Genomic DNA, 57,671 nt, shown 5'->3' with positions numbered 1-57,671 from the left:
AGATCGCCGCCATTGCGATCTCTTCCGGCGTGGCGATCCGCCCGCCCGGATGCAGCGCCAGCGTCTTGGCCCGCGCAACCTCCGGATCGTCGAAGCTGTTCCAGTAATCGACGACCTTCTGGGTGGCGACATACCCGGGCGCCAGCGCGTTCACGCGGATATTGTTGCCGGCATATTCGATCGCCAGCGATTTAGTCAGGCCAAGCAGAGCATGCTTGGCGACCGGATAGGGAAAGGTGTGCGGGATGATGGTAAAGGCGTGCGTGGAGGCGATGTTAAGGATCACGCCGCCGCCCTGCCCGATCATCCCCGGCAGCGCCGCCTTGGCGCAGTGCCAGGCGCCTTTCACATTGACGTCGAGATTGCGCGTCCAGTCGTCCTCGGTGGCTTCGAGCGGCGTCGAAAAGACGTTGATACCGGCGTTGTTGATGACGGTGTTGACCGGACCGATGGCTTTCGTCGCCGCCGCCATGGCGGCCTCGATTGCCTTGGCGTCGGCGATATCGGCTGCGGCATGCGCGACCTTACCCAAACGGCCGGCACTTTCGGCGAGCAGGCTCGCGTCGAGGTCGACCAGGAACAGCTCGGCCTCCTCGCGCAGACAGGCCTCGGCGATGGCATAGCCGATGCCTTGCGCAGCGCCGGTGAGGAAGATGCGTTTTCCGAAGAGGCGTCCCATCAGCGCCGCCCCAATGCCGAAGAACGCAGATTGTCGAGGAGCACGGCCAGGAGCAGGATCACGCCTCTGACGATGTATTGGTAGAAGGCCGGGATATTGAGCAGGTTCATGGCGTTCTCGGCGATGCCCATGATCAGCACGCCGACGATGACGCCCGGCATCGTCGCCCTGCCGCCGGCAAGCGAGACGCCGCCGAGCACGCAGGCCGAGATCACCGAAAGCTCCAAGCCCACCGCGGCGTTGGGCTGGCCGGAGGTGATGCGCGAGGCAAGCAGGATGCCAGCGATGCCGCAGACCACGCCCTGCAGCGTGAAAATCCAGATGCGTGTCCGGTCGACGTTGACGCCGGCAAGGCGCGAAGCCTCCGGATTGCCGCCGATGGCGAGCGTGTTCTTGCCGAAGACGGTGCTGTTAAGCACAAAGCCGAAAATGGCGAAGAGCACCGCCAGCACCCAGATCGGCGTCGGTATGCCGAGCAGCTTCGAGAGGGCCAGCTGGTAGAAATCCGGGCTGTTGATGCCCACGGCGCGGCCGTCCGACGAGATCAGCGCGAAACCGCGCACGATCTGCATGGTGGCCAGAGTGGTGATCAGGGCATTGATGCGGAATTTGGCGATGACGACGCCATTGACCCAGCCGACGATGGCGCCGCAGGTGATGGCCGCGATGAGGCCAAGCAGGATCGAGCCGGTTGCGTTCGAGGCCATCACAGCGACCATGCCGGCAAAAGCGACAATGGAGCCGACCGACAGGTCGAAGTCGCGCGCCGCGAGGCAGAACATCATCGTGCAGGCGACGATGCCGACGGTGACCACGGACTGAAGCAGGCCGAGCATGTTGCGGTCGGTGAGGAAGTTCGGCACCAGCAGCGACACCAGCGCGAAGGCGACGATGAAGATGACGACGAGGCCTTGTTCGCCAAGCAAGATCTTCTTCAGCCGACTGGTCATTAGAAGTCCTCAGGATGCGATCGCGTCGGGGGTTTTCTTGTCGGGGAGCGCCGCGGCCAGGATCGCCTTTTCGGCGAATTGATCGCGCGCGAGCTCGGCGCTGATGCGCCCGCCGCACATCACCAGGATGCGGTCGCAAATGCCCATCACTTCCGGCAGCTCGGAGGAGACGATGACGATCGCCATGCCCTCCTCGGCCAGTTGGTAGAGCAACTCGTAGATCTCCGATTTGGCGCCGACATCGATGCCGCGCGTCGGCTCGTCGACGATGAGCACGCGGATATTCTGCTCCGACAGCCAGCGACCGAGGATGACTTTCTGCTGGTTGCCGCCGGAGAGATTGACGATGTCCTGCTTGCGCGACGGCGTGCGCACCTTGAGCTTCTTGATGAAGGTTTCGGCCGTCGTGATCTCGCTGGTCCGGCTAAGCACGCCGAAGCGCGTGTGATGGCGCCTGGACGAGATATTGATGTTCTCCTCGATTGAGCGGCCCTGGATGGTGCCGTCATGCTTGCGGTCTTCCGAGCACAGCACGATGCCGGCCCTGATCGCGTCATGCGGGCTGGCGGCGGCAACCGCCTTGCCGTCGACCGTGATCGTGCCGCCCGAACGCGGGTCGGCGCCGAAGACCAGCCGCATCAGCTCCGAGCGCCCGGCGCCGATGAGGCCGAAGAAGCCGACGATCTCGCCGGCGCGGGCTTCGAAGCTTGCCGGCGTGCGCAGCCTGGCGCCGCTCAGATTGTCGACCTTGAGGCGAACCTCTCCCGTCCTGCGCGGCCGAAAACCCCAGATGTCGGAAATCTCGCGGCCGACCATTTCGGCCACGACCTGATCGCGGGTGACATCCTTCAGCGATTGATGATGCGCGGCAAGCTTGCCGTCGCGCAGCACCGTCAGGCTGTCGCAGAGCCGGAACACCTCGTCCAGGCGGTGCGAGACATAGATGATGACCTTGCCTTCGCCGCGCAGCCGGCCGATCAGCTTAAACAGGATCTCGCTTTCGCGCGAGGACAGCGACGAGGTCGGCTCGTCGAGCGCGATCACCCGGGCGTCGAGCATCACCGCCTTGGCGATCTCGACCATCTGGCGCTCGCCGATCGAGAGCGTCTTGACCTTGCGGCGCATGTCGATATCGATGCCGGCCGATTTCAGCTTGGCGCCGACATCGTCGAGCATGCGGCGGCGGGCGATCACGCCGGCGCTTGCCGGAAAGCGTCCGAGGCTGAGATTCTCGGCGACGCTCAGCTCGGGCACCAGCTGCAATTCCTGGTGGATGACGATGACGCCATTGTCGAAGGCATTCCTGGTCGAGGCATAGGCCTGGACCTTGCCGTCGATGCTTATCTCGCCGGCATCGGCATGCTGGTCGCCGGACAGGATCTTGATGAGGGTGGATTTGCCGGCGCCGTTCTCGCCCATCAATCCGTGCACGGCACCCTTTTCGACGCCGAACGACACATCCGACAAGGCTTTGACGCCCGGATACGTCTTGGTGATGTTGGAGAATTCGAGAAAGGACACGGGGCTTCGATCCTTCTTGAGCAAGCCAAACAGGCGGCGGCATCAAGCGCCGCCTGTTTGTACAGGGAGGACTATTCGATGCCGAGGTCCTTGCGCACCTTCTGGTAGTCGTCGCGCTTGGCCAGTGCGCCAGCGGTCAGCGTCAGCTTCGCCGGCTCCTTGTTGTTGGCGATCCAGTCATACATGCCGAGCGCCGTCTCGTAGCCGTGGCGCTTGGGCGAGATGATCACCGTGCCGACGAAGCCGGTGGCGGCGGGCTTCTTGAACTCGTTGATCGCCGATTCCGCGCCGCCGATGCCGACGCCGATCATGCCGTCCGCCGGAATGCCGACGCTTTCGGAAGCGCGCACGGCGCCCAGCACCGCCTCGTCATTGAGGCCGAAGGCAATCCACTTCTTGATGTCGGCATGGGCGTTGAGTACCACGGTCGCGGCATTGAGCGCGGCTTCCGTGTCGGTCTTGGCCTGCGGCGCGTCGAAGATGTTTTCGGCCTTGAAGCCGGCGGCCTTCAGCACCGAGATCGCGCCTTCGACGCGGTCGACGGCGGTCGGCAGTTGGTCGTACGAAACGCGGATCGCGCCGACCTCGTCCATCTTCCAGCCGCGCGCCTTCATCTCCTCGACGATGGCCTGACCCACGGCCTCGCCGATCTTGGTGGCGGAGATGCCCATATGCGGCACATCCTCCAGCGGCTTACCGTCGGCGCCGACGAGGCGGTCGTCGACCGTCATCAGCTTGAGATTGTTGGCGGCGGCCTTGGCGACGATGCCGGGGCCGAGCTTCACGTCCGGCGTGCAGACGACGAAGCCTTGCGCTCCTTGAGCGCCCAGATTGTCGATCGCCGACATCAGCTTCTCGCCGTCCTCGGCGCCGATCTTGACGAGAGTAAAACCCTTTTCCTTGGCGGCTTGGTCGGCGAACTTCCATTCGTCCTGGAACCAGGGCTCCTCCGGCTGTTTGACGATGAAGCCGATCTTGGTGCCCTGAGCGTAGGCCGACGCGATCGTCGTGACCGACAAGACGGCGAGAGCACCCGCGACGAGCGCGGTTTTCAAAAGTCGCATGATTACCTCCCAGCAAACAGCCGGGCGCCCGCCCGGATATGGTCGTGTGTAATCAATTTTATCATACCCGTCAATTGATCTGGTATGATAAATGAGATAGATAGTCTGATAAGTAGTCGCTGGCGCAAATCACTCGCATCCGCTAAGGCCGGACCAATTGCGCGCAAACCGAAGGGTTCGCTGCCTTGGAGGAGGGGCTGAGGTGAACGAAACACCGAAGAAGGCTGACGAGGACACGGAAACGCGCCAGACGGCGCGCCGGCCGCGCGTCATGCCCGACGTGACCAAGGCGATCGCCTCCGACATATTCTCCGGGCGCTACCCGGCCGGATCGTCGCTGCCGACCGAGAACGACCTCGGCATCGAATATGGCGTCAGCCGCACGGTCATCCGCGAAGCGCTGAAAGTGCTGGCGGCCAAGGGGCTGGTGCTGTCCCGGCCACGCGTCGGCACGGTGGTGTGCGACCAGGACAACTGGAACATCATCGACCCGCAGGTGCTGGCCTGGCATGCGCCGCATGCGCTGGACGACAAGCTGTTCGACGCGATCCTGGAAACCCGCCGCGCCATCGAGCCGCTGGTCGCCGAACTCGCGGCAACGCGCGCGACGCTGCAGGAGATCGCCGATCTCGAACTGGCCTGGCAAGGCATGGCGGGTGCCGGCGAGGACCTGACGCAGTTCTCGCGCTCCGACATCGTCTTCCACCAGATCGTCTATGGCGCGAGCCACAACCCGATCTTCCGCCAGATCGGCAAGCTGATCGACACGGCGCTGTTGTTTTCGCTGGAAGCCACCGCAACGATCTCGCCGATCAGGCGCAGGGAAGCGGCGGCGGCGCATGGCGAAGTGGTCGAGGCCTTGCGCATGCGCGACGCCGTCGCCGCGCGCAACGCGGCGAACAAGATACTCGATCTTGCCGCGCGCGACCTCGTCAGCGCCAAGAAACTGAAAAACAACTGAGACCGGCCGGCCGCATGAAGATCACCGCTCTGACCACCTATATCGTTCCGCCGCGCTGGCTGTTCCTCAAGATCGAGACCGATGCCGGCATCAGCGGCTGGGGCGAGCCGGTGGTCGAAGGCAAGGCGCTGACGGTCGAAGCGGCGGTCAAGGAACTGGCCGACTATCTGATCGGCAAGGATCCGCGTTTGGTCGAGGATCATTGGACGGTGATGCATCGCGGCGGCTTTTATCGCGGCGGGCCGATCCTGATGAGCGCCATTGCCGGCATCGACCAAGCGCTGTGGGACATCAAGGGCAAGGCGCTCGGCGTGCCGGTGCATGAATTGCTCGGCGGCAGGCTGCGCGAGACGATCAAGGTCTACTCTTGGATCGGCGGCGACCGGCCGGCGGAAGTGGCGGCCGGCGCTAGGGATATGGTGGCGCGCGGCTTCCAGGCGCTCAAGATGAACGGCACCGAGGAACTGCAGATCGTCGACAGCCACGACAGGATAGACGCGACTATAGAGCGCGTTGCCATGGTGCGCGAAGCAGTCGGGGCGAATATCGGCATCGCCGTCGATTTCCACGGCCGCGTGCACCGGCCGATGGCCCGCATCCTGGTGAAGGAGCTGGAGCCATACCGGCTGATGTTCATCGAAGAGCCGGTGCTTAGCGAAAACCGCGAGGCGCTGAAGGAGATCGCCGCGCTAGGCTCGACGCCGATCGCGCTCGGCGAACGGCTCTACAGCCGGTGGGACTTCAAGTCGGTGTTCGAGGAAGCGGTCGTCGACATCATCCAGCCGGATCTCTCGCATGCCGGCGGCATCACCGAATGCCGCAAGATCGCGGCGATGGCCGAAGCCTATGACGTGGCTGTGGCGCCGCACTGTCCGCTCGGGCCGATCGCGCTGGCCGCATGCCTGCAGCTCGACGCCGTGAGTTACAACTGCTTCATCCAGGAGCAGAGCCTCGGCATCCACTACAATGCCGGCAATGACCTGCTCGACTACGCCGCCAACAAGGACGTGTTCCGCTACCAGGATGGCTATGTCGCCATTCCCGATGGACCCGGACTGGGCGTCGAGATCGACGAGGACTATGTCAAGGAGCGCGCCAGAGAGGGACATCGCTGGCGCAATCCGGTCTGGCGCCACCAGGACGGCTCATTCGCCGAGTGGTAGGCCGGCCAAGATTCCGACGGATTGGTTTGCGAGACGACCGGTGCGGCAGGAAGTGCAACCAACATCTCCCGAGCGGCGCGCGTGGCGCGATCATCTGAGCAACTTGAGCATGCCGATCGATGGGGCGCCCTCCCCACTGAACCGGCTGGCGCGCGGCAGGATGCTTACCTTGAGCTCGTGGGGACGGATCTATCATACGGCGGTATCGGAGGGCTTCGACCGCATTCGTGATGCAGGAGAGCTCATCGAGCGGGCGCGCACCGAGAGCGCGTTGACAATCTCCTGTCTACCATCTCTGGCAAGCAAGTGGCTGGCCCCACAGCTTTTCGACTGGCAGTGACACCATGCGGGCGCCACAGTTCGGCTGATCGGCTCAGAGCCCAAGGCCCGCTTCGGCGAGGAACAGATCGATTTCCGCATTTCCTGTGGCGCGAAGAGTCGCGACTACGATCACTATGTCGAACTCTTCACCGACTGGGTGGTGCCTGCCTGAGCCCGCCTTAGCTGTCGCTGTGACACGCAGCCATCTCTACCCGGACCCGGAGCAATTCAACCGCAGCTTGGCGGCGCTGCCCGAATGGACCCCGGCGCCCAGTAGCTGGGAGGCGCCGAACCAAGCGCACTGAGGGTGGCGGATTCGATTTCGCTTCGTCTGCCTCTGGCGTACGATGACCTCCGGAATTGTCACCCTGCAATGTCCGCTTCCGGCGGAGGCAAAGCTCTGCTTGAATGGCCGACATTGGACGCAAAGCAGCCATGCACCGAAACTTGATCAGACTAATGTCAGAAGTGCCATTTCGCCGAAACGCGACAACGGTCGCTCAAGTTCAGCACTCGCGATGACTGGCTCGATTCGATGTCCTTGAAATGCGTAAAAACGCTTCGAGGTTCTTCAAACTAGAGGGGGTTCGAGTCCACGTTGTGGGCAACTCTCAAAGAAAAAGGCGATAACAACGGGTTATGCGGATATTTTGGGCCCGGAGGATGTGCAAGAAACGTTGATTTAATTAACTTTTTCGTGGGCAGATATCAGAAGCCTTTCCGCGTTGTTCCGCGTGGCCTCGCAACTGTATAAAGTACAGCTTCGGCTACGTCCAAAAGACGACAGAAAGCATTGCCGCTTTTTGTTCGGTGTCATGTTTACCTCGTTCGTAAGTCTATTGGGCGACTTGGGACACGGCCGACATCAGTTCCCGCGGGGTTGGCGCCGCAAACATGTATCGCCCACCCTCTGGAACTTCCGTGAAACTCCAGCGGACGATCCCCTGCCGGTCCAGTAGGAACTGACCGATCAGTTGTCCGTGTCCCGTCGCCATCATCTGCTCGTCGGCTTCGGTCACTTCGTAGTGGTCCTTATTGTCGAGGAATTCGCTGGCCGCAAAAGGATCCATGGGACCGGGCAACTCGCCTGGTATGTCGACCCGCATTTTCTTTGCCGCTGCCATCGAGACCTTGTACGGCCAGTTGGTCTCGTCTTGGGTGAATTCGAGATTGGGCAGTCCAAAGGCACGATGCGAAGCGCGTTCAGGGTCGGAAGCCGCAAGCAGATTCGGCATCGGGTGGTAGCGGAAATAGAGTCGCGCCCGCTCGATCGGCGTGTTGACCACCGTCAGGCTCCCGACACCCTTTTCGCGCAGCTCCGGATCAAGCCGCGCCTGAGCGGCGATATGGCGCCGGCAGAACGCGCAATGCAGACCTCGGAAAAGGCCGACCAGCACCGGTTTTTGTCCGCGAAAATCGTCGAGCGCGATCTTGCCTTCCTGGGTTATGGCGTCGAGTACCACGTTCGGCGCACGGTCGCCCGGTTGAAGTGGTACCAAGTCACTCTGCGCGGCCATTTTCCAACCTCCGTCCCGGCTAGTCGAGAAAAGGCAGCACCACAAGCCCTTCCGGGTCGAGCCCGTGCTGGGCGCAAATTCCCTGCGCCAGGGAAAAGTAGCGTTCAGCCTCGGCCAGATTGTCGAGGTCGAGATTGAGCGTCGCAAGGCCATCATAGCACGGAAACAGCAGTTGCGGCTCGCCCGTTTCACGAGCTACGTCCAGCGCCTCATGGAACAAGCCAATCGCCAGTTCCGGACGGCCGTTGCACTGGTGGATCTGCCCAAGCACGATCAACGGCACCGGCAGGTGCTCGCGCTGGTCGAGTGCCCGGTCGATCTCGATGGCCTTCTCCGCAGCGGGCACGCCCTCCGTCGGACAGCGATCCGTGAAGGTACAGCAGGCGACCGCCAGATTGGCGAGCAGGCGCGCTTGGTATCCCAAATCACCAATACGGCGCGCCACATCAAGACCGCGCCGACAGACCTCCATCGCCTTTGTCGGGTCGATGGTCGTGTAAAGCACGCCGAGATTGGTGTAGCCGCGGCAAGCCGTGGCCAGTAGACCGGCAGCTTCGGCCAGTTCGATGCTACGCTCGACTTGGCCAACGGCTTCGCGGTCTCGTCCAAGGCGCGCCAACGCAACAGCCTTGGTATTGAGCGCCTCGGCAGTCACCAGAGTGGCATCACGCCCTATCTCCGACACATGCTCGGTTGTCAGCGTGCGTACGCAATCGAGCGCCGCGTCCGCCCATTTTGCCGCGAGAGCGTTGTCTCCGCTGCGGAACGCCTGTCGGCCACGTTCTTGCCAGAGATGCGCCTGCTCGACCGGGGCATCCGCTCCATCGAGCAGCGCTGCCGCTTCGGCGTAGCGCGATTCCGCGTTGTCCCGCTTGCCGACGTCCCAGAGCAGCCGACCGATCTTACGCAAAACTCGCGCCGAAGCGACTCGATCGGCCGACGTGCGATATGCCTGCAGCACCGTCTCGTAGTGCTGGTGTGCGAGGTCGCGGCGGCCTAACGGGCCGCTCAAATCGGCAATGCGCTCTGCGATTGCCAGTTTGAGCGGTGTTTGCCCTGTCTCGCCCAACGCAATCAGTGCTCGCTCGTAGAAACGAAGGGCGTCGTCGTTGGCGTATATCATGCGAGCGCGATCGCCCGCCGCCTGCAGGTAGTGCGCGCCCCTCTCCCGCTCGGCGCTCTGTGCGAAATGATGACCGAGGGCGGTCAAATCCTCGAGCCGTTCCGGCTTGTCGCCGCACAGTTTCTCCAGGGCAGCACCGACCCGCCCGTGGATGTCGGTGCGGCGTTGCAGGAGAAGGTTCTGGTAGATCACGTCCTGCAGCAATGTTTGCGTAAAGCGGTAGCTTTGCGACGACACCGAGCCCGATCCGGCAACTTCCTCGATGATTTCCGCATCGCAAAGCAGTTCGCAGCCGGCCTCCAGCCGGCCGGGGTCGACCGCCACGGCTTTCAGGAGCGTGGCATCGAAGCGCGGCCCGATTACCGCTGCTTCCTGGGCTAACCGCCGCACCTCCGGGGGTAACCGGTCGACGCGGGCAAGCAACATTGCCTGGATAGTGGCAGGAATGCCGGTTGCGATTTCGCCTGCCGCAGTCCGCCATCGCTGGCCCTTGCGCACCAAGACACCGCGATCGATGAGGCCGCGCACGATCTCCTCGACAAAAAGCGGGTTGCCGCCCGCACGCTCGAGGATCTGGGCGACAAGGCTGCCTGTGGAGCTTACCCAGCTCTCGCCGAAAAGCGCCGCCAGCAGGCGGCGTCCGTCATCGTTGCTGAGCGGCGAAAGCCTGAGCGCTGTGTGGCTGACCCGAGTTGAGTCGAGCTGGTCGTGGTCCGGCGCCGGACGATGCGTGACCAGCAACATCAACCGCGTGCGTTCCAACCTGTCCATCACGAAACGCAGTGCCTCGAGCGACGCGGCGTCGGCCCAGTGCAGGTCTTCGACGACAATCAACAGCGGCGATAAAGCAAGCCGCCGTTCGATGATTGTGCGGACTGCGTAGAGAATTTGCCGACGCAACTGCTCGGGCTCGACGTGCTGCAACGCGGCATCGGGGTCTCCAAGGCCAAGGACATGGTAGAGCAAAGGCATCAGCCGCTTCGCCTCCTCGCCCTGCAGGCCAAGATCGGCGAGCAAGCCTGCAAGCTTGCCCCGCATTTCCTCCCCATTGTCATTTTGCATCATCCCGGCAGCGCTGCGCACCACGGCGCCCAAGGCGCCAAATGATTGTTCCCCCAGCGGTGAGCACGTGGCCTGCCGCACGGCCACGTTGCGAAAACGATCCTCGTCGCCGACGCGGGCGACGAACTCCTTCACCAACCGCGATTTACCGATACCCGCTTCTCCCACGAGGCGGACAAGCTGAGCCGAGCCGCCGCACGCCTGGTCAAGGCTCGCCAGCATTCTATTGAGCTCCGCACCGCGACCTATTATCGGCGCGCTCAGGCCGAGCGCCTCGAGCCCACGCGCTGCACGCGGATCCGCAAGCGGTGCATCCAGTCGATGGACGAGCACGCTGCCAGCCTTGCCGCGCAGCACGACATCGCCCAGCGACTCATATGAGAACGCATGCCGGGTCAGCCGGTGGGTGAGCTCGCCGACCAGCACCTCACCCGGTGCGGCCAGCGATTGCAGGCGTTGCGCCGTATTCACCGTGTCGCCAGTTACCGAATAGGATTTGGCGGTGCCGATGCCCAATCCTCCAGTAACGACCGGACCGGTATTTATGCCGACGTGGAGCAGCAGAGGCGAGCCGGAGTGGGAGGTGCTTTCGCTGAGCCGCGCCGTCCGGGCGATCATGTCGAGAGCGGCGCGAAGCGCACGCTCCGGATCGTCCTCATGCGCGACCGGCGCCCCGAACAAGGCGAGCAGCGCGTCGCCGATGAATTTGTCGACGAAACCACCAAAGTTTCGCACGGCCGCCGTCAATTCCTTGAACAAGTCGTTCTGCAGCACTTGCATGACCTCTGGGTCGAGCTGCTCGCTGAGCGTCGTGAAGCCGCAAAGGTCCGCGAACAGAACCGTCACCGTTCGGCGATCGGCGTCAGAGGGGGGATGCAGACCATCTTCGCTTTCAATGTTCGCAAGCAGCGACGGAGTTCGAGAAGGCGGCACAATGGTCCGGCTTGCTGTCGTTGCGGGACGCTCGACGGCCTTTGCGGACGCACGAACGCTGGCCCCACATTTTGGACAGAACTCGAAATCAGGTGCGCAAAGGTAGCCACAACTGGCGCATGGCACGGGCTGGCGCTTGCCACACTTCGGACAGAAGGCGAAACCGCGCTCAACCTCGAAACCGCAGCCCAGGCAGTTCATGGAACAAGGCCTCACTTGCGGCCGTGACGGCGTGATCTCGCTACGCGCCTTACGGCCAGGGTGCTCACAAGGATGGACCGATCGCGGCCGGCCAGCAAGCGGCTGCGCAATTTGTCTCGCCGCGGCGCATCGATTGCGGGCACTGGGCGGTCGGCATGAGCGCTTGCCAAAAGCCTGTCCTCAAGTCTCTTTTGCCTGCCTCCAATCCACCTCGAGCTTGACATAGCGGTGCTGCCATCCGATGCCGTTATTCCGTTTTAGACAGTCGCCGACTCTTGCCGAACAAACCAGAAGCTCGATGAACCAGGTAATCGCCGGCTATTTTTCGGGACCCTTGTTCTCCCTTCCAAACAGGCGGGGAAGACGGCGTGGCACATAAACCCCTGGTTTCAATCGTGGTACCTGCGCACAATGCGGAGGCGACGCTGCCGCGCGCGCTCGATAGCCTGCTCGAACAGGAAATGGCCGATTGGGAAGCGACCATCGTCGACGACGCCTCCACGGACCGCACTCCCGCGATCATCGCCGCATATGTAGAGCGCGATGCCCGGTTTCGGACGTTGACCTCTTCCGCCAAGAGCCCCGCCCGCGCACGCAACAGCGGGATTTCGACAGCGCGCGGCCAATGGCTCATGTTTCTGGACGCGGACGATTGGGTGGACGCCAGCTTCCTTGCGAAAATGCTGGCCGCGCTGAAAACCGCTCCCGATGCGGTGGCCGCCTATTGCGGTTCCCGGCGCGTGATGCCCGACGGCGCGCTCACCCCGGCGAGCATCTCGCCGGAGGTTGCTGTCCAGCCCTTCGAAACATTCGCCCGCCGATGTGCCACCCGCACGCACGCGCTGCTGGTAGACCGGGAGACTATCGTTAAGTTGGGCGGTTTCGATGCGTCGCTGCGCACCTGCGAGGTCTGGGATCTATGGCAGCGCCTCGCACGTCTCGGCAAAAATTGGGTGATGGTCGACGAGCCGCTCGCTTATTATCGGATCAGCCTGAACGCGCTCTCTCGCAATTCGACGCAGATGCTGGCAGATGCGGAAATCGTTATCGCCCGCGGCTTTTCTCCTGATCCCAGGGTCAAACACCCCGCATCGGCTCATGCCAGTGGGGCGATCGAGGTCAACGGCGGCACCGCTGCCGAAGCACTCGCGTGGTTTGCGTTGTGGAACGCTGCGTCGGATTGCAGCCGAGGCTCGCTCTCGGTCAACCCGCGGTCCCTTCGCGCGCTCCCGGCAGGACGCAAGCGGGCGCGTGAGATCGCCAAAGTGGTCTTCGATGGCCTTATGGAGGGAAGCCTGTCCGTGCCGGCGCAAATGGCAGCCAGGTGGAATAGGTTCGGCGGGGCCATCACCGAGTTGACCACCGAACTCGGCAAGCTCTGCCGCGATCCCGGAGCGGGTCGCCGCGTCCAGTATCACCTTGAGCAAACGCTTCTCGACTTCGATGACCTTGCCGCGCCGCGCAAACTGGGGCGGACACTCGGACTTCGCGTCAACGCTCGAAATCCGTCCTCGACCGAACTTCCGGAAGGAATCGATCAGATCTATGCCTATCTGATGATGGACGGCCAGATCGCGGCGCGCGTCCAGTTCGGCGCACTCGGGACCGTGACAAGACGTCATTGGTTCGAATTGGCGCTCAATTTCGTGCCCGCTGAGCGGCCTGTACGCCGGCCTGTTCGGGACAGCCACTTCGGCAAACTCGCGCAATTGGCCGCCCAGGCGCGGGAGCTGATTCGGTCGAGCGCCGAAGTTAGGGAGCCTCCTCCAGCGTCGCGGCGCGCACGGGCCAAGGATGGGCAAGACGATGATCGCACGTCGTTCTGGAATCGCTATTTCGCGACCGAGGATCCCTGGAACTACGGTTCGCCCTATGAGCAGGAAAAATATGAGCGGCAGCTCGAAATTCTGCCTGCCGGTCCCATCGGACGGGCGCTTGAGCTGGCTTGCGCGGAGGGCCACTTCACGCGGCAGTTGGCGCCGCGAGTGAACCATCTGACCGCAACTGACATCTCCGCCATAGCTATCGAGCGCGCGCGCGCGCGGTGCGGCGATCAGCCTAATATCGAGTTCGGCGTATTGGATTTCATGGCGGATACGCTGCCGGATGAAATGAATCTGATCTTCTGTTCGGAAGTGCTCTACTACCTGGATGATCTCGCCGAGTTGCAACGCTTCGCCAAAAAAGTCGTTGAGGCGTTGGCGCCTGGCGGCAGCTTGATCACCGCACACGCCTTCGTGCTGCGTGACAATCCTCAGAGGACCGGCTTCGACTGGAACACCTTCGGTGCGCAAGCGATCTCGGAGACGCTCGCAGGGACGGAAGGCCTCGTCCTCGAGCAATCGATTGAGACCGAGCTCTATCGCATAGACCGTTTCCGCCGTCTGTCGCCAAGCGACGTGGCGACGGAACCAATGATCGAACATGCGCCAATCCGCGCGCCCGTCGGAATAGGAGTCGCGCGAAATATCGTCTGGGGCGGGGCGCGGGCCTTGCGCCGCGACGTCGCACGCAGCGAGCGGCGGCAGCGCATCCCTGTCCTCATGTATCACAGCGTCGCCGACGACGGTCCGGCCACGCTCGCCCGTTTTCGGTGCACGCCCGCCGCATTCGCCAGCCAGATGGCATGGCTGCGCGCCAATGGCTTTCACGCGATCAATTCCGAGCAACTGGAACGGTTCATCGCCAACCGTCAGCCTTTCGTTGGCCGCCCGGTGCTCATCACATTTGATGATGGTTTCCAGAACTTTGCCGACCAGGCATGGCCGATCTTGCGCGCGAACGACCTGACCGCGGAAGTGTTCCTGGTGACGGACCTGGTGGGTGAAAGCGCACTGTGGGACGCCGTCAGTGGTCCGCCGACGCCGCTTATGGACGCCGGGACGGTGCGACGCCTCGCCGGCGAAGGTGCATTCTTCGGAAGCCATCTGGCGACGCATCGCGCGATCGATGGTCTGTCGACTTCCGACCTGGCCGCCGAGCTCCTTCGCTCTCGCATGTTCGTCGAACGATGGACCGGTCGGCCAATCGCGACGTTCGCGGCACCCTACTCTGTCACCGACCGACGGCTTGGCCGGCTGGCCAGGGAGTGCGGCTATCAAGCCGGCTTCGGCGGTAGACACGGGCCGGCCGACCTCGATTGCGATCCCATCGACCTGCCGCGCATCGAGATTCGTGGGGATCGCTCGCTCGATAACTTTGTCGCCATTATCGAGGCCGTGCTCGGATGAAGCGGCCGGCCCACCGACAGGCCCCCGTCGACTGCCTCAGGTCGCCTTGATCGCTACCTTGCCGATCTTGCGCCATCGGGCGTTTTCGCGAACCAGTTTCAGGTCGTCGGTCGTCTCGGCAAATGTCCGCAATCGGTATTGCCGAAGCAGGTCCGAAAAGAGCGCCCCTTCCGGCAGGCCGGCCAGTTGCTCGCGGACCGAAATCTTTTCATCGATGACCCGCGTGCCCCAGGCATTTTCCCGAATCTGCAGCTCCGCGGCCAGATCGCGCTCTTCCGGTGCGTTTTCGTCCAGCGCGGCCAGCAGGATCAAGTGGAAAAGCGCCACATAGCCAATCTGTCTCAGGCCGCCCACGACCCTCACCCGTGGCAATATGGCAAGGACAAGGAACATCAGGAATAGGTTCGGCAGCAGCACGCCCTCCAGCAGCGCCTGCCTGAGGTGCGGTCGCTCGAACGGGACGGAAAGACCACGCGGCCTGTCGGGCTCGATCAGGTGCCCGTTTTCGAGGACGAGCCTGCGCACGCGCTCTTCGCGGATGCCCCAGAAATAGTCCGTGGCATTGGGCAGGAATCTGCCAAATGGACTCGACACGGCCTCCTGCAAGGCATGGTCGAGACGCTGGCGTCTTGCGGGCTGAGTGAGCAGCCTGGAAAGAAGACTGCCGTCATGTTCCAGATGCCGCGCTATGGCTGCCGCGGCGAGCCGATCATCGATGAAGACGGGAACGGCCACGCCGGAACGATCCCAGTTGGCGACCAGATCCTCATTGAGGGCCGTCAGCGCATCGGCCGCGGTTCCAAACACCTTGTCCTGGCTCGCAAGCAGTGTGCCCCGCCAGCGGCTTCCATCCGTTTCATCGCCAACCGCTTCAAGCGCGCGCTTGTTGAGGGAGACAGGACCGGCCACGCAGACGCTCTTGCGGCACAGTTTGTGGCGCCCCAAGCCAAACAGGTTGACCTTGTCGTCGCCGACATCGAGCCATCCCGGCCCCTCCCGGCCAATGGTCTCCATGGTCATCGTTGTTCCCATGAAGCCGAAAAAGGCCGACAACCCGTTTTCTACCGCGCCGAGCCAGGCAAGCAGCAGGGCATCGAAGGTAATCCGATCCATTAGGAGGAGGCAGTGCAGGCCGGATTGAAGGACCGGTCTGTGCTCGAACTCTTCGAGGACCTTGGCGACCTCCTCAGGCTGCATGATTGCATCGAGGCGCTGTCGCAGGACGTTGCGCAGGATCGAGCGGGCGGCGATCGCCGGGCCCGATACAGGCCTCGCCACCGGCCGCCACAGATGGCGAGCGTAATCGGAAACCGGTGCATTCCAGTTCTGCTCGACGTCGCGCACGACTTCTGGGCAGACCAGCGACAACACAGCCAGAATTTCCATCGGAGGCGTAGGGGTTGGATCAGCGACAGCGGTCATTGGTCCCGTCTAGCCGCATGTGGTGCAAACGCCAAGGGAAACAGGGCATCTTAGAACCGCAGTCGGGCCATGCTCAGCAGGTCGTGGTACTGCCCGTCGGTAAAGCCGGCCTTCACATGCCGACCTTCGACCTCGAAGCCGTGGCTCGTGTAGAGACGGACGGCCGGTTCGTTGTCGGCATAGACGGTCAATTCGACCCGCTTCAAGGCCCGCCAGTTATCGGCCACGTCAAGCAGCGCGCCGAGGATGGCAGAGCCGATGCCCTTGCCGACAAAGGCATCATCAAGGCCGACATTGATCTCGCCGATATGCGAGCGGCGCGGCGAATCCTGCACGACCAGGTTGCCATGGCCGACGACCTTGCCGTCGAGCTCCGCGACGATCCAGGTGGTTTCCTGGCCGGACTTGGCGATGCGCCGCTCCACCTGCTCCACCCTCTCGAAGGGCATCCTGAGAGTGCCCTGGCGGAAGCCTGGCATGTTAAAGATAGCGCAAAGCGCCTCCGCATCGCTTGGCCGGACGGATCGAAGCAGCGGCTGGATCTTCTCGGACGATGGCGGGGTCGTGCTGGTCATAGCGTTTCCGACGAAGGCAATCGGTCCGGCACGATGCACCGGACGCCACCCGAAAATCCAGTCATGTCCGTAATCTATAATGCCGATTGCGGGCTAAAATACCGGAAAGCGGCGTAGAGTTTGAAGGCGCCGCTGAAACCGATCCAGCCGAAAAGGGCGAGCCAGCACAATGTCTCAATTGCCGTCCAGTCGATCCGGTGCACCGTAGCGTCGGTGACGATGAGGCCGAGGATGGCAAGCAGGCCAACCAGAAATTGCGCCAGCCCGAGAACCAGCAGTTCCTCACGCGGAGCGTTTTTCCAGAGGAGATACACGCCGCCGGCGCCGGCGAGGAAGATGGCGCTGTAGACCTGAGCGTGGAAGGGATCGACCGGCCACGGCCAGCTGCTGCTGACCACCCGGGGAAACAGCAACATGCCGACGCCGTATAGCCCAAGGATCGTCGTTTCCGTTGACATGTAGCCGCGCCATGCGGGGGTTAAGGCCACTCCTTTTGCCGCAGGACGGGCCCTGGCCCGCCACAGGAACAGCCCGGATACCGCGGCCGAGACAAGATAGACCAGGAACCAGAGCCAGGCCGCTTTTCGTTCGAAGTTGAAATAGCCCAGATTGATGAACGAAGCCGCTGACACGATGACTGTGAAGATGAAGGCCATGACCAGCACCAGCCTGCCGGGCGACCAGCGATTCCAGAACAAGAGCGCCGCCATCACCGCCATTTCGGCGGTATAGAAGCCGCCGAGGAAGCGGGCGCTGAACGGCGTGACGGGCCAGGGCCAGCGCGGCTTGACCAGGGCGGGCGCGAAAAACAGCCCGGCGCCCACGATCAGGACGATGATGACAGCCGCGGAGAAAAGGCGCAGGGCCCCTGGAAATGGCGGATTGTCGGATTTTGGCATGGGAGAGAGCCCCAAAACATCGATGCCCATGCGCCATCATAGTGCCGGTTGGAGTCGGAGAAAATCCGTCGAACGGAAATCGACCGTCGCCGTGCTTGTCTATTCGAATTGGCCGTACGGTCCGTTTCGAAGTAAAATGCGTCATTCGGACCAAGCGCGGTCCGGTCAACACGCCCCCGGGCGCATTTTTCCGGAGCCTTTACCATGAACGAAGCTCAGGATCTGTTCTCGCTTCTGCGGCAATCTAGCGATGTCGATCCGATGGCGATCGACGCGATCAAGCGGACCATCGCGGAGGGCGAGGACCGCGAGCTTTGCCGTATCAATGTGCCGGCCTTCGCCAGCAAGCATGGCCTCGACGAGGAGCGCGCCATCGGCGCCTTTCTCCACGCGGCGCGGGTGGGCGTCTTCGACATCTCCTGGAATGTCCTGTGCCCGGGCTGCGGCGGCGTGCTCGACACCAACGCCACGCTGAAAACCGTGCAGAAGGACGAGTACACATGCGCGCTTTGCGCCACGGGCTATTCGCCGACCCTCGACGAGATGGTCGAGGTGACATTCACCGTCAGTCCCCGCATACGCAGAATCGCCGCCCACAATCCGCATGAGCTGCCGTCGCTGGAATATTTCCGGCAGATCTATTGGGCGTCCGGCGTCGATCTACCCGATGAAGACTTCGCGAAAATCATGGAAGATATCTCGCTGGAGGACATCGAGCTTGCGCCCGGTGAAAAGGCGGTTCTGACAGTACAGCTTCCGTCCGATTTCATCATCGTCTTCGAGCCGGTTACCCATTCGGTGCAGTTCATCGACGTGAAGGGTGAGCCGACAAAGGAGCGCCGAAGCCTTTCGTTGGTGTTCGACCGCGACCACGTCCAGAGCCAGACGCTGGAGATGCAACCTGGGCCGTTGCGCATTTCGCTTGAGAACAGGACCGACACACGCGTGCTGCCGACGGTCTTCATCGCCGGCCAGGGCTTGCACGATCTGCTGGGCAAACGCCGGCCCTTCCTCACAGCCAAGCGCCTGCTCACCAATCAGACGTTCCGCGATCTCTATCGCACGGATACGCTCGACATCAACCAGCGCCTGAAGATCACCAGCCTGACCTTCCTGTTCACCGACCTACGCGGATCGACCGCGCTTTACGAGCGGGTGGGCGACCTTTCGGCCTTCGATCTCGTGCGCGCGCATTTCCAGGTTCTGCACGAGATCGTCGCGGCTGAAGCTGGCGCGGTGGTGAAGACGATCGGTGATGCGGTGATGGCGACGTTCGCGACGCCTGACCGTGCGATTGCCGCAGCCCTCAGGATGCGCGACGCCATGCGTGCGCTCAACGACAAGAGCGGGCGCGAGGATCTGCTGCTCAAGATCGGAATCCATGCCGGTCCCTGCATCGCCGTGTCCATGAACGAGCGACAGGACTATTTCGGCCAGACGGTCAACATTGCTTCGCGGGTCCAGAACCTTGCTAACGCACAGGCGATCTTCGCCACTCATGCGGTGGTCGACGACAATCTTACCGCCGATCTACTGCACAGGAAGGCGCTGACGCCAGTGCCGCACGAGGTCTCGCTGCGCGGCATTGAGCGGGAGATAGCAGTATATACGATCCCCTGAACTTGGGTCGTCTCTGCCTCTCACACCCGCACATAAATAAAATAACGATCGGCGGGCACCGAGGGCGGCGCCGGGAGGCGTTGCAAGTGCGGGTGATCGAGCGGCGTGCCACTGACGGCGATGCCGCCGACGCGAAGCAGGCGCGCGATCAGGTCGGGAAGCCAGGTAGCGGTCACTGCGTCGCGATCTTCATAGCCGGTGCCGATGTCGGCGTGAACGAGGGCGGCGTCGATGCCGATGAACCTGATCGCCGTCTCGCGTATTTCGCCGAGCACGAGGTTTTCAGCTTCGGGAATTGAGCTGGAGTGGGCGGCCAGTGCGCGGTCGAACGCAACGATCCGGCGTCCGGGCAGGCGCTCGCTCAGATGATGAAAGGTCCGGCCATTGCCGAGACCGAGCTCGAGGACGGGGCCCTCGATGGTCGCCACCCGCGCGCAGACTTGATCGAGAATGTCGCGCTGTGCGGTAAGCCTGCGGATGAAACTCTCGAGCCGACTCATTTGGTGTGTGTCCCGAACCAGCTAAGAGATCGGCACGCACGGCACCGGAACGATCCGCGGCTGAAACCCGAGGGCGATGTAGTAAACCCCGATCGGACCTCGCGGCATATAGAGCCGAATGATGAACACTGCAACAACCGAAAAGGCTGCCGAGAAGGATCATGCCCGGTGGAGTCGGTAGCCGGCGCAAGGCGCAACGCGATGTCACTTGTAGGGGTCTGCGGCGTCCCGCAAGCCGTCGCCGAGGAAGTTGAACGCCAGGATGACGAGAATGACGGGGAGGATCGGCAAAAGCAGCCATGGATAGAACGCGATCACGCTAACGCTGCGCGCCTCGGTGAGCAGGATGCCCCAACTGGTTATCGGCGCCCTCAGACCGAGCCCGAGGAAGCTCAGCGCCGTCTCGCCCAGGATCATGCCGGGGATGGAGATCGTCGCCGTGGCGATCAGATGCGACATGAAGCCGGGAATGAGGTGCCGCCGGATGATGCGGCTGCTGCTGGCGCCCATCAATTGCGCCGCCAGAACGTAATCCTCCTCGCGCAAGGCCAGAAGCTTTGAACGCACGGCCCGCGCCAGCCCGGTCCAGTGGAGCAGCCCGAGGATGACGGTGATGCCGAAATAGATCAGGATCGGACTCCAGGTTATCGGCATGATCGCCGCCAGAGCCAGCCATAATGGAATGCTGGGAATCGATTGTAGGACCTCGATTATCCGTTGAACTATCAGGTCGAACATACCGCCATGATAGCCGGCCAGTCCGCCGATGACGATGCCAAGGACGAAGCTGAAACCGATGCCGACGAGGCCGATTGTCAGTGAAATGCGTGCGCCGTAAATGATGCGCGAGAGCACATCGCGCCCCAGCCTGTCGGTGCCGGCCAGAAAGAGCTGGCCGTTTTCGGCAGGGCAGACAAGATGCCTGTCACCTTCGATCAAGCCCCAGAATAGGTACCTGTCGCCCTTGCAGAAGAAACGAATCCGCTGAATATCATCCTGCCTGTCCATATAGTTCCGCTTGAGGGTTTCCATATCCAGCCTCATTTGGCGGCCATATACGAACGGCCCGATAAACTGGCCGTCGTGGAACAGGTGCACCCGCTGCGGTGGCGAATAGATGTAGTCCATGTTGCGCGTGTGCAGATTGTAAGGCGCCAGGAACTCGCAGATCAGTATCCCAAGATAAAGCGCTGCGAGGAATATGCCGGATATGAGGGCAAGCCGGTGCCGTCGGAATTTCCACCACATCAGCCGTAACTGCGACGCCTGGAAGACTTTCGACTGCTCAGGCGTCATCGCCTCGACTGACTGCAGGTCAAAGGGCGCAATGGAAACGTAGTGTTGCAGTGGAGCTCCCGGCGCGGGCAGCGGCGATTGCGTGTTCATTTGGTGCTGCCGCCCTGCAAACGAATTCGCGGATCAAGCAGCGCCAGCGCCAGGTCGGAAATCAGGACACCGATGACCGTCAGGAAGGCCAGGAACATCAGGAACGATCCTGCCAGATACATATCCTGGCTTTGCAGCGCCCTGATCAGCATCGGCCCGGTCGTTTCCAAGGACAGCACGATCGCGGTGATTTCGGCGCCGGAGATGATGGCCGGCAGGATGGAGCCTATGTCTGAAATGAAGAAATTGAGCGCCATGCGCAGCGGATATTTGACCAGCGCCTTGAAGGGATGAAGGCCCTTGGCGCGCGCGGTCACGACATATTGCTTGTGAAGCTCATCGAGCAGATTGGCGCGCAGCCGCCGGATCATGCTTGCCGTGCCACCGGTGCCGATGATCAAGACCGGGATCCAGAGATGGGCGAGGATCGACTTCGCCTTGGCCCAGCTCATCGGCTCGCCGAGATATTGCTGGTCCATGAGATGTCCGATGGACGTGCCGAACCAGATGTTGGCGAAATACATCAGGATCAGCGCCAGCATGAAATTCGGAATGGCAAGGCCGAGAAGGCCGAGGAAAGTCAGACCGTAGTCGCCCCAGCTGTATTGATGGGTGGCTGAGTACATGCCGATCGGAAAGGCGATGAGCCAGGTGACGATGATCGTGACGAAGGAAACCAGCACTGTCAGCCACATTCGGTCCCCGATGACGTCGCGAACCGGCAGCTCGTACTCGAACGAATAGCCGAAATCGCCATGCAGCATCCCGCCGACCCAGTAGAAGTAGCGAATGACCGGCGGCTTGTCGAAACCATACTCCTTGCGCATCATCTGGATGCGATCGGAATCCACCGCTTCGCCCTGAGCCCGAAGCTCTGCAACATAGCTGTCGAAATAGTCGCCTGGGGGAAGTTCGATGATCGTGAACACCAGCGCCGATATGATCAGCAGCGTTGGAACCATCACAGCAATGCGCCAGACAATATATCGAAGCACGCTTAGGACTCTCCAAGCCAGAATGTGTCAGGCATATAGACACCGAAATAGGCGGTCGGGTCATAGCCGTAGAGCGCCTTGTCAGGCAGATTGCGCAGCCGCGAGGACGCCAGAATAGGCTGATGCGTTCCGTTCACCGTGCCGATCGAAAACACCTGATCGGTGTAGATCGACAACATTGAATGCCAGATTTCGGTGCGCTCAGCGGCTCCGGTCGAAGCGTTCCAGCGCTTGAGCAAAGCCATCAACTCGACGACAGGCGGAAGATCTGGCGCCTCGCCGAGCGTCCCATGGGACAGGTAGTGAGAACCCCACAGCGGCCATTGCAGTTGGTCGTCCATGGTGGGAGCCAACTGGGACGGGTTCATGTCGGCTGTCGGCACGCCATTGTCGATGCCCGACCATATCGAGATCATGATCTCGCCGCCAAGCGCGCGGCTGCGGAAGATGTCGCGCTGCGAAGTCCGGACGAACAGGGCGATACCGATCTGGCGCCAGTGATCGGTGATGAGTTCGAGCGCGTCGGTTTCCAGCGTGCTTTCGCCAGCCGTTTCCACAATGATTTGCGCCGGGCGTCCATCGGGAAGTATCCGGAGGCCGTCATCGTCACGCCTCTGAAGCCCGACCTCATCGAGCAGCGCATTGGCCTGCTCGGGGTCATGGGCGACCCAGGCTTTCGCGAGTTCCGGCCGGTAAAGCGGGCTCTCCGGCAGGACCGTATCGGCACTTTCCTGCGCCAATCCGTAGAACACCGCCAAATTGATCTCGCGCCTATCCACAGCAAGCGAAAGTGCGCGACGCACGCGCACGTCGCGAAAAAGGCCGCGCCACACCTGGTCGGCACAATTCAGATTGGGCAGTAGCGCCAGCCGCGAACCCTGCGTGCGTTTCCACAGATGCATCTTGACCGGATAACGCTTCTCCGCATCCTTCAGGAATGAATAATCGGAAAAGTCAATTCCCATGCATTGCAGGTCGCTCTCGCCTGCACCGGTCTTGGCGGAAATGATCGCCGACGAGCTGACATTCATGACCACCCGGTCAACATAGGGCAGTTGCCGGCCATTCTCGTCTATTCGATGAAAGAACGGGTTCCGCTCGAAGATGAACTGCTCGGCCGGCGGCTTGGTCCGGTTCTGCCAGGGATCGAGCGTCGGCAGTTCAGGATTCTCCGGGCGATACTGGCGCGACATGCGGATATGCAGGAGCGTCCATTTCTTGGCCCTGTTCTCCTCCATCAGGCCGGCAAGCCGGAATGCGTCCTGGTATTTCTTGTGGAACTGCTTGAGATAGGCGGCCGGCAGAACAAGCGAGAGCGGCGAAGCGCCAGCCAGCTTGGGGAGGAAGTCGGGATTAGGCGCATCCCAGCTATAGCGGACCGTCAGCGGATCGACGATCTCGAAGCGTGGCGGCTTGCCGTCCGCCAACAGGGTCGGGGGAAGCCCGCCTTGCGTAAGCTCATCGTTCAGCCAGACATCTTCCCAGCAATAGCGAAAGTCCTCCGGCGTCAGCAAGCTGCCGTTAGACCATTTATGTCCTTCCCGTATCTTGAAAGTGAAGACGCGATCGTCCGCCACGTCGAAGCTTTCGAGAATGTCGGGTTGCAGGTTGAGCTTTTCGTCATAGCCGACCAGGCGAGTATATCCGTAGATGGTCATCATCCGGATATCTTTCTGGCTGCCGATGATCGTGCGCAGCGTGCCGCCATACTGGCCGGGCTGCCGGCCGATCGCAGCGAGGTTCACCACGCGCGGCCTCTTGGGCAGGCGTTCGGCGAGTGCCGGCAGCGCCAGGGCCTTCAGCAGCGGCTGAAGAAATTCCGGCTCCAGATCGCCGGCGTGCAACGTGCTCGGCACAAACGCCGAAGCCATGAGCCCAAGGATGGCGCGCCGGCTGATCAATGGCGTAGCTCGCTCGCATCGGCCGAGCGTCGGGCCAGAACGAGATGGCCGCCGCCAAGGTCGAGCGGCGACAGCACGTCCGCTTCGCCCTCATCGCGAAATTGCGGTCCCCAGGCGCTGGTGTCGGAAGCGCCGCTGAGCTTCAGCGTCTTGAAATCCATCGGCCTGTCGAGATCGGGGAAGGGTACCGCGGCGAGCAGTGAGCGCGTGTAGGGGTGGACGGGTTTCCTTAGCAGAATTTTGCGCGGCGCAAGCTCGACGATACGCCCGCCGCACATCACTGCGATGCGGTCTGCCATGTAATCCACCACCGCCAGGTTATGGGATATGAACAGGTAGGTAAGGCCCAACTCCCTCTGCAGGTCTTTCAGAAGGTTCAGGATCTGGGCCTGGACAGAGACATCGAGCGCCGAAACCGGCTCGTCGCAGATCAGCAGTTCGGGCCCCAGCGCCAACGCGCGCGCGATGCCGATACGTTGACGCTGCCCGCCGGAGAAACTATGTGGATAACGCTTGATGAAGCGCGGATCGAGCCCGATCGCCTGCATTAGGCTCTTGACCGTGGCGAGTCGGGACGCGGCATTGCCACGTTGATGGATTTCCAGCGGCTCGCTCAAGATGTTCTCCACCGTCATGCGAGGTGAAAGCGACGAAACCGGATCCTGAAAGACCATCTGGATTTTCGCGCGCAGCGTGTGGAGGGCGCCTCCCTCGCCTTTGAGGACGTCGATCGGTCCATCGCGGCCGTTGAAGATCACAGAGCCGCCGCTAGGGGTGACAGCCCGCATGAGGATCTTGCTGACGGTGGTTTTGCCGGAGCCGCTTTCGCCGACCAGACCCAGGCACTCACCCCGCCTGATATCGAAGCTCACGCCGTCCACGGCGCGAACAGAGGGTTGATGATCCCCGCCGAACCATCCGGACTTGCGGACGGTGAAGGTCTTTTTCAGATCCTTGACGGACAGCAGGATGTCGTCCGGCCCCTTCGATGCCGGCGCGGTCTGCTTGCCGAGTAGGTTTCCGACATTCACCGGCACCTCGCGCAGCGCCTTTAGCCTTTCGCCAGGCTTCAGGTCGAAATGCGGAACGGCTGCCATGAGCCCCTTAAGGTAAGGGTGGCCTGGCCGGCGGAATATCGCCTCGACGGGCCCCGCTTCCATGATCTCGCCATGGTAGATGACCACCACCTCGTCGGCGACATTCGCGACCACGCCGAGGTCGTGCGTGATCAGCAGCATCGCCATGTTCAGCTTGGTCTGAAGCCCGCGCAGCAATTGCAGGATTTGCGCCTGGATGGTGACGTCCAACGCCGTCGTCGGCTCATCGGCGATCAACAGGGCGGGCCGGCAGATAAGCGCCATGGCGATCATGGCGCGCTGACGCAATCCGCCCGAAAGTTCGAAGGGATACATGTCATAGGCGCGCTTGGGATTGGGGAAGCCGACAAGGCTGAGCATTTCCTCGGTCCGCGCCCTGCGCTCTGCCCGGGCCATGGGCGTATGAATCTGCAGGGATTCGCTGACCTGGTTGCCGATCGTGTGCAGCGGCGACAGCGATGTCATCGGCTCCTGAAAGATCTTGCCGATGCGGCTGCCTCTCAACGCGCGGATTTCGGGCCCGTCACGCAACATCTTGAGAATATCCTGCGTCGTGCCGGGCTTTTCAGGATCGGAAAACAGGATCCGGCCACGAACATGGGCTGTGTTCGGCAAAATGCCCATCACGGCCTGGCTGAGAACCGATTTTCCGGAACCTGACTCCCCCACAAGCGCGGTAACCTTACCGGGCAGGACGCGAAGATTTGCGCGCCTGACGGCATGCAACGGCCCCCCCATGATGGGAAAAGCGATGCCAACGTCTTCGATCCGCAGCAGATCGACAGCCGAATTCATTCTTACACCAGCCCCACTCTGGCAGCTCCGAAAGCGAGACTAGCGCATTGCCAGCGCAGAGCAACTTGGATTCGAAGCGGTCGTCAGGGGCGGGACGACCGAACTGGCTACAACAGCCGATCGGCCCAGATAGGTGGCGGTTACTGGAGCTTACTCCGGTCGCCCGCCGCCATGCGCGCGGCGTCGCGATGAAGCAGCATGACCTGCTCGGCGTCCGATCTTCGGACCTGAATCGGCTCCGGGGCACTGTCTTCATCGAGTGCGAGAGCTCCCGACAGATCGGGTGAAAGCACCGTCAGCTTCTGCTTGATGCCAGCCAGTTCCTCGTGGCCGAGCGTCAGCCAGCTGTGGGCGCCGCAATAGGCGGCGAAGTCTTTGCTGGCCAGAACGCTGTGCGGATATTTCTTGGTCAGGGTCTGGAGGCGCTGGACCTCGTTCACAGCCGAGCCGAAGACAGAGAATGTGAGCCGGTCGGTAAGCCCGACATTGCCGAACATCACATTGCCGACATGCAGCCCGATACCAAATTTGATGTCGGACAACCCCTGCTCCTTTCTGCGCAGGTTGAGATCCATCATACGCGCGCTGGCCTTATGCGCGGCCGAAAGCGCAGCCTGGCAGGCGATCTCGGACTGCGAACGGTGCCTTTCGCAAGGGTAGACGGCAATGAAGCCATCACCAATGAAACTCATGATCTGCCCGCCATTGCGATTGAAAGGTGCGGCAACGGCGTCAAAAAACTGGTTCAGCGTATCGATATAGATTTCCCGGCCGGAGGTCTCGGCAAGCCTCGACGATCCGCGCATATCTCCCATTACCAATGCGGCCCGGATTGTATCGCCCTCGCCGCGCTTGATCTGGCCGTCAAGCACGCGCCTGCCAGCGTCGCCGCCGAGATAGGTGGTGATCATGTTGTCGGCGAGCTTAGTGAGTACCGCCATCTTGGTGGCGATAGCGAGATGGCTCTGGATGCGCAGCAGCGCCGAAATCATGCTGTCGCTGAAGCCCGCGGCGCTGTCGGTGGACCAGGACCCCATCATGCCCTGACTGGTGTTGCCGCTGAAGGGATGGACGAAAGCCATGTAGTCGGTTATGCCCATAAGCTGGAGGTCGTCGAAAACAGGAAACTCCGACACCACAGGCGGGTCGAGCCGGCGTCGCAGATGATCGAGCTTATTGCTGAGCAGATGGTAGTATGGGCTGGTCAGGAATCTTTCAGACGGCACGCCGGCCTCCTTGCGGAAGCCTTCCACTTCCATGCCTTGGCCGCGAACCCAGGTGAAGCCAAGCGCGTCATAAAGCGGATGAAGCATCGAGAAGCTCAAATGCACCCGCTTCAGCGGCAGGCCGGCAGCAGCCAGCCGTTCGCAAAAGCCATTTACCAATGTTTCCAGGTCGTTGCCCGCCAGCGCCGATTGGTTCAGCCAATCGGCAACCTTATCCATGAGAGTGGTGGAAATTTCTGCGTACGATGTGCTCATTCTATCTCGAAATCCGTCGAAGACTCTGATCTGCAGTTCCAACGACCAACGATAAGACACCCGAAGTCAACAAGGCCGTCGTCGGGGCAAAAGCGGCGAAGAATTTCCCCGATGACCATCCTTGCGGCAAAGGGAAGGCGTAAAGGCATCTGTGTTTCGTGCCGTTATGTGGCGAGGCAGCCGGCGGAACGCAACTACGATCCTGATACCGCGCAAGAAATTCGCCGGCTCAGATGCCATCAGGCCTTCACCACCGTCTCCCGGTCCAGCCCGAGGCGGCCAAAAACATTGCGCGTGTCGACGATCAGAGGGGCGTGATCAGCGATCGTCTGATAGTCGATTGCGTCGTGGTCGGTTGCAACGACGACAGCATCGAAAGCCTTCAGGGTCGCCTCGGTCAATTCGATCGAGCGGCGCCCCTTGATCGCCATATGCTCCCGTGTGGTCGGTATCTCGGTAACATGCGGATCGTGGAATTCCGCCTTGCCGCCCCAATCCTCGATGAGTTCAATGAGCCGCAATGAAGGGCTTTCGCGGATATCGGGCACATTCTTCTTATAGGCGAGCCCGACGATGAGAATGCGCGAGCGGCTGAGCGCCTTGCCGCAGCGCCGGTCCAGTGCCTTCGCCAGTTCATCGACCACATGACGCGGCATGGCCGTGTTGATCTCTGCCGCCAGCTCGATGAAGCGGGTCGGCAGTTCGTATTCGCGCGCCTTCCACGTCAGGTAGAAGGGATCTATCGGAACGCAGTGCCCGCCAAGTCCGGGGCCAGGATAGAACGGCATGTAGCCGAAGGGCTTGCTCTTTGCCGCCTCAATGACTTCCCAGATGTCGATGCCCATCGCCCCGAGCACGACTTTCAACTCGTTGACGAGAGCTATGTTGACCGAGCGGAAGATGTTCTCCGTCAGTTTGACCGCCTCGGCGGTCGCGGTGGTGGAAACCGGAACGACGGTCTTGACCACCCTATGGTAGAAAGACTGCACGAGCGTCGCCGCTTCAATCCCGTCACCTGCCACGACCTTAGGGATCGTCGCGACTTCAAAGCTGCGGTTGCCGGGATCCTCGCGTTCGGGCGAGAAGCCGAGGAAGAAGTCTATCTTCGACCGCAAGCCGGTTTCTTCCAGTATGGGCTTGATCACGTCGTCGGTGGTGCCGGGATAGGTGGTCGATTCCAGCACGACGAGCTGGCCGGGACGCATATGCTTGGCGATGGTGCCTGCCGTGGTCCTGACAAAGGAGAGATCCGGCTCACGGTTTTTCGTCAGCGGTGTCGGAACGCAGATGATGATGACCTCGCAGACGGCCAGTTCCGCAAAATCCGCAGTGGCGCGGAACCGTCCGCTCGCCACCTGGCCGGCAAGGGTTGTCGACGTCACCGCCTCGATGTAGGACTGGCCGTTGTTCAGGCTCTCGACCTTGTGGGCTTCGATGTCGAAGCCCGAAACCGGGAAGCCGGCGCGTGCAACCGCAACCGCCAGCGGCAATCCGACATAGCCCAGTCCGATCACGCCGACTTGCGCGGCGCGTGTCGAAATCCGGTTTAGAAGTTGGTCATATATCGATCGTGAGGCGTCCAAAAATCTGCTTCCCGTCAATTCGGACAGGCTGTCCGTTCCATGGCGAGGCTCATTAGGCTCCACAGACCATGGCCGAGGCATATTGCGGAAGATCGGTTTCCGCAAGCCGTCATCAAACCGGCGCCTTCGCCTTCAGGCTTGCGGCAGCCATCGCATAGCCGCCGGCCGCGCCATCGATGAAATGAAGGTGATCGCGCTGGAGCGGCGAAGCGACGAGGCATGTCATCAAGGCCGATTTCTGGCGGTGCAGGCCAAAGGTGCAGGCGCCCGCCTCTTCCGCCTGTTTCAGCCGGTTCTCGATCCGTTGCAAGACGTCCGCGTCCACGTCGATGGTCATCTTCAAGCCGTCGTCGAACTTCCGAAAATCCGAATTGCTCGCCACGTCGCGTTTGTAGACCTTCGGGTCGAAACTGCCGATCGTCCAGCCAAATCTATCGGTGACAGCCGTAAGCGTCATGAGGAACACTACCCACAGCTTCGTCAGCCATCGCCTTCCAGCCGGCGCCGTGGCCCGCGCCTCGATATCGAGCCCGGCGGGCAGCAAACTGTAGGCCGGCCCGTCCGCCGGTACGGGGTGACCATCGCGTTCCTGCCTGCCGGCAAGGGCGATGATGTCGGAAACCAGCAACTGAAACCCGCGTAAGTCGCGCGACGCCCGCGGTATGGCTATGATCGAGACGATTTCGCCATGCCGGGCTTCGATCGGGTTCCAGCGGCAGGAGAGGCCGGTCAGATCCGGCCGCGCGCCGGGCGGCGCGGGATCGATCCGGTAGCGCCCCGCTTTCATCTCGGCTTCCGCCCAGCTGCCGCCACCGCCGGCGAACATGGCATAGAAGACCGCTTCGGAGGCCTGGAACCTCGCCACGCGAACGTCGAGTCCTTGCGCTCTTATATCCCTTATCGGCACGATTGCGGCACGCAGGGCCAGGCCCAGTTCGTCCGCCACCCATCTCTGGACAGCGGCAAGCGCGTTGCGGGTGATCTCCAGCGCCGAGCCGGGAAACGCCACGAGCGCGCCGTCGCCGCCGAAGACAAAGGGAAAATCTTGCCGACCCAGCGCATTGAGCAGCGCCGAAATGACGCTGGCGCCGGCCATATTGACGGTTTTATAGTGCCCAGCCTCGATCGCCTTGGTCGAGCCGACGATGTCGGCGGTGGCCAGCGCCCAGTCATCGGGGAGAGGCCGATAATTGTCGATATCGGCGACGCTTCCGAACTTTGCGAAGACCGGCAGGGAAGCGACAAACGGGTGGGGCGCGGCAGCTGTTTCCATCGGCATCAGATAGTACATTCCACTGCTTGAAGGGTGAAGTCGATCATGCTTGGAAATTGACTTGCGCCGGCTTTCCGATGATAGGGTCCGGCGATGCGAATTGCCTTCTACGCACCGCTGAAGTCACCCAATGATCCCGTTGCCTCCGGTGACCGCCAGATGGCACGGACGCTGATCAAGGCGCTGGAACGCATGGGGCATAGCGTCGAACTGGCATCTGAATTGCGCTTCTATCTACGCGAACCGGAGCCGAAAAGTTTCGATGCGCTCAAGATCGAGGCCCGGGAGGAAGCAGCGCGGATGACAAGGCTTTGGAATCGCGACGGCAAGCCCGATCTCTGGTTCACTTATCATCCCTATTACAAGGCGCCCGACCTGATCGGGCCCGACCTGGCGGCGGCCTTTGCTGTCCCCTATGTTACAGCGGAAGCCTCCTATTCGAGGCGGCGCAACGCCGGTTTGTGGACTGATACGCAAGCGTTGGTGGCGCGAGCCGTCGAACAGGCGGCGCTGAACATATGCTTCACGCAAAGGGACCGCCAGGGACTGGCGGATGCGGTACCTGGCGCCACTTTCGGCATGCTTTCGCCATTCATCGATACATCGGGATTCCGGGAAACGCCGGCACGGGGCTGTCCGACGCGCCTCGTTACCGTCGCCATGATGCGCCCGGGCGACAAACTCGAAAGCTATCGCATGCTGGCGCAAGCGCTCGGTTCGATCGGTCACCTGCCCTGGACCATGTCGGTCGTGGGGGACGGGCCTGCCCGTGACGAGATCAAGGCGCAATTCGCCGGCTTGCCCGCCGGCCGTATCGAATGGCTCGGCGCGATTGAGCCTGCCGCCGTGCCGGATGTCCTCTACAGCGGAGGAATTTACGTCTGGCCGGGCTTCGGCGAGGCCTATGGCGTAGCCTATCTTGAAGCGCAGGCCGCCGGCCTTCCGGTGGTGGCTCAGGACATCGCCGGCGTGCCGGAGGTCGTGCGGGATGGCCTGACCGGGTTCCTCACTCCGCCGGGCGATGTGACGGCGTTCGCTTCAGCCATTGAAAGACTTCTGGCCCGTAACGACCAAAGAACCATCATTGCGGCTGAAGCCAGACGTTTCGTCCTCGAAGAACGCTCCCTCGGTGCCGCGGCAGCGCGTCTGGCCGAACTTCTCGCGAAGATCCCGGTTTCATGACATCGGATCGAATCTGGCAACCCTTGGTGGAAGAACTGGCGCGCTGGCAACGGGCGGACCGCAAGGCAGAGTTCTGGCTGCGCGACGATGACGCCGTGGATCCGACGCCTGCGCTCGATCGGCTGCTCGACCTCACCGATGAATTCACAATTCCGGTCAGTCTAGCCGTCATTCCGGCCCTGACTGATGGGAAGCTGGTCACCCGGCTTGACGAGGCGCTGCATGCCACAGTCATCATCCATGGCTGGGCGCACCGAAATCATGCGCCGGAGGGCCAGAAAAAGCAGGAGCTCGGCCCGCATCGGCCACGCGAGGCGGTGCTCGATGATATGGCTCGCGGGCGGTCGCGCATAATCGGCCTGCACGGCGCACGTGCCGTTCCGATGCTTGTGCCGCCCTGGAACAGGATCGACGCCGGCGTGGTATCCGAGCTTGGATCGATAGGTTTTACGGCATTGTCGGTCTATGGGCCGCCCAAGCCGGCTTCGCTGGCGGTCATCAACAGCAATGTTGACATCATGGACTGGCATGGCACGCGCGGTTGCCGCGATCACGGCATATTGGTTCAGACCATCATCGCGCAATTGCGGCACGCATTCGACGGCGGCGAGCCGGTCGGCCTGCTCACCCACCATCTCGTACACAATGGATCGGCCTGGCTTTTCCTTGAACGGCTGTTCACGGTCACCGCACAGACTGAAGCCTGCGCATGGCTTCCGATCAGGACATTGATCGCGCGCGGCGCCAGCAAAGGAAATAGCTCAGCGCGCTTTGTGCGATAAGACTGGAAATTCGAGCGTCTGGCCGTCCCGCGCGGCAAAAGCCCCGGCAAACCTGTCCTTGGCCAGTTTCTCGATCTCGTCTAGTTGCTCGTCGGTGCGCGCCGGATCGTGGTGAATCATCGCGAGCTCCCGCGCACCGGCCGCCTCGCAGAGCTTGACGCCCTGTTCCCATGTCGAGTGCCCGTTGCCGCGGTACCGCTCCATTTCCTCCTCGGTATAGGCGCAATCGTAAATGACGAGGTCAGCATCTTCGATCAGGCCGAGCACCGCCTGATCGAGCTTGCCCGGCTCGTGCTCGGTGTCGGTGATGACCGCCACAACGCGGCCGCTCCATTCGACCCGGTAGCCTATGCAGCCGCCCGGATGGTTAAGACTGCCGGTTCGGACCACCACCCCTTCGCGCGGCCGAAGCACGTCCCCGGATGCGAAATCGCGGCAGTCGATGCTTGCCTTGCAGATATCGAGCGTCACCGGAAACCACGGCGGCCGCATGAATTCATCGACCATCTGCCGGGTCGTCATGCGCCCTGCAAGATGCCCGGACCAGAGCCTGACTTTGACGCTGCGGTCATAGATCGGCTTAAAAGCCGGCAGGCCGATGATATGATCGTAGTGGCAATGGGTGAAAAACAGGTCGAAATCGGTCACGCCCGACGCCCGAAGCGCTCCGCCGGCAGGCCGCAGGCCAGAGCCCGCGTCGAACAGAAGCGTATGCTCGCCGCATCGCATCTCAATGCAGATCGTGTTGCCGCCATAGCGACAGAATTCTGACCCCGATACCGAAATGCTGCCGCGCACCCCCCAAAACCTGACCAGGAAAACGTCGTCCTCCATGCTGCTCCTTCGCGGTCCAGTCGCCCTTGCTAGCCGGAGCGACGGCGGGGAACTAAGTGTGCGTCACTGCTTACTTGGCGCTCCGTGCGTCGATCAGGTCCGCGGTCGTATGGCTCAGGCGATCGGCGAGGACCCGCACCAGCTCGATGGTCATTTCCGGGAACTCCTTCATAAGCCTCAGGAAATGATCCTTGCGAATTCTCAGGGCTTCCACCGGACTTGCGGCTCTGACGGTGGCCGTGCGGGAGCTGTTGCACAATATTGCGATCTCGCCAACGATCGAATTTGGCAGCAGTTCGGCAACTTTTATTGTTCCGCTGTCGGAATCGACCAGAATATCCGCCTTGCCTGAAAGGATGACATAGGCGGCGTCTCCCTCGTCGCCCTGCCTGAAAAGGATCTGGCCGGCGCTATAGCTTACGCGATCGGATGTGAACGCGAGAAGCTTGAGCTTTGCCAACTCTATGCCGGAGAACAAGGGAACGCGTTGCAGCATCCCAACCTCATCCTTGAGCAGCATTGTCGCAAACCTCCCAAAATTCACGTCTGCCAGACTAGAACAACCGACGCCCAGATGAAATCAATTCCGTTTCCGGGTGGCGATACGAACCACTTGAGGTGGCGAGCCCAACCAGCCGGAAAGCGGACCCCCTTGACCTTGCAGCAAGTTCCCGCCGGCGGAATGATCCCACCTGAATGTCCAATGCTCTATGACAGCAGTTCCTTGAAAATACCGCCTGCTGCCAAAAGCGTCTCGTGTGTTCCGTCTTCCACCAAACGACCCGCGTCGAAGACGACAACGCGATCGAACATCATCGCCATTGCCGGATTCGTCACGACCCACACAATTGCCGGCGAACGGCCGTCGCGTCTGGCTTCCTCGAGCACGTTTTGCATCACCTTCTCCTGTACGCGCTGGTCGAGGGCCAACAGCGGCCGGTTGAGAATAAGAAAATCGGGCCGCTTGAGCAGGGCCCGGGCAACATCGAGCTTCTGTCGCTGCCCACCGGTCAGCCGCCTGCCGCCGGCACCGACGTTGAAGTCCAAACCGACATCCAGCAGTTCGGCATAAAGCCCCAATTCATCAAGAATGTCATAGACGATGGAGCGTATGCGGTCCGGCGCGTCGGGATGGTTGCTGCCCAGTCGCCCGAACAGGACATTGTCCATGACGGCAGCCGCGGCAATGTATTTAGCAGGATCGTACCGTTCGACCGCGTTTTCCAGCTCGGGCGGCAGGTTTTCATAGAACTGGTTGCGTGCGGCGACGATCTTGTTCATCAATTCGTCGCTCAGCAGGCCGAAGCGATGCCGAGGCTCGATATAGGCAAAGCTCAGGGTGACGATCATGGCGCGGTCGTTCTCCGAGACCGTCTCGTAGGGACGGTTCTTGAGCCGTTGCAGCAAGGTTTCGTATGCGGGTATCTCCTCGGCGCTCATGAAGGCAAGTTGCTGAAAGAACTGGTGATCGGGCGGAAGGTCGGCGAACAGCTCGATCGCTTGTTCGGCGATCTCCAAGCCCATTTCGTAGAGCGTGCGATCGAGGCCGGCTTGCCTCAGCACGGACGCAAAATAGGGATTTGCCGCCAGAGCCCTGTCGGCCAGTTCCGGGCCGGCGGCAGCGCCGAAGAGCAGGTTCTGGCCGATCGTTGCTTCCTTGTTGTAGGCGCCCGGTTCGAAAGGAACCACCAGTTCGCTCAATCCTTCGTGTTCCAGCCGGGTTCGCAGCGCCGCGCGCAGTTCGACGATCCGTCCCGCCAGTTCCGTGTGACGCGTGAGATCGGCCGAAGAACGCAAACCTAGATCCAGAACGTCGCGCGACAGAACAACCGCGTCGAGCACCCGGCGCACGGCTTCAAAGAGGTCGTGCCGGCCGGTAGCGCCGGCGGAAGCATAGTCAATCCAGTCGCTGTGGATATCAAGGTCCGGGTTGCCCGACCGGCGCGCCTCGTGGATGTTCCAGCGGTGCTGGTCCGCCGCGGCACCCTCATAGGTCACCGACGTCAGCGGCGCGTGCTTCAACCCGTAGAGCAGGTTGTCGCGGAGGCTTGCCTGGAACAGGAAAACATCCGACGAGGCATAGGACATGCGCCGGCCGGTCACTGCTTCTGGCAGTTCAAGCAGGTCGTCGGCACCCGAAGCGACCCTTCCGCTTTCCGGCCAGTTCAGCCGCGCGAAGGCCTCTGCGAGCGCCTCCGCTCCACCTGTTGAGGTGCTGACCAGCGCCACCGTCTCCCCCGGCTTGACCTGGAGAGAGATACGATCGAGGAGCATTGCACCGCCATCGTCTGCCATGGACAGACCGATAGCCGACAGGGGGTTGGTCATCGGGCCTGGATCGTCGATCGTCAGTGCCCCGATTCGCGGCGCAATGAGACCCTCGACCGTGAACTGCTCAACGACCTGCTGGTATTTGACCTGGACATCCTGCCGGTCCTGATCCCAGTCGATCAGTTCCTTCATCGGTCCGGGCAGGTCCTTGTAGGCTCCGATCACGGCCACGAGCTGGCCAACGTCCAGCCGCCCCTGGATGACCAGATACCCGCCGACCATGTAGAACAGAAACGGCGTGATCTGCGCGAGAAAATTGTTGAGGAACTTCACCATGAATTTCCATTGGTAAAGATCGAAGCGGATCTTGAAAATGAGCCCGAGCCGGGCAGCTATGTCGGCGCGCTCGTAGTTTGATGTATCGTGGACGTGAACCGCGCCGATGCCGTCGACGATTTCGCCGACGCGGCCCGAAAGCGCGCGCGCCGTCAACTGCCGTTTGCGCCCGAGCACGATCAGCCGCCGCCGCATTCGCGGGATGAGCACGATCTGGATCAACACGATTACGGCCGCGATCATTCCGAGCCAGAAGTTCTGGACCACGATGAACAGCATAGCCGTCACCGCCTGACCGCCGAGCAGCACCGGCTGCAGGAAAGCATCGCCGATGAAACCGCCCAGCGGCTCCACCTCATCCTTCACCATGGTCGCCACCTCGGCGGATTTCACGCGCTTGAAATAACGCGGCGGAAACCGCAGCACACGATCGACCAGATCGAAGCGGATACGCCGCAACATGCGTTCGCCGAGGCGGCCCTTGTATGTGTTGATGTAGAATTTGAAAAGGCCGTTGATGACGACCAGCAGGAGGAACACGAGGCTCAGGGCAAACAGCGTCGTCGTGCGGTCGAGCTGAAAGCCAGGAAAGAACTGGACCTCTCCGATGAACGGCAGGTTATAGTGTAGCCTCATGAATGGCTGGGTCGCGCCCGGTTGATCGAAGCCCTTGCCTTGGATCGGGCCGTTGACGATCAGCTTCGGCAGGTCAAAGGACATGAAATATGGGATCATCGAAAGCAAGACGATAACCAATATCCAGAGCTGCTGCTTCTTGGTGTGCGTCCAGATATAGCGAGCTAGGCTGGGTTCCATATGCGACTGCGGACCTTCAGTTTAAGGAACAAATAGAAACATCAGCTGGTGAACGTCGCATCGGCAATCATCGCCGGCGACACGTTCGAAGCTTGCGAAGCGGCTGGCGGGCCAAGATTGCGTTGTGTCGCCCGAAATCCCCAAATACAAGACGAATATGATGGATGTCACGCAGCCACGCAATGCCGGCATGGACGGGCACGAGCAAGCCCTGGACCTCACGCGGGGAATTGCTGCCTATGTCAACCACCCTCTCGTGGCGGGGCTAGCGCGCGTCATCGCCAAACATCCGCAGGCCGACATCGCCAACGCCTTCAATCACAAACAGGTCGCATGCAAGATGTGGGCGCTCGACAGGCTGTTCGAAAGCCGCGGCGGCCGGTTCGAGCGCATTTGGGTTCTGGGTGGATGGTACGGCATATTGCCGGCAATGCTTTTCAACGACGTCCGCTTCGATATTGCGGCAGTCGATAGCATCGACATCGATCCCGAGGTCGCGCCAGTCGCCCGGACCCTCAACCGGGAAGCCGGCGACCGGTTCCAGGCGCTGACGGCCGATATGTACGCACTCGACTACGCGGCCGGGCGGCCCGATTTGGTGATCAATACGAGCTGCGAACACATAACCGATCTGCGCGCCTGGCTTGCCCTGCTCGCGCGGGGCACCAGTGTGCTGCTGCAATCGAATGACTATTTCAGCGAGCCAACGCACATCAACTGCGTGGCTTCACTTTCAGCCTTCGAAGGGATGGCGGCGCTGCGGGAGGTGCGGTTCTCGGGTGAACTGCCGACAAAAAAATATACGCGCTTCATGCTGATTGGAACTGTTTAGTACCTTTCGCCCCAAGAGCGTCGCTCTACCGTATATTGTCTGTTCGATCGCGAACCTTTCCCAAACCCGGTTCCAATTTTTGGGTCCATGTTCGATGCCGCTCGCGCAGGATTTGCGCCGAACGACGCGCCCCTTCCAGATCGATACGATGCGCGGACGGCGGCGGTGCCACAAGCGCCTGTTCGATCGCTTGCGCCAAACCGCCAGGCGTCAGCTCCTTTTCCATCAAGACCGATGCAACGCCGAGTTCTTCGAGCATCTTGGCGCGAACCGTTTGTTCGGTTTCCCCGCCCGCTGCAAATGGAACAAGCAGGGAGCGACAACCCGCGCGCAGGACATCGCAGACCGTATTATAACCCGCCTGCGAAACCGACAGGCGGGTGCCGGTCAGCAGGCTGGCAAAATCTTGGCGGAAGCGGAAGATGGACAGGCCCGGCGTGGCATCGCGTGCGATCGCGTCAAAGTCATCTTTCGGCAGGTTTGGGCCGGTGATCAAACACCATTTCCAACCGTTGTTTGCATCCCGCGCCGCTGCGATGGTGGAACTGACAAGGCCCCTTCCGGCAGCCCCGCCGCCAACCGACACCAGAACGTCGAAGCGCTCGGTGGCCGCGGGCGGTGGCGGCGCGGCAACGAGCCCTGTGTAGGTGACCTCCGCCTCGATTGCCCCGGCCAGTGGAAATGTCTTGTCGATGGTTGCGAAAGCAGGATCGCCGTGGACCATAACGAGGTCGAAATGCCTGCTGATGAGGTCGACCGTTTCCTCGTTTCGGCCCGGCTTGACGCGTTCCTGAAGGATATCACGGACGGACGTCGCCAGCAGCGGTCTGGGCGACGTCGCTTCGATGGCCTCGATCAGCGGCAAGAGTTCGAAACGCATCTGCCGGCGCCCAAATGGAAAGGCCTCGATGATGACGATATCAGGCCTGCAATCACGAAACGCCTGCACCAGCATCTCTGAACGCCGCTTCTTGAACTCATCGTCGATGGGTTTGCCATGCAGGTCGACAAGTCCGGAAAATCCTTCATCACCGGAGGTGACAGGCGGCAGGGGTACAGATTTCACCCCCAATTCCGGAAACCCCGGGATCGGCGCTCCACCGGTCACGACGGTTACGTCAAACCCGTCATCGACCAGTGCCGCCGCGATGCGACTGGAGCGCGCAAGATGGCCGATGCCGAGCAGGTGCTGGACATACAAGAAGACTCTCAGCCGCTTCATTCGGCAGCCTGCCACTCCTGTTGGAACAGTTGCTTGAGATGTCTAATGCTTGCCATATGATCGAAATTGCTTCGCACGCGCCGTTCCGCGGCGTCGCCGAGGCGACCGCGCAGCACGGGATCACGGATCAGGCGCTCCAGCGCCTGTGCCAGGGCAATCGGGTTTTCCGTCGGAACCAGCAGGCCGGTCTCATCTGGCGACAAAAGCTCCGGCACGCCGGAAATATCGGTCGACAAGCAGGCAAGCCGCTGGCTGGCCGCCTCCACCAGGACATTCGGAAGACCGTCCCGGTCACCATTTGCAGTGATCCTGCAGGCCAGGGCGAATATGTCGGCGCTCCGGTAGTGCTCAAGCACCTCATTCTGCGCAAGCGCGCCTTTCCAGGAGACGCGGCCATCCAGGCCGAGCTTTCGCGCCAGCGCCTTGAGCCGCTCCAGTTCCTCGCCGCCGCCGATATGCTCGAAACGCCACGCCAAATCGCCAGGCAAGAGGGCAAGGGCCTCCAGCAAGGTATCGTAACCTTTCTTCTCGACGGCGCGCCCGACGCTGAGAATGATGACCGGTTCGTCCGGCGCCGAGCCGTCAGGCTGCTTTCGCGCCCCGCCGAAACTGCCGAAGCGATCAAGATCGAGCCCATGATAGCTCAGATGCACGCACGATTTGCCGTTGGCGAGTTCCTTAAGACGGTCGAAGCCGGTTTTCGTGCAAGTGACGGTCCAGCGTGCCGAGGAAAGCTTGCCGGCCAGATCCCAGTCCGCCGAAGTCCAGATGTCCTTGGCATGGGCCGAGCAGCTCCAGGGCTGGCCACGAAGCTGGCTGGCATAGCGCGTCACCGACGCCGGCGTATGCGCGAAATGTGCATGCAACCATCCCGCGTCTTGCGGCCATTCGGCCGCCAGCACGAGCGCTTGCCCGAAGCGGCGCACGCGATTGCGCGTTAAGTCGCGGGATACATCGGCAGCCAGCGATCCGAGCGCGCGCCAGAAACCCGGCCGCAGCACATAGGCAAACAGCGAGCGAAGCACGCGCAGTGGCTCTTCATGCAGATATTCCGGCAGGTAACGGACGGGCGCTTTGATCTCGTCATGCACCGGGTGGCGTTTTTCGTCGGTCGGCCGCCTGAGCGCGACGAGTATCAGGTCGAACCCCGCGCGCTCAAGACCGAGCAGTTCCTGCGCGATGAAGGTTTCCGACAGCCTTGGATAGCCCTTCAGAACCACGACGATCTTGCGGTGTTGCAACTCAGTTCATTCCTTCAATGACCGAAAGGTGTGGAGTGGCCCGCCGGTCGAGCAGTTCCGCGACGATTTCGGAAATATGGGGAAGCCCTTCCAGCCTCAGATGCGGATTGCTCTGGGATGGGCGGGGCCGGTCCGGCAGCGCCACCAGAGCATCGGCAAATCGCTGGGAATCCTTGGCTTCTTCCGGCAAAAGCATCTCGATGAGGCCGAGTTCGGCTGCGCGCCGAGCGCGGATCAGCTGTTCCTCCCGAGGCTCGGTACGCGGGACGATCAGCGCCGGTTTGTCGAAAGACAGTATCTCGCAATAGGTGTTGTAACCGCCCATCGCCACTACCGCCTTGGCCCCGGCAATCAGGTCTTCCATGCGGTTGTCGAACTCGATCATCTTGATGTAGGGGATCTTGGCCCCCTTGTTAAGCAGCTTGTTGCGCTTGCGCGCCGGCATGTAGGGCCCAAGCACGATCAGCGCCCTATGCTGCAATTGCGGGTTCTGCTGATAGGCATCGATGACGTCGTGGATCAGTTCCGCGCCGTCACCGCCGCCGCCTGTGGTAACGAGGGTATACTCACCCTCGGGCCGGTGGCCGGGCAACTCGACCCGCTGCAGGCTCCGTTGCAGGAAACCGACGAACCGCATTTTTGCCCTGACAGCCGGCGGCACATCCAAACCGGTCAACGGATCGTAGAAATCCGGCGGGCCATAAGCCCAGACCTTGTCGTAGAATAGGCCTATCTTGCGCATCACATCCCTGCGTGCCCACTCTGCTGCGAGCAGATGCGGCGCATCCATCACCTCGCGCAGGCCAAGCACCAGGGTGGTACCCCGCGTCTTGAGGTAGGACAGCGTGTCCTCGATCTCACCGCGCAGGCCGAGGGGTTCCTTGTCGACGATGAAGATATCCGGCCGGAAGGTCTCGGCCGTGTGGCGAATGATCGACTGGCGCATCCTGAGCGTTTCTTGCAGATCGATATCCTTTTCCAGCGAGGTGTACTCGCCGTTGCGCAACTTGATGACGCTGGGGATCTTCACGAAGTCGACACGGGCGCGATAGTCGAAGGCGCCGGCAATAGGGGCGCCCGAAATGATCAGCACCTGAAGTCCGCGGAAATCCTCGACCAGCGAATGCGCGATGGTCCGACAGCGCTGCAGGTGGCCGAGCCCGAACGTGTCGTGGCTGTACATGAGAATTCGAGCGTCTTGTGCGTTCTGGATCATTTCTGAACGTCTTTTCGAATTCTCGCCTTGGGAAACGGGCGGTTGGGGAAGCCATCCTGAGGCCTAAGCGACCTGTTGTGAAACATGAGGGCGCAATTTTCAATTCGTATTACTGGGGGGGCCATGGCTGAAGCCAGGAAGTCCACTCAGTTGCCCGCTTGCCATGTGGCCGGGAAGAAACCTGTATCACTTTGCCAAAGCGTTGTAGCGGCAGATGCATGCCGTAGGAGCGGGCGCTTCGCGTGAAAGCAGCTCCATGGAAGGCTGCATATCTTTGGCGTGCACAACCACGACATGGACGTCCTGAGTGAAATGTGCCGCCAGGTCCCGTCGCGGGCCCGCAACGATGGCGTCTTGAACCGCGACATCGGTTTCTTCAAGGTAAGGCAACAACGGACATGGATGTCGTTGATTGCCGATCTGGCCGGAGGGCTAACAGCACGATGCCACTCATGAATGGACGATTGGGAGCCAGGAAACCAGGGCATCTGGCAAGACGTGTCGGAAATTTGACGGCGATGTTGGTCCTGATTGCCCGTCCGATCGTTCTTGCGGTGCTCGCCCTCTTGTTGGCCGGTCCGGCGCAGGCGCAGGCGCCGGCGACCGTCCCACCCGAAAAGGTCAAACAGCTGTTCGATCTTCTTGACGATCCATCGGTGAAGGCATGGGTGGCTGAACAACGAAATCAGGACGCCGGTTCAACGGCAGCCTCTGCCGCGGCAGGAGCTTCACCCGCCAGCGCATCATCTGATGCCGCGGCCGCACCGGACCAGATGAGTACGATGGCATCCTCGACGCTCGATCGGATCAAGCATCACATCGAGAGAATTGTGCAAACTTTGCCCCTGCTGCCAGGTCAGTTCGCGCATGTTCGGGCAAAGACCATGCAGGATATGTCCAGCAGGGGGTCGGCCGGTATATTCTTGCTAATCGCGGTGTTCATTGCCGCCGGCCTGGCGCTCACCTGGGCCACGTACAAGCTCACCCGTCCATTTCGTCTTTGGATAATCGCGCAATCGAAGGATACGCCCCTCGGACGAGCCAAGAAGATTGGCGGTCGCACGCTTTATTCCAGCCTGTTGATCGTGTCGTTCGCGCTGGGCAGCGCCGGCGCGTTCATGCTGTTCGACTGGCCAATGCTTATCCGCGAGATCGTGCTGACATTTCTCATAGCGGCAGTCGTTACATGGGCTGTTCGCACATACGTCATAGCCATGCTGGTCCCGTCCTTCATGAAGGTCGAGAATGCCGTTGAGGTTCGTGCATTGCCGGTCACCAACGAAGCGGCTGACCATTGGTCCTATTGGCTATCCCGGATCGCCGGCGTCTTCGCCTTCTTCGCCGCCGCGTTCAACCTCCTGCCTGGTCTCGGCATCGATCGGGACGGAATGGTGGTTCTTTCGTTGGGCGCCGAGTTCGTACTGCTGTTGCTCCTTCTGCTTGCCGTTTGGCGTCGGCCAAGAACACGGCGGAACGATGGGCACAGTCGCACGGCAGTGACATGGTTGTTGACTGCCTATTTCATCGCTCTGTTCCTGGAGCGCACCGCCGGCCTGTACACGTGGTTCTGGTTTACCTTGGCCGCATTCGTCCTGCCTTTCACAATCGTGCTGACGCAGCGAGGGGTCAATTTCGTCCTGCGGCCGGGTTCCGAAGAGGCTGGCCGGCCTACGATCCCGGCGGTGACGATCGCTGTGATCGATCGCGGAATTCGGATGATCTTGATCCTGGCGGCGGCTTACGTTCTCGCGCGTGTCTGGGGTCTGGATATGCAGTCGATGCAGGACAGCAACACGACGACCACGCTCATATTGCGCGGCTTGATCAATATCATTGTCATTGCGCTTGCCGCCGATCTCGGCTGGTCGATCATCAAGGCCTTGATCGAGAGAAAGCTGGGCATCGAAACGCGGCACGCGGTGATCGGCGACGAGGACATGCCGGTCGTCGATCCGCAGCAGGCGCGGCTGCGCACGCTCTTGCCGATCATCCAGAACATTCTGCTGGCAGTGATCGTCGTCATGGCGGTGCTGATGATGCTCGCCTCGGTCGGTATCCAGATCGGCCCGCTGATCGCCGGCGCCGGCGTCGTTGGCGTCGCCGTGGGATTTGGGGCGCAAACCCTGGTCAAGGACGTCATTTCGGGCGTGTTCTATCTGCTCGACGATGCATTTCGTGTCGGCGAATACATTTCATCGGGCAGCTACAGGGGTACGGTGGAGAGCTTTTCGCTGCGCTCGGTGAAGCTGCGCCACCATCGGGGCCCGCTGTTTACAATACCGTTCGGTGAACTCGGAGCCGTCCAGAACCAGAGCCGTGACTGGGTTACCGACAAATTCAACATCACCGTCGGCTATGACACCGACATCGAGTTCGCTCGCAAGCTGATCAAGCGGATAGGCCTGGAGCTGGCGGAAGATCCAGAATTCAAAAACTGGGTGATCGAACCGATCAAGATGCAGGGCGTACAGGAGTTCGGTGAGTATGGCATCGTATTGAGGGTCAAGGTCACAACCAGACCGGGAGGTGCCTTCGCTATGAAAGGGAGATTCTTTTTACGCCTCCGCCAGGCCTTCAAGGAGCAGGGCATCGAACTCCCATTTCCGACCGTTCACGTCGAGGGGCTGCAGAGCCCACATGGGGCAGAGAATGCGCCTGTGGAGATCACACCCGAGTTGAAACTGGCCGTCGCGCAGTCGCACACGAACCGGCGTAGGAAAAAAGCCAGCACAACGGAATAGGAAAGCTGTGACACCTGTCGGCCACAGCGCGGCGCGGCGCCCGCGCGGCAGGGGTACTTTTATTTTCAACCTCCTCCGAAAAGTGGGAACCGGTTTTCGGAAAGATCATGCTCCACCAGGAGTTAGATCAGGCTGGCGGTTCGCTGAAACGTCATCCTGATCCAGGCCGACTGTCGTGCATCTAAGGGATTCAATCCATTCGCATCGCGCTGGTTTTTTAGTAGGCTGTCGCGAGGCAAGGTTGAGGATCCGGCGTGACGGTAATCAACGATCGTCTACTCGAAAGCAAAATGACCAAGGTGGAGCAGGCGCGCGCCTGGAGCCCGCGCGTCATCTCGAAGTTTGAGACGCTGATCAGGAGCGCCGACGACCACTCGCTCTATCGTATCAATCCGCTGGCCTTTGCTCGCGACCGCGCAATCGCCGAGCCTGAAGCAATCGACCTCTTCCTTCACGCCGCCCGCTGTGGACTATTCGACATGAGCTGGGATGTGCTTTGTCCCCAGTCCGGGATGGTGCTCGACAGTTTCGGCGCCCTGCGCACGCTGAAGACCCACTACGTCTGTGGCCTGTGCGACGTGTCGGGCGACACCGACCTCGACGATTTCATCGAGGTCACCTTCTCGATATCGCCGAAGCTGCGGCGCCTGCCGCACCATGATCCCGAGACGCTGCCTGTCGAGGATTTTCACTGGAAGCTGTACTTCGGACATGACGGGCGATTACCCGGGCAAGACGTTCGCTTTGTTGACGTTCTGCGCGGCTTCGTTCGGGGCATGACGTTTCTGCCGCCCGGGACTATCACAGTGCTACGCGCCGACCTGGGACCGGGCGCTCTTGCGGGCGTCAACGTGCAGACGCAAGCCGCATTCGCTTTGCCGATATCAGGCGATCCGGTGTTGGCGCCGACGCTTCTGAAGATCGATTATGACGGCAAACGCTTCTTGCCGGCGTTGCCTGGCGTGCCGCCTGGTCCGATTGTCATTGAGGTGGCGAACAGGGGGCCGGTGCGAGGTTCATTGCTTGCCATCAACTGGCCGCCCGAGCTGGTCGCGCTGACCACCAAGCCGGCGCTCGATTTCGACCCTTATGTCTCCGGCGGAGCGCTGCTTGCGCGGCAAACCTTCCGCCAGCTCTTCCGGTCCGAACGTGTCGACGAGAAGGAGGGGCTCGGCATCCGGCAGATCACCTTCCTGTTCACCGACCTCAAGGGTTCGACCGCCATGTATGAGCGCCTGGGTGACCTCAACGCCTATGCATTGGTCCGCGAGCATTTTGCTCTGGTCAACGCGGCGGTTCAGCAACATTCCGGAGCGGTGGTCAAGACGATTGGAGATGCGGTGATGGCTGCGTTTTCGCAGCCGTCGGATGCGATTTCGGCAGCACTCCACATCTTTGAAGAAATAGATCGTTTCAACAGCGACCATGACGGGCCGGGAATCATCCTCAAAATCGGTGCCCACTGTGGACCGTCCATCGCCGTGACGCTCAACGACAACCTCGACTATTTTGGCCAGACCGTGAATGTGGCCGCGCGCGTGCAGTCCTTGGCGCAAGCCGGACAGGTCTGCATTTCCGAGGCCCTCCATTCCGCGCCGGGGGTTAGCGACATGCTCGCTGGCCATCATGTCGAAGCCTTTGACGCGCCTCTTCGAGGCGTGGAGGGTGATGCTACCGTCTATCGCATTATGCGGTGATAGAAGCGATTGCGTGCCGGCTCCCTTTGGCACTGCCTGGAGCAGTCCCAGGAGACATGCTTTAGGACAGGAGCTTGTGGCGTCCGACTGCTGACCAGTTGATTTGGATTGCGCCCTCGCAGCACGGCAAATCAGCCGCGGAGCCGCCACATTCGCACACGACCCGTGCCACGCAATTCCGTTTCCCCGAGCGGGTCGCAAGCAAAATCGGGTCCAAGCAATTCGTGGGTTGTATCTGAAACACGGATTTCATCGGGCTCTGCGGCCTTTTGAATGCGCGCGGCGAGATTGACGGTGTCGCCCCACAGGTCATAGACGAACCGCCTTCTGCCGATGACGCCCGCGACGATTGGCCCTGAGTGGATTCCAATTCTAAGGCTTAGCGGTTCTCCTGCAAAGCGCTCGCGCCTGGCCGCCTCCCGCAGCTCGAGCGCATAATGTGCAAGGGCGTGCGCGTGATCTGGTCGCGCGACGGGCAGGCCAGCGACCGCCATGACGCAATCGCCGATGGTCTTGATCTTTTCGCAGCCATGCTGTTCCGAGAGCAGATCCGCAGCCCTGAAGAAGTAATTCAAGATAGCGAGCGTCGTCGTGGCTCCGACGCTCCGCGCTCTTTCCGTAAAACCGACGATGTCGGCAAAAAGCACACTGACCTCCGCGTGGTTGTCTGCAATTTGCTCGTCCGCCTTCAGCCGCTCCGCGATCGAGGCCGGAAGAATGTTAAGGAGCAGGGATTCGGCGCGCCGGTACTCGCGCGACAAACCCTCCTGGCTCTCCCTCAATGCCTCGTTCGTCGATTGTAGCTTCGCATTGAGTTGACGCTCCCTCTCCTGCAGAAGCGTCATTTCGTATGCCTTCTGCTGAAGCCGCTGCTGGTGGTCGCGTTCGGGCGTGGCGTCGAGAAAGACCAGCCACACCGAGTCGCCATCGCCAAAGAAGTGAAGGTCCGCGACATGCCCGCCGGGCAGTTCCATCATGGGCATATGGAATGGAAGCTCGGGGCAAGGCAGCAGCCCTTCCATGAATTCAAGCTGCTGGGCAACGGGCTCGCCGATGCGAAGCGACGAGAGCCCGTAAAAGTCGAGATTGCCGCCCTTGGCTTCTATGCATTGCCGGGTATCGATCATGAGATACGCTGCGAAGCGCTCATTCGAGAAGAAGTCGTATATCCAGCTTCTGACTTCTTTCGGCAAACTGGACATGGTCTAGTTGGCGACCATCGAAGCAAGCTGACGAAACGCATCGTCGACATGTTCGCCCGAAAGCGCGCTCGTCAGATAGATCTGCCATCCACGTTGCTTGAGTTCGTCGATCTCGCCCTCCGATATCGCCCACCGATCGGTCAGATCGGATTTGTTGAACAGCAATATGAACGGCATGGCGCCGAATTCGGCCTCGCACCGTTCGCGCAGCGTGAGCGCCACGGCAAGAGTGGCTGGCCGGGTTCCATCGGCGACCAGCACGAGCCCGGTCGCGCCTCGCACATAGCTGACGCGGAACGAGCCGATATCGTCTTCGCCGGCCAGATCCCACAAGATCAGATCGACTGTCTTGTCCGGAAACGCGACGCTCTTCTTGTCGATCTTGACGCCGACCGTGGTCAGGTAGTTTTCCGAGAAGATGCTTTGGACGAACCTGCGCACCAGGCTCGTCTTGCCGACGGCGAACCCGCCCAACATGCAGATCTTTTTTTGCAGCATCCTGGGCTCCGCGCTACTCCAGGTTCACCGTAACCGAAACCCGGCGATTGGTGGAGTTCCCAGTTCGGCTATTTTCATTTTCGGGCACCGCAGGCTCGAAGGTGCCGGCGCCCCGAACCTGCAGGAGTTCCGGAGTAACGCCGCGCTTGTTGAGAAGCGCGCGAACTGTCTCGGCGCGGGCGGCGCTGATCGACGCGTTGGCCGTCTCGCGACCCGTTGTGTCCGAATGGCCGGTCAACATGAACCGCGCCGTCACGCCTGCCTTGTGGGCATTTTCTGCGAATTCCTTCAGCTGATCAGCCAGTCTGTCGAGCACCGGCGTCTGCTCCGGTCCCGGGACAACTCTACCGGAAGAGAAGAAAATATCGGTCGTCTGGATGGCCTCTCTCAACTGATTAAGCTCTGCAAGGTTTAGCTCGCTCAGCTGCGAGAGGTCCAGAACCACTCCGTCCGCCGAAAGTTGGTCGGCGGCGGCCCGCGCCCGGCTGATCCAGCCGGCAGGTGCCTCGCCCACAACGACGATGCGACCCTGGACGATCGAGAGCCGAACCGATTTCGGCGGGGACAGCGACGCCGTCAGCCGCTTCACCACGAACTTCGGATCAAGACTCTGATAGAATTGCCACTGTGAATGAACGCGAGCGGGATCGACCTGTGTTCCGGACAGCAGAGCTTTTGGGTCGACGGCAAGAGGATCTCTCAGACCGGAAATGTAGAAATCTCCGCCCCTCGCCGATTGCTGAGCGACGATGATTCCCGGTTCGGCCTCAAGTCGCGACACATAATACTGCCAATGCTCCGCCGCGCGTGCATCGGGGCTCACATCACGAACCTTGGAGATGTCGAACTCCGGCCCGCCTTCTGAAAGCTGTCTTGCCGCTACGCGCGCCCGATCTATCCAGGTGTCGGGAGCCTCACCCTCGGCAACGATGCGACCTTTGACGATTGAAAGTCGCACTTTATCCATCGGATAAAGCGACGCCGTTAACCGCTTCAAGACGAACTGCGGCTCAAGGCTTTGATAGAATTGCCAACTGGCATGAACGCGCGCGGGATCGACCTGCGTCCCGGACAGCAGCGACTGCGGGTCGACGGCAAGCGGGTCTCTCAGGCCGGCAATATAGAATTGGCCATCGCGCACATTCTGTTGGGCGACGACGATGCCGGGCTGCGCCTCCAGGCGCGACACATAGGCCTGCCAGCGCTCCTCGGGGCTCACATCACGGACCCCGGAAATGTCGAAGACCGGGCCGCCGGCTGAAAGCTGCTGGGCGGCCGCGCGCGCCCGGTTGATCCACGCGGTGGTGGCTACGCCCGCGGCAACGATGCGATCATTGACGACTGAAAGCCGCACCGAATCCGGCGGAGCAAGCGAGGCCGTCAGCCGTTTAAGCACGAACTGCGGCTCAAGGCTCTGGTAGAATTGCCAGCTTGCATGAACACGCGCGGGATCGACCTGCGTTCCCGCCAACAGCGACCTTGGGTCGGCGGCAAGCGGGTCTCTCAGACCTGTAATGTAGAATTGGCCGTCGCGCACGTTGTGATCGGCGACGATGATGCCAGGCTGGGTCTCCAGTTGCGACACGTAGGCCTGCCAGCGCTCCTCGGCGCTCACATCGCGGACCCCGGAAATGTCGAAGACCGGGCCGCCTGCCGAAAGCTGCTGGGCAGCGGCCCTCGCCCGGTCGATCCACGTGGTGGTCGCGTCGCCCTCGGCGACGATGCGACCATCGACGACCGAGAGTCGTACCGAATCCGGTGGCGCCAGCGACGCCGATAGCCGCTTCAGCACGAATTGCGGCTCGAGGCTCTGATAGAACTGCCAGTTTGAATGAACGCGGGCGGGATCGACCTCCGTTCCCGGCAGCAGCGACCGCGGGTCCGCGGCGAGCGGGTCTCTCAGGCCGGCGACATAGAAGTCGCCGCCACGGATTTCTTGGTCCGAAATGACGATGCCGGGCTGGGCTGCCAGCCGCGACAGGTAGGTCTGCCAGCGATGTGCGGATTGCCAGGACAGAAAGGACCAGCCGCCCGCCACGATCAAAACCAGCAGGACCGCCGTCAGCACCAGCCAGGGAAATCCCTCTTTCGAATCCCTGTGCTGCAGTTCGACGCAGGTCTGCAACTGCGTCTCCACGCCGGGCAACTGGGAACTGTCGCCGTCGAACCGCTCCAGGGCTCGCGAGGATTCTTGATGGATGCGAAGCAGTACATCGCGGATGACTTCATGCAGTTCCTCCGGAGGATTTCCCCGGATCACCGCAACCAGTGTCGCGAACTGTCCGACTTCCGACCAGAGGCGAAGTTCCCCGAACCGGATGGTGTCGAGGCCGCTGTTTTCCTTCTCTTTGAAAGAATCCTTCACAAAATCCTGGATCGCGCTCAGCATCGAGGAAATCAGTTGAGGGTCTTCGCTGGTTGCGTCTTGGGAAGTTACATGTGCAATCAGGAGCCCGGAAGCGCGGCTGATGAGAAAGACATGTTCGACGCGATAGACAAGAGAATGCTTGAGAACAACTGCCGAGAAGCTTGTCCCCGTTCGCCAGGCTTCAAACCTCCACTTCAACCCATGCCATGTGAATATATGCCTTAAAGACTCATTCAACGACTGGAAAGTCTGGTCGATCTTTTCGCCGATCGACTTGCGAATGGCGGGCAGAAACACCGGATACAATATATCCGTCAGCGTGTTCGGGTTCTTCTGGATGGACCGCTGCGCGGCCCTCTCGACAGCCGGAGCAAGGGCCTCGCCCAGTTGCGCATGGGACGCGCGCGCAGTTGCTTCGGGCAGAACGTTGCCCACTGCTGTGGCAAGCTGCTCGGGTTCGTCGAGCAGGTGCGTAACGCGTGACAGCTCCGAGATTTCGCCGCCAACCAGCAACTGGCGGAGCATTTCCAGCCGATGGTCGGCGGCTGGAACGCCTTCGTAAAGGGCATGGTTGTCCGGATCGACGTTCCGGGCAATTTCCACCAAAAGGCGGGCCAAAGCCTCGCGATCAATACCGGTATCGTTCGAAGCTTGTCTTTGAGATAGGCTGATTGGTTCGACGCTCGACGTCAAGTTCCGATCAACTCACTTTCCAGCCACGCTCCGAATTGCCCTTGCTGCCGACGGGATCCTGGTTGAGACATTTCGCGACCTCGACGAACAGGCCGGCCAGAAGATTCCGGTCGGTCTTGACGTTGCTGAGATCGGAAAAGATCTTCTCCATCAGCATTTGAGCGCTTTCGTTCTTCTGCTTAATTTCCTCGCGCAGCAAATGGTCGCTTCTGCTCATGCGATCCGCGAATTCGCGCTCGAGCTCGCTCAATTGATCCGACAAGGCGCGCACCTGCTTTTCGAGCGCCTGGTTTTGATCGCGAAGATTGCGGTCGATCTCCTTGTCGGCCTCGGCGCGCGCATCCTTTTCGTTGCGCAACTGCGTCGCCAGCGAGTCGACCTGTTTCTTGGCATTCGACTCGTAGGTTTCAAGATTGCGCTTAGTTTCGGATTCGACATCCTTGAATCGCTGCAGGAACCGTTCCTCAAGCTTGGAGAAGCGCCGATCATAGTCCTGCATCTGATTGCCGAACAAAAGATCGCGTATCTTATCGACACCTGGAGCGTCACCGCCAGGCCCGCCCTCGCGCCCTTGGGGGGCCATAAAGTTCAGCCCGTTTCCCTCTGCATTACCTATCAGACTTGCATCCGCTTTATTTGCCGAAGAAGCGGCACTCGAAGATTCCTTCGCCATCTCAGAGCCCCATTTACTCACTGCAACATTAGAACATGGTAAATTATGTCAGACAAATACCAGGCCCGCAAGGCGGAATCCCGTTGGCCTGAGCGAATTCGTCCGTCCTTGTTCGCCTCTCGGACCGTCAAATGCGCCGATTGGCGTCGCTCTCGGTACCGCTTGCGCCTTTGGCTAGCCGACGGAACCGTAGGGATGACGGCCATGTGCAAAGCGAACGTTACGTCGGCGGGCCTATATCTCCATCGCCGCTCCGGCCTTCGTTGCTGTGCTCCTACCGATGCGGGCCCAACTGGCACCAGCCTGATGTTCGACGGTTCTCGCCTTGTGCTTGAGAGATTGCCCGACGGTGGCGCCAAACTATGCCGCGAAGCGGTCAGAGTTGGCAGAAGGCGAGCGGCTCGGCCGACAACCTTTGGCAAAGCCAGCCAAGAGCAAAGGCAAAGAGCGCATAGCCCATTGATTGCCGACCCTTGCACGTTTTGCACCAGCTCAGGCGATACGCCATTCGCGGGCGAGTAGTGATAAGCTGCGAGGACTGTGGCGCGTCCGGTCCCGTCTGCATCGACAAATTGGCGTCGTCAGAAGCTGGAGTCGCCGCCCGGGCTGCGCCTGACCAGGTATGTGACTGGGGTCAGCGACCTCATCTTCGCCAAGGCCCCAGAATGGAAGGCGTGATCGGCCCTTTGCGGTCCGCTGCCGTGGTGCGGACCACGGGCCATTGGTGCAACGGGGGTGCTGTCCCGTCGACCAGGAGACACTGCTCTCGATAAGCGGAACCCACTTCAACTGGATTTACGGATTCGCAGGATAACTGGCCCTGTCATAGGCAAGGCCTCCACCGTTTGTCCGGCGATGCGCGCCTCGATCACAGCAGAAAGAGTTCGAGCACTTTGCGATTTTTCTTCTCAGAACTTGATTTTTCGGTACAACGAGTCGCAAGAACCAAGGTTGTCTAAGCTAAGATGGGGATATCCACAGCTTGCCGGAGTTCCGCCGCCAGAAGGAGCGGGCGGGACGGATTCGTTTCCTCGAAAGGGACGAGGAAGCGAGGCTGTTCGTCGCGATCAGGAGCCGCAGCGAGGATGCCTACAGACTCTCCGTCTTCCTGGTCGATACCGGCTGCCGCCTCGGCGAGGCGCTCGGCCTGATCTGGAATGACATCCAGGAACACCGGGGCAGCCTCTGGATCACAAAGTCTGGCCGCAGCCGCACCATCCCGATGACCGAACGGGTCAAGGAGGTGGTCAAGCTGCCGCCGAAAACGGAAGGGCGCCGGCCGAAAGGCCCGTTCGCCATGCTGACCCAGGCGCAGTACCGCGCGATCTGGAACGAGGCGAAGGCGGAAGTCGGTCTTGGCGCCGACGAGCAGGTGGTGCCGCATATCCTCCGTCACACTTGCGCTTCACGTCTCGTCCAGGGTGGCATTGACATAAGGCGCGTCCAGATGTGGCTGGGTCACCAGACGCTGTCGATGACTATGCGTTACGCGCATCTGGCGACCAATGATCTCGACGGCTGTGTCATGGTGCTCGACAAGCCGCGCCCGCCACAGGCCCCGGCGCTTGCGTCCCTGCTGACTACGCCTGCCAAAGCTCCTCGCAACGAGAGCGGAGTGGTGGAGGTGCGCGGCAAGAGCTCGAAGCCGTGATCTCGTCAACCCTCAAATGGCGTGGAGCCGCGGGCAGCGCTTGTGACCATATCGACTTTTCGATCCAGAAGGAGATCCAGGCCGGTCTGCCCGCCGAAATCGGACCGTCGCGTCACCAGCCATAGCCAAGCAGTGCGCTGATCGCCGAAAATTGAAATTATTTCCGCAATCCCGCTGAGCGGGCGTCCGTCAACGAACTGCTTCAAAGGGAAAACTGGCTTGCTGCTCGTTCGAGAGTTTATCGACACCACCTCGTTGCGTTTCTGCCATCGATAGAGCGTGGATCGTGGAATTCCAAAGTACCTTTCTATCTCAGTAGGTCCTGCTACTGGGCCAGCCCAATCATCGGCTAATTCGATTGTAGCCTCAAGCGATAATTGGGGAGGTCTGGCGCGGAATTTGCTTAATCGCTTATTGAAAGTCTTCGTGGTCTCGTCAATCAGACCACTAACAAAATCTGTCGCATATTCCGAAAGGTCCTCCTCAATTGTTTTAAAAGAACGCTGGGTAGCTTGAGTCTGCACAGCAATTTGAGCCGCAATAACCGCGGCCAACCTTGATGCAGTGCGGACGGCAGGCAAACGGATGGTTGGATCATGCTCTTTCAGCATTCTCTGAACTTCAGAGTACAGTCGAGTTTCAAGGTCCTCGCGGCGCGTAAGTTTAACGTTGTGAACTGCTCTGGCTAGACGGCGCCTAGTAACCATGTCCCAGCCCCGAAACTCGAAGGATGTAATAACGATCGCACTGTCGCTCTTTCGGATCAACGGATGACACCGAGTCAGGACCCGCGGCGAAGATCAGCGTAGGTGGGGACATTGGAGCATGGCAGAGGCCCGGGAAAAATGGAGTTTCTTGCTACCGCGGCGGCTATAGGGGTGCAAGATTCTTCGTGTGCATGGAGTCTAGATTCCGGCTGTCGCTTTTGCTAGCCAAGAGAGATGACCAATCGATTGCCGCCAGCCTGGGCAAAGCACCTCAAGACGCAGCCTTCGGCGAGGGCGGTATCGCCGAAAGCTGCATCACCCATAGCCCAGCCGAAGGTCGGTCCGCCCCGTAATCAGGCCGACGACATACTGTTGAGACAGGCGCTTGAGCTGCAAAAAGCCGAGCAATTGCCGGAGGCCGAGGAACTCTGTCTCAAGGTTCTGGCGCGCACGCCAAACCATCCTTTGGCTTTCTACATCCTGGGAACCCTCGGCATCGGATACGACGACGAGAAGGCCTTGCGGTACTTTGCCCGTGCGGTCGCAGCGGAGCCGCGAAATCCCTATTACCACCTTAGCCTCGGTGAGGCCTACCTGAAGCTTAGCGAATTTACGCCGGCAATCAGGCACATTCAGCAGGCTTTGGCATTGAAGCCGGACCTGGTGGAAGCTCTTTGCGCCTTGGGCGATGCTTACAATGCGTTTGACAAGGGGGAAATGGCGCTGCCGCTTTTTGAGAAGGCGCTCAAGATCGAACGAGATCACCCTCTGGCCCGGATCGGGCTGCCTCGCGCGCTCACAAGCCTCGGACGAATGGATGAAGCCGCACTTCATCTGAAAGAGGCGATAGGACGGCGCATTGCGGTGCCAGCAGCCTATAACGCACTTGTACACACACGTAAGTACACGGAAGAGCCGCCGGAGCTCGCGGCGATCCTAAGGGAGCTTGAGGACCCAAGCCATATGCCGGAGGAAGCGGCAGCGCTCCATCACGCCGCCGGAAAGGTTCTCAACGACCTCCGTCGCTACAAGGACGCGATAGACCACTTCAAGCAAGGGAATCAGGCTGGGGGCCAAATATTCGACATAGGAAGCTATCGTCGCTGGGTCGATGTCATGATCGAAACCTTCACGCCCGAGCTGGTGGCTTCAATGGCCGCCTATGGCAATCCCTCAGAGGCGCCTGTATTCGTCATCGGCATGCCTCGCTCGGGCACGACGCTGACGGAGCAGATTTGCGCCAGCCATCCTCATGTTCATGGCGCCGGCGAGCTCAGCAAGCTTGCGCGAACAGCCAATGGACTCGGGCTCAAGGCCCGTACCGGCGCAGACCTCGGCAATTCGATTGCCAAAATGACCCCCGATCTGACCAGGACACTGGCAGACGAGCACCTCGCCTATCTGCGTGAGCGAGCACCCGACGCACTCCGAATCGTCGACAAGATGCCCCACAATTTCGAGCTGATCGGCCTGATCGGCATCCTGTTTCCCAACGCGCGCATCGTTCACTGTCGCCGTGACGCTATCGACAATTGTATCTCCTGTTTCGTCCTGCAATTCAGTAAAGCGCACAGCTACAGCGGCGATCTTCAGACTCTAGGACTCTACTACAGGGAATACGATCGCCTGACGCGGCACTGGAGCAAGGTCCTCCCTGGCCGCATCTTTGAAAACCGGTATGAGACATTGATTGAAAATCAAGAGGAGCAGTCGCGCCGCTTGATAGATTACCTCGGGCTGCCCTGGGACGATGCCTGCTTGCGTTTTTTTGACAGGGCTGGCTCAGTAAACACCTATAGCAATTGGCAGGTGCGTCAGCCGATCTACAAGTCGTCGGTCAAGCGATGGAAGAATTACGAAAGCGAGATCCAGCCCCTGATCGAAGCGTTGGGCGAGCTAGCTGATACCTGACCGCAATTTTCTATTGTGCCAGTTCAGTGAACGATAGCAATACCGCCGCAGCAGTCTGATCTGACGACATTCTGTTCACAAAAAAACCCGGCGGTCGCCCGCCGGGTTTCTATTTCCTACAGACAGCGCCGATTAGAAGTCGCGCTGGAAGCGGAGGAGACCGCCGACGCTGTTCTTCTTGTCGGCATTGGTCCAGTTGCCGTAGAGGGAATTGCTGTTGTTGGCGAAGGCCGAGTCAAAGGTACCGAGGTGATCGTAGTCCACTTCGGCCGTGATGGTGAAGCCGGGAACAACCGTGTAGGCAACGTTCGCCGCTACACCGTAGTTCTTGTCATCGTCACCCGACACCTGAAGATTGAACGCGGTCTTCTCGTTGAACTTGTAGGTGCCGCCAGCCCACCAGGCCCAGTTGCCGCCCCACTGCTTGTAGAAGCCGCGACCGTGGGCATCAAAAACGTTGGTTGCATCGTCGTTCAGCTTGCCATCATTGCCGTAGCCGAACATGCCGAACAGTGAGAACTGGTCGTTGATAGTGACGTCCACGCGAACCTTGCCGGTCACCTGCTCGTAGTTGCTGTCATAGGCGACAACACCCGAGATGCCGCCCCAGCCCTGCGTCCACTTCACGCCACCGACGACATGCGGAACGTAGCTGTCGATGGTGCCCTTGAGGCCCGAGCCTTCTTCGAGCGACACGACAGCCGAGAAGCCGTTGCCGGCGTCGAAGTAGTACTGGACGACGTTGGTGTCGAAATCGCCATAGGGAACGATCGTATCCTGGATGACGTTGCCGGCGTAGCCGACGAACGTATCGAAGGCCGATTCGTCCTTACCGACGCGGAGACCACCGAGCTGGATCCAGGCGAAGTTCAGCGAAACGCCCTTGTTGTGGGCGTAATTAAATGTGCCGGCACCGGTGCGGAAGCCGTAGTCGTTGTGATTGCCGAAGTTGAAGCGGGTCTCGGTGTAGGTCTTCAACGTGCCGAGCTCGGTCTCCTGGCCAGTCCAGGTCTTCAGCGTGAAGCGGGCCTGCTTGTAGAACGTTTCCTGCTCATCGCCATCCCGATGATCGAACGCCTTCGCGCCGTCGAACGAGCCGACGTCGCCGACGCCGATGTCGTAACGGACATAGCCGCCGATGCGCAGGCAGGTCTCGGTGCCCGGGATGTAGAAGTAGCCGGCGCCGTAGACGTCGCAGATCTTGACGTATTCGGCCGGTTCCGGCTCGGCGACGGTCACCGCGTCGGCGGCGCGAGCACCGGAAACTGCGATCAGGGCCGCAGCTGAGCCGAGAAGAAGGCTCTTGATGTTCATTTTCTGACCTCCAGTCAAAAGTTAAAAAACGGGTCTGGGTATTTTTTGCTGAAGGACAGCGTTCCCTGCCCCATCCCCACTACCGAAAAAGATGCGCACCGCGCCGCTCCTTCGAACGTGACCTTTACCCATGAGCCGGCGCCGTTCAACCATGATCGTTAAGGCTAGGGGTCCCTCCATGTTCTATGCCTTGCGTGTGTTGCAGAAACGTCACGATTTTGCCTCACTCCGAAAGTTCTCATTAACCATTGACGTGTTGCAGCCGGTCGAATCCGATAATCATCGGCGTGAATTGGCGCGTGGCCTCTGAGTCGCCAGAAGGCCGCCGCCAAAGAATCGGCGCCTGCTCTACTAAAATCTCCCCGGTGTGGCCCCGGCTTGTTGATGTGCCGGCGTCTTTCTCTATCCAGCGCCGTTACGGAGAGCTGGCCGAGTGGTCGAAGGCTTACCTGCCAAGGGAGTAGAGGTCAAAAGCTTCTCGTGGGTTCGAATCCCATCATCGCAGCCTTAAGATTCGCTGGGACTGGCTTTCGCGTTTCTCAGGGCCCCGGCGCTCTAACGACTTCAAATCAGCGACGGACCGACGCTTGTGGTGGTCGTCCAGAATCGCGGACTTAAATATTTGCCGCACCGAGCCGTTGCTCATTCAACTGACCCATTGGCTTAGCGACGATATCGCTTGGCGTGCTTTCGGAACAAATCCGCTAAGAGCCCGCAACATGCATTGGGTTTCCATGCCGTGGGGAAATGGCAGTAATTTCACGCAAACAGAGGTCAGCAATTTGACGCTCGGCGCGGTTTCGTGGCAGCGAGCGCGGCGTGCCTTTAATTAACCACACCATCAGCACGGCTGATCCGCCGGGATGCGGATTATTTCGGGGTCAGTGACGGTGCTGCTCGGTCGGGGATTCGCCCTCAGGGACATGCGGCGTCCTGGGTGTTGACGGACGCCGCAATTCTCACTCGCATCGCCGGTGCTACCACCAGGAGCGATGCGGCTTAGGCTCCTCAAAAGACGGCCGGTGCAGCCTGGGACTGGGGAGATATCAGCGGACCGCATCGGCCAGATGCGGGATTGGCGGTGTGTACCCCGCGCTGCTCAAGCTATTATCACATTAGCAGTCGCTCAATTACGGCTGGGAGTTTATCCACCGGAGTCTAGACGTCATGTTCCGAGGCGGAGATCGGTGGCCCGCCCTTTCGTGCGATTAAAAGACGAGGGTTGCTCGGAT

At 60.9% G+C, this 57,671-nt stretch carries 39 protein-coding genes, 1 tRNA gene and 1 pseudogene (1 of these 41 running past the window's edge); 12 read left to right on the top strand and 29 right to left on the bottom strand.

Annotation, left to right across the window (positions count from 1 at the left end; all coding sequences use genetic code 11):
• The 4 genes from LB553_RS27810 to LB553_RS27795 all read right to left on the bottom strand — a co-directional run.
• A protein-coding gene (locus tag LB553_RS27810) for an SDR family oxidoreductase (RefSeq protein WP_224518014.1) crosses the window boundary here: on the bottom strand, positions 1-682 show its 5' portion. It extends 83 nt beyond the left edge of the window; the window shows 682 of its 765 coding nt (coding positions 1-682); its start codon is at positions 680-682; the stop codon falls past the left edge of the window.
• Complete coding sequence (gene araH, locus LB553_RS27805) at positions 679-1,629, bottom strand: L-arabinose ABC transporter permease AraH (protein WP_224518004.1); 951 nt, start codon at positions 1,627-1,629, stop codon at positions 679-681. The genes LB553_RS27810 and araH overlap by 4 nt, the downstream gene beginning before the upstream one ends.
• 9 nt (positions 1,630-1,638) lie before the next feature.
• Positions 1,639-3,150 (bottom strand): L-arabinose ABC transporter ATP-binding protein AraG, encoded by a 1,512-nt coding sequence (gene araG / locus LB553_RS27800; RefSeq protein ID WP_224518003.1) that lies wholly within the window; start codon positions 3,148-3,150, stop codon positions 1,639-1,641.
• 71 nt (positions 3,151-3,221) lie between these two features.
• Positions 3,222-4,214: an arabinose ABC transporter substrate-binding protein gene (locus tag LB553_RS27795; RefSeq protein ID WP_224518002.1), complete on the bottom strand. Its 993-nt coding sequence runs from the start codon at positions 4,212-4,214 to the stop codon at positions 3,222-3,224.
• 271 nt (positions 4,215-4,485) lie between these two features.
• Here LB553_RS27795 and LB553_RS27790 point away from each other — a divergent pair, with 271 nt between their 5' ends.
• Entirely contained in the window at positions 4,486-5,175 is a 690-nt protein-coding gene (locus tag LB553_RS27790; RefSeq protein WP_224518013.1) for a FadR/GntR family transcriptional regulator, read from the top strand.
• A 14-nt stretch (positions 5,176-5,189) separates the two neighbouring features.
• Positions 5,190-6,338 carry a galactonate dehydratase gene (dgoD, locus tag LB553_RS27785; RefSeq protein WP_224518001.1) on the top strand — a complete coding sequence of 383 codons (1,149 nt, stop codon included), beginning with the start codon at positions 5,190-5,192 and terminating at the stop codon, positions 6,336-6,338.
• Between the two features lie 1,157 nt (positions 6,339-7,495).
• Here dgoD and LB553_RS27780 read toward each other — a convergent pair.
• Together LB553_RS27780 and LB553_RS27775 are read right to left on the bottom strand one after the other, a co-directional pair.
• A complete protein-coding gene (locus LB553_RS27780) occupies positions 7,496-8,176 on the bottom strand; it encodes a redoxin domain-containing protein (protein ID WP_224518000.1) in 681 nt (226 codons plus the stop codon).
• Between the two features lie 19 nt (positions 8,177-8,195).
• Positions 8,196-11,495: an adenylate/guanylate cyclase domain-containing protein gene (locus LB553_RS27775; RefSeq protein WP_224517999.1), complete on the bottom strand. Its 3,300-nt coding sequence runs from the start codon at positions 11,493-11,495 to the stop codon at positions 8,196-8,198.
• A 368-nt stretch (positions 11,496-11,863) separates the two neighbouring features.
• Here LB553_RS27775 and LB553_RS27770 point away from each other — a divergent pair, with 368 nt between their 5' ends.
• On the top strand, positions 11,864-14,725 hold the full coding sequence (locus LB553_RS27770) for a glycosyltransferase (RefSeq protein ID WP_224517998.1): 2,862 nt from the start codon (positions 11,864-11,866) through the stop codon (positions 14,723-14,725).
• Positions 14,726-14,761: 36 nt separating this feature from the next.
• Here LB553_RS27770 and LB553_RS27765 read toward each other — a convergent pair whose 3' ends face one another.
• The 3 genes from LB553_RS27765 to LB553_RS27755 all read right to left on the bottom strand — a co-directional run bounded on the left by LB553_RS27765 (position 14,762) and on the right by LB553_RS27755 (position 17,651).
• Entirely contained in the window at positions 14,762-16,147 is a 1,386-nt protein-coding gene (locus LB553_RS27765) for a hypothetical protein (protein WP_224517997.1), read from the bottom strand.
• A 50-nt stretch (positions 16,148-16,197) separates the two neighbouring features.
• Positions 16,198-16,722, bottom strand: a complete 525-nt coding sequence (locus LB553_RS27760; protein ID WP_224517996.1) for a GNAT family N-acetyltransferase — start codon at positions 16,720-16,722, stop codon at positions 16,198-16,200.
• Between the two features lie 74 nt (positions 16,723-16,796).
• Positions 16,797-17,651: a hypothetical protein gene (locus LB553_RS27755; RefSeq protein WP_224517995.1), complete on the bottom strand. Its 855-nt coding sequence runs from the start codon at positions 17,649-17,651 to the stop codon at positions 16,797-16,799.
• 174 nt (positions 17,652-17,825) lie between these two features.
• Between LB553_RS27755 and LB553_RS27750 the strand changes: the two genes are divergently transcribed.
• Complete coding sequence (locus LB553_RS27750; RefSeq protein ID WP_224517994.1) at positions 17,826-19,241, top strand: adenylate/guanylate cyclase domain-containing protein; 1,416 nt, start codon at positions 17,826-17,828, stop codon at positions 19,239-19,241.
• Between the two features lie 20 nt (positions 19,242-19,261).
• Here LB553_RS27750 and LB553_RS27745 read toward each other — a convergent pair whose 3' ends face one another.
• The 8 genes from LB553_RS27745 to LB553_RS27710 all read right to left on the bottom strand — a co-directional run bounded on the left by LB553_RS27745 (position 19,262) and on the right by LB553_RS27710 (position 30,270).
• Positions 19,262-19,741 carry a class I SAM-dependent methyltransferase gene (locus tag LB553_RS27745; protein ID WP_224517993.1) on the bottom strand — a complete coding sequence of 160 codons (480 nt, stop codon included), beginning with the start codon at positions 19,739-19,741 and terminating at the stop codon, positions 19,262-19,264.
• 204 nt (positions 19,742-19,945) lie between these two features.
• Positions 19,946-21,127, bottom strand: coding sequence for an ABC transporter permease (locus LB553_RS27740; RefSeq protein WP_224517992.1), 1,182 nt, complete (start codon positions 21,125-21,127; stop codon positions 19,946-19,948).
• The gene (locus LB553_RS27735) at positions 21,124-22,122 is read right to left on the bottom strand and encodes an ABC transporter permease (protein WP_224517991.1); all 999 of its coding nucleotides are present in this window, start codon (positions 22,120-22,122) and stop codon (positions 21,124-21,126) included. The genes LB553_RS27740 and LB553_RS27735 overlap by 4 nt, the downstream gene beginning before the upstream one ends.
• 2 nt (positions 22,123-22,124) lie before the next feature.
• Positions 22,125-24,023, bottom strand: coding sequence for an ABC transporter substrate-binding protein (locus LB553_RS27730; protein ID WP_224517990.1), 1,899 nt, complete (start codon positions 24,021-24,023; stop codon positions 22,125-22,127).
• Positions 24,020-25,915, bottom strand: a complete 1,896-nt coding sequence (locus tag LB553_RS27725; RefSeq protein ID WP_224517989.1) for an ABC transporter ATP-binding protein — start codon at positions 25,913-25,915, stop codon at positions 24,020-24,022. Before LB553_RS27725 ends, LB553_RS27730 begins: the two co-directional genes overlap by 4 nt.
• A 140-nt stretch (positions 25,916-26,055) precedes the next feature.
• A complete protein-coding gene (locus LB553_RS27720) occupies positions 26,056-27,396 on the bottom strand; it encodes an adenylate/guanylate cyclase domain-containing protein (protein WP_224518012.1) in 1,341 nt (446 codons plus the stop codon).
• A 239-nt stretch (positions 27,397-27,635) separates the two neighbouring features.
• A complete protein-coding gene (locus LB553_RS27715; RefSeq protein ID WP_224517988.1) occupies positions 27,636-28,979 on the bottom strand; it encodes a nucleotide sugar dehydrogenase in 1,344 nt (447 codons plus the stop codon).
• A gap of 112 nt (positions 28,980-29,091) precedes the next feature.
• Positions 29,092-30,270, bottom strand: a complete 1,179-nt coding sequence (locus LB553_RS27710; RefSeq protein ID WP_224517987.1) for a DUF3095 domain-containing protein — start codon at positions 30,268-30,270, stop codon at positions 29,092-29,094.
• Positions 30,271-30,345: 75 nt separating this feature from the next.
• Here LB553_RS27710 and LB553_RS27705 point away from each other — a divergent pair, with 75 nt between their 5' ends.
• Both LB553_RS27705 and LB553_RS27700 read left to right on the top strand, forming a co-directional pair.
• Positions 30,346-31,434, top strand: coding sequence for a glycosyltransferase family 4 protein (locus tag LB553_RS27705; protein WP_224517986.1), 1,089 nt, complete (start codon positions 30,346-30,348; stop codon positions 31,432-31,434).
• Positions 31,431-32,216 (top strand): polysaccharide deacetylase family protein, encoded by a 786-nt coding sequence (locus LB553_RS27700; RefSeq protein WP_224517985.1) that lies wholly within the window; start codon positions 31,431-31,433, stop codon positions 32,214-32,216. The genes LB553_RS27705 and LB553_RS27700 overlap by 4 nt, the downstream gene beginning before the upstream one ends.
• On the opposite strand, the gene LB553_RS27695 is transcribed toward LB553_RS27700, so the two are convergent.
• From LB553_RS27695 to LB553_RS27685, 3 genes are all read right to left on the bottom strand, one after another.
• On the bottom strand, positions 32,196-33,050 hold the full coding sequence (locus LB553_RS27695) for an MBL fold metallo-hydrolase (RefSeq protein WP_224517984.1): 855 nt from the start codon (positions 33,048-33,050) through the stop codon (positions 32,196-32,198). The two genes, LB553_RS27700 and LB553_RS27695, sit on opposite strands and share 21 nt — an antisense overlap.
• A 70-nt stretch (positions 33,051-33,120) precedes the next feature.
• Positions 33,121-33,570: a cyclic nucleotide-binding domain-containing protein gene (locus LB553_RS27690; RefSeq protein ID WP_224517983.1), complete on the bottom strand. Its 450-nt coding sequence runs from the start codon at positions 33,568-33,570 to the stop codon at positions 33,121-33,123.
• A gap of 188 nt (positions 33,571-33,758) precedes the next feature.
• A complete protein-coding gene (locus LB553_RS27685) occupies positions 33,759-36,473 on the bottom strand; it encodes an ABC transporter transmembrane domain-containing protein (RefSeq protein WP_224517982.1) in 2,715 nt (904 codons plus the stop codon).
• 160 nt (positions 36,474-36,633) lie between these two features.
• Here LB553_RS27685 and LB553_RS27680 point away from each other — a divergent pair, with 160 nt between their 5' ends.
• On the top strand, positions 36,634-37,305 hold the full coding sequence (locus LB553_RS27680) for a class I SAM-dependent methyltransferase (RefSeq protein ID WP_224518011.1): 672 nt from the start codon (positions 36,634-36,636) through the stop codon (positions 37,303-37,305).
• Between the two features lie 25 nt (positions 37,306-37,330).
• On the opposite strand, the gene LB553_RS27675 is transcribed toward LB553_RS27680, so the two are convergent.
• The 3 genes from LB553_RS27675 to LB553_RS27665 are packed head-to-tail and all read right to left on the bottom strand — an operon-like array spanning position 37,331 to position 40,984.
• On the bottom strand, positions 37,331-38,527 hold the full coding sequence (locus LB553_RS27675; RefSeq protein WP_224517981.1) for a glycosyltransferase family protein: 1,197 nt from the start codon (positions 38,525-38,527) through the stop codon (positions 37,331-37,333).
• The gene (locus tag LB553_RS27670) at positions 38,524-39,768 is read right to left on the bottom strand and encodes a glycosyltransferase (RefSeq protein ID WP_224517980.1); all 1,245 of its coding nucleotides are present in this window, start codon (positions 39,766-39,768) and stop codon (positions 38,524-38,526) included. Before LB553_RS27670 ends, LB553_RS27675 begins: the two co-directional genes overlap by 4 nt.
• A 1-nt stretch (position 39,769) precedes the next feature.
• Positions 39,770-40,984: a glycosyltransferase family protein gene (locus LB553_RS27665; protein WP_224517979.1), complete on the bottom strand. Its 1,215-nt coding sequence runs from the start codon at positions 40,982-40,984 to the stop codon at positions 39,770-39,772.
• A gap of 518 nt (positions 40,985-41,502) precedes the next feature.
• Here LB553_RS27665 and LB553_RS27660 point away from each other — a divergent pair.
• Both LB553_RS27660 and LB553_RS27655 read left to right on the top strand, forming a co-directional pair.
• Entirely contained in the window at positions 41,503-43,725 is a 2,223-nt protein-coding gene (locus LB553_RS27660; RefSeq protein ID WP_224517978.1) for a mechanosensitive ion channel family protein, read from the top strand.
• 254 nt (positions 43,726-43,979) lie between these two features.
• Complete coding sequence (locus LB553_RS27655; RefSeq protein ID WP_224517977.1) at positions 43,980-45,422, top strand: adenylate/guanylate cyclase domain-containing protein; 1,443 nt, start codon at positions 43,980-43,982, stop codon at positions 45,420-45,422.
• 131 nt (positions 45,423-45,553) lie between these two features.
• Here the strand turns inward: LB553_RS27655 and LB553_RS27650 are convergent, their stop codons facing one another.
• From LB553_RS27650 to LB553_RS27635, 4 genes are read right to left on the bottom strand one after another with little or no spacing between them, the layout of a single operon-like run.
• Positions 45,554-46,624 (bottom strand): adenylate/guanylate cyclase domain-containing protein, encoded by a 1,071-nt coding sequence (locus LB553_RS27650; RefSeq protein ID WP_224517976.1) that lies wholly within the window; start codon positions 46,622-46,624, stop codon positions 45,554-45,556.
• Positions 46,625-46,627: 3 nt separating this feature from the next.
• A complete protein-coding gene (locus tag LB553_RS27645) occupies positions 46,628-47,122 on the bottom strand; it encodes a Rab family GTPase (protein WP_224517975.1) in 495 nt (164 codons plus the stop codon).
• 13 nt (positions 47,123-47,135) lie between these two features.
• A complete protein-coding gene (locus LB553_RS27640) occupies positions 47,136-50,183 on the bottom strand; it encodes an OmpA family protein (protein WP_224517974.1) in 3,048 nt (1,015 codons plus the stop codon).
• A gap of 7 nt (positions 50,184-50,190) precedes the next feature.
• Entirely contained in the window at positions 50,191-50,856 is a 666-nt protein-coding gene (locus LB553_RS27635) for a hypothetical protein (RefSeq protein ID WP_224517973.1), read from the bottom strand.
• 967 nt (positions 50,857-51,823) lie between these two features.
• On the opposite strand from LB553_RS27635, the pseudogene LB553_RS27630 reads away from it, so the two are divergent.
• Positions 51,824-52,507 (top strand): annotated as a pseudogene (locus LB553_RS27630) (site-specific integrase); the annotation flags it as partial.
• Between the two features lie 5 nt (positions 52,508-52,512).
• On the opposite strand, the gene LB553_RS27625 reads toward LB553_RS27630, so the two are convergent.
• Positions 52,513-53,118 (bottom strand): hypothetical protein, encoded by a 606-nt coding sequence (locus LB553_RS27625; protein WP_224517972.1) that lies wholly within the window; start codon positions 53,116-53,118, stop codon positions 52,513-52,515.
• Between the two features lie 330 nt (positions 53,119-53,448).
• Between LB553_RS27625 and LB553_RS27620 the strand changes: the two genes are divergently transcribed.
• Positions 53,449-55,125 carry a tetratricopeptide repeat-containing sulfotransferase family protein gene (locus tag LB553_RS27620; RefSeq protein WP_224517971.1) on the top strand — a complete coding sequence of 559 codons (1,677 nt, stop codon included), beginning with the start codon at positions 53,449-53,451 and terminating at the stop codon, positions 55,123-55,125.
• A gap of 132 nt (positions 55,126-55,257) precedes the next feature.
• Here LB553_RS27620 and LB553_RS27615 read toward each other — a convergent pair whose 3' ends face one another.
• Positions 55,258-56,439, bottom strand: a complete 1,182-nt coding sequence (locus tag LB553_RS27615) for a porin (protein WP_224517970.1) — start codon at positions 56,437-56,439, stop codon at positions 55,258-55,260.
• A 427-nt stretch (positions 56,440-56,866) separates the two neighbouring features.
• Between LB553_RS27615 and LB553_RS27610 the strand changes: the two genes are divergently transcribed.
• A tRNA-Trp gene (locus LB553_RS27610) sits at positions 56,867-56,941 on the top strand.
• Positions 56,942-57,671 lie beyond the last annotated feature (730 nt).

It is taken from the genome of Mesorhizobium sp. CA8 (assembly GCF_020164955.1).
In the GTDB taxonomy this organism is placed as follows: domain Bacteria; phylum Pseudomonadota; class Alphaproteobacteria; order Rhizobiales; family Rhizobiaceae; genus Mesorhizobium.
Note: the sequence above shows the minus strand (reverse complement) of the source record. Positions and strands in the feature narration are given on the sequence as shown.

Bases quoted from the DNA above. Each gene is read 5' to 3' on its own strand.
- araH (WP_224518004.1), bottom strand. From the start codon at position 1,629: ATGACCAGTCGGCTGAAGAAGATCTTGCTTGGCGAACAAGGCCTCGTC.
- LB553_RS27780 (WP_224518000.1), bottom strand. From the start codon at position 8,176: ATGGCCGCGCAGAGTGACTTGGTACCACTTCAACCGGGCGACCGTGCG.
- LB553_RS27675 (WP_224517981.1), bottom strand. From the start codon at position 38,527: ATGAAGCGGCTGAGAGTCTTCTTGTATGTCCAGCACCTGCTCGGCATC.
- LB553_RS27755 (WP_224517995.1), bottom strand. From the start codon at position 17,651: ATGGGCATCGATGTTTTGGGGCTCTCTCCCATGCCAAAATCCGACAAT.
- LB553_RS27695 (WP_224517984.1), bottom strand. From the start codon at position 33,050: ATGGAGGACGACGTTTTCCTGGTCAGGTTTTGGGGGGTGCGCGGCAGC.
- LB553_RS27650 (WP_224517976.1), bottom strand. From the start codon at position 46,624: ATGTCCAGTTTGCCGAAAGAAGTCAGAAGCTGGATATACGACTTCTTC.
- LB553_RS27660 (WP_224517978.1), top strand. From the start codon at position 41,503: ATGTTGGTCCTGATTGCCCGTCCGATCGTTCTTGCGGTGCTCGCCCTC.
- LB553_RS27725 (WP_224517989.1), bottom strand. From the start codon at position 25,915: ATGAATTCGGCTGTCGATCTGCTGCGGATCGAAGACGTTGGCATCGCT.
- LB553_RS27625 (WP_224517972.1), bottom strand. From the start codon at position 53,118: ATGCTGAAAGAGCATGATCCAACCATCCGTTTGCCTGCCGTCCGCACT.
- dgoD (WP_224518001.1), top strand. From the start codon at position 5,190: ATGAAGATCACCGCTCTGACCACCTATATCGTTCCGCCGCGCTGGCTG.
- LB553_RS27620 (WP_224517971.1), top strand. From the start codon at position 53,449: ATGACCAATCGATTGCCGCCAGCCTGGGCAAAGCACCTCAAGACGCAG.
- LB553_RS27685 (WP_224517982.1), bottom strand. From the start codon at position 36,473: ATGGAACCCAGCCTAGCTCGCTATATCTGGACGCACACCAAGAAGCAG.
- LB553_RS27740 (WP_224517992.1), bottom strand. From the start codon at position 21,127: ATGAACACGCAATCGCCGCTGCCCGCGCCGGGAGCTCCACTGCAACAC.
- LB553_RS27645 (WP_224517975.1), bottom strand. From the start codon at position 47,122: ATGCTGCAAAAAAAGATCTGCATGTTGGGCGGGTTCGCCGTCGGCAAG.
- LB553_RS27790 (WP_224518013.1), top strand. From the start codon at position 4,486: ATGCCCGACGTGACCAAGGCGATCGCCTCCGACATATTCTCCGGGCGC.
- LB553_RS27665 (WP_224517979.1), bottom strand. From the start codon at position 40,984: ATGATCCAGAACGCACAAGACGCTCGAATTCTCATGTACAGCCACGAC.
- LB553_RS27775 (WP_224517999.1), bottom strand. From the start codon at position 11,495: ATGAACTGCCTGGGCTGCGGTTTCGAGGTTGAGCGCGGTTTCGCCTTC.
- LB553_RS27750 (WP_224517994.1), top strand. From the start codon at position 17,826: ATGAACGAAGCTCAGGATCTGTTCTCGCTTCTGCGGCAATCTAGCGAT.
- LB553_RS27635 (WP_224517973.1), bottom strand. From the start codon at position 50,856: ATGGCGAAGGAATCTTCGAGTGCCGCTTCTTCGGCAAATAAAGCGGAT.
- LB553_RS27705 (WP_224517986.1), top strand. From the start codon at position 30,346: ATGCGAATTGCCTTCTACGCACCGCTGAAGTCACCCAATGATCCCGTT.
- LB553_RS27795 (WP_224518002.1), bottom strand. From the start codon at position 4,214: ATGCGACTTTTGAAAACCGCGCTCGTCGCGGGTGCTCTCGCCGTCTTG.
- LB553_RS27710 (WP_224517987.1), bottom strand. From the start codon at position 30,270: ATGTACTATCTGATGCCGATGGAAACAGCTGCCGCGCCCCACCCGTTT.
- LB553_RS27720 (WP_224518012.1), bottom strand. From the start codon at position 27,396: ATGAGCACATCGTACGCAGAAATTTCCACCACTCTCATGGATAAGGTT.
- LB553_RS27680 (WP_224518011.1), top strand. From the start codon at position 36,634: ATGGATGTCACGCAGCCACGCAATGCCGGCATGGACGGGCACGAGCAA.
- LB553_RS27690 (WP_224517983.1), bottom strand. From the start codon at position 33,570: ATGCTGCTCAAGGATGAGGTTGGGATGCTGCAACGCGTTCCCTTGTTC.
- LB553_RS27700 (WP_224517985.1), top strand. From the start codon at position 31,431: ATGACATCGGATCGAATCTGGCAACCCTTGGTGGAAGAACTGGCGCGC.
- LB553_RS27765 (WP_224517997.1), bottom strand. From the start codon at position 16,147: ATGACCGCTGTCGCTGATCCAACCCCTACGCCTCCGATGGAAATTCTG.
- LB553_RS27760 (WP_224517996.1), bottom strand. From the start codon at position 16,722: ATGACCAGCACGACCCCGCCATCGTCCGAGAAGATCCAGCCGCTGCTT.
- LB553_RS27745 (WP_224517993.1), bottom strand. From the start codon at position 19,741: ATGAGTCGGCTCGAGAGTTTCATCCGCAGGCTTACCGCACAGCGCGAC.
- LB553_RS27615 (WP_224517970.1), bottom strand. From the start codon at position 56,439: ATGAACATCAAGAGCCTTCTTCTCGGCTCAGCTGCGGCCCTGATCGCA.